Genomic DNA, 57,671 nt, shown 5'->3' with positions numbered 1-57,671 from the left:
CTACGCCTGGCGCGCGGGCTGGTTGTACGTGCGGCTCGGCGTCGTCCTCTACGCGACGCGGAAGTCGTCCGCCGACGAGCTGCCGGTCAGCTACGTGCCCCGGTGGCGGGACCGCAGCTACGGCTGGAGCCCGGTGACCGGCGTCCTGATGCTGATCTACCTCTCGACGGTCGGCCTGGCGATATCCATGGTCGCCGTCTTCGACATGCTGCGCAACGAAACGTGGACCCTCGTGATCGCCGTGATCTTCGCGCTGATCGGGCTCCTGTCGAACACGGTGATGATCCTGTCCTCCTTCTTCCGGATGGTCGGCATGCACAAGGCGGTCGAGGAGCGGCTGCGGGCCACGCTGGTGGCGAGCGACTCCGTGCTGACCAGCCAGGAATACGTGATCGCGGCGTCCGAGCTCACGGTGTGGCGCAGGATCCCGGTGGCCAGCTTCAGCGGCAGTATCATCAAGATCCTGCCCGGCCTGTACGCGCTCTTCCAGTTCGCCAGGGCGTTCCTCAAGTGATTCGCGGTGCGTGAACTCGGCGGAAAGGAACTGCGGTGCGGCGAACCGAACGGGCCGGCCCTCCCAACCTCCGGTGGCCGCACCTCGCCACGAAACCACGCAACCCCGTCCGGGCCGCCCTGGCGAAGCGGATCTTCCTGCACGCCCTCGCCGACCTGCCGCTTTCGGTCGTGCTGCCGGACGGGACGTCGGTGGGGCGAGGCGCCGGCCGGTTCGCCGAAGGTGGCGATCCGACGCTGGTGATCAACGACGAGGACGTGTTCTTCACCCGCGTCGGCCGGGACGGCGCGCTGGGCTTCGGCGAGGCTCATCTGCTCGGCGCGTGGGACTGCGGCACGGCTTCGGCCGCTGACGCCGTCGCGTCGGACGAGCTGGTGGCCTGGCTGAAGGTTTTCGGGGAGTACCTGCGGCCGCGGGAGTCGAGGGTGCTCTACCTGCTCCGGCGCCTGTGGTACTCGGCCCATCCGGTTTCGGACCGCGACGGCGTGGCCGCGGCCGTCGGCAACGTCCAGGCCCACTACGACGTCGATCCCCGGCTTTTCGGGGCCTTCCTCGACGAGTCCATGACGTACTCGTCGGCGTGGTTCGAGCCTGGGGACGACTTGGCGGCCGCGCAGGCTCGCAAGATCGACGCGATCCTGGACCTCGCCGACGTGGGCCCGGGCAAGCGCGTGCTGGACATCGGCTCCGGGTTCGGCGGGCTGGCGGTCCGGGCAGCGCGGCAGCGAGCGGCGGACGTCACCGGTGTCACGCTGTCGCAGAAGCAGTTCGAGCACGCGACCGCCCTCGTCGAGCGGCTCGGCCTCGCGTCGCATGTGAGGTTCTCGCTCGAGGACTTCCGGCGGTGTTCCGGCACCTACGACGCGATCGTCAGCGTCGAAATGCTCGAAGCCGTCGGCGCGGCGAACTGGCGGACGTACTTCGAGGTCGTGGACCGCCTGCTCGCCGTCGACGGCCGGTTCGCCCTGCAGGTGATCACGTTCCCGCACCGCAAGATGCTGGTGTCCCGCAACGACTTCAGCTGGGTCGACCGCTACGTCTTCCCCGGCGGCGCGCTGCCCAGCCTCCGCGAGATCGACCGGCTCCTGGACAGCCACACGTCGCTGGAGGTGACTGCCGCGCGACGCCTGACCGCCTCGTACGCCCGGACCCTGAGGGAATGGCGGCACCGGTTCGCCGGGCAGCTGGCCACGGTCACCAACCTCGGTTTCGACGCCACGTTCTGCCGGTTGTGGGTTTTGTACTTCGCCTACTTCGAGGCGAGTTTCCGGTCCCGCTACTGCGACGTCTGGCAACTGGGCGTCCGCAAGCGCGCGTAAGCGCTCAGCCCGCGGCCCGACCGCCGAAACAGGCCCGCCGCCCCACCCGAACGGAGGCAGCCCGACCCGGGGGTCTGCTCGTACCGTCGATCACGAGCAGGCACCAGGAGGTGCCGCACTGTGCGCGCGAGGGGGTCGGCGGGATGTTGGTGCGGGTGCAGCCGGGAACCGGGACGAACGCGCACGGCCTCTCCGGCGCCGAAGCGAAGGTCCACGACCTGCTGGCCGGCTGGGCCCACGGCACCTCGCACGCGATCGACGGCTTGGCGCTGCTGAACGTCAACATCCCCGACAAGGCCACGACCCGGCAGGTCGACGGGCTGCTGTTCCTCCCGACCGGGCTGGCCGTGCTCGAGGTGAAGGGCTTCACCGCTCCGCAGTCCGGGCGGCTGGTGATCCCGCCGAACGGCCCGTGGCTGGTGGGGAACGAGTCGGCGGCGATCCATGCGCTGGCCGGGCTCCCGAACCCCGGCGAGCAGGTCAAGGCCGGGGTATACGCGGCCAAGCGGGTGTTCGCCGGGATCCCGGGCGGCGGGGACGGGTTCATCCGGGGGCTGGTCGTGCTCGTCGCCACCGGCGCGATCGAGCTGCCCCCGGGCAAGGAGCTCGGCGGACGCGGCATCGACGTCGCCCTGGCCGACCCGACCAGCCTGCGCCGGGTCCTGCACCGCTACCGCGCCCAATCCCCGGTCTGGACCGCCGACGGCGTCCTGGCCGCCTGCGCGGCCCTCGCCTTGACCGAGCTCGCGCCCAGCCGCGCCGAGCTGCGCACCGAAGGGTTCGCCGAGCGCCTACCACCACGGCCCGAACCGCCGATCAAGCCACCGATCAAGCCGCCCTTCGAGCCCGCGTTGGGTGGGCCGGAGCCGGTCGGGCCGCGACCGATGGCTACGCGCGGGCGCGGCGCGCACGGTCCTGTGCGGTCCGTTTCCGCCACCGCGGCCACGCGGACGAGCGCGCCCGCATCGACACCGTCGGCACCAGCCGTGCCGCGGCGTGCACGCCAGGTGCCGGCCGGGCACAGCCTGCCGCCGCCGAAGGCGCCACCGCCGCGTCCGGTGTCGCGGCCGCGGGCGGCGCCGGAACCCCCGGCGAGCACGCGAGCGCGGCGCCAGGTGCCGTGGGGCCTGATCGTGGTGCTGGTCCTGATCAGCGCGGTCGGCATCACCGCCGCGATCATCGTCGGTCAGGTCTTCCACGGCAGCTGACGGCACCCGGGATTGTCGACAATCCCGGGGCGGGTGACTCGTGCGCAGGCGCAGCGGCTGTGTACCGCCCAGACCCTCGAACTGCGCAGCGAACGGGACTACAACAAGGCCAACGTCACCACCTGCCTCATCGCCAACGGGAATCTCGTCCGCGGCGAGACGGTGGTCGACTGCTGGTTCTACAAGGGTTGAGGGTCCGCCACGGTGAGCAGGTGGCACTTGGGGGATCTATTCAGAGGGCGACGCAGTGCGAAGTGACCTCAGCCGCGGTCATGGGACGGCTCTGCTCGATGACGTCCCCTTCCTCGTTGGCCGGGTCGGGGCCCGTGACGGTGACGTTGCCGACGATCCAGAAATGTGCTCCCTCGATCGGTTTGGTTTGTTTGTAGACGAATTTGCCGGTCACCTTCTGGAGGGCAGGACCGCGGTCGTACCAGCCGACTTCCTTCGCGTTCAGCGTGATCGTGCGGGACACGGTGACTGTTCGGCTCTTCAGCCAATTCTGGTTGTAGGTGAGGTTGAAGCCGAACGAGAACACACTGAACGACGAGCCCATGGAGACCTCGCCACCCACAGTGTCGGTAGTGCTGTCGGTCGTGGCTTCGCTGAGCATCTTGGTCGAGGTGTTCGACGTGCAGTTGAACGTCCTACCGGTCAAGGGCTTTCGCGCCGCCATGAACCTGATGGGTGCGCTCGTCGGGATGAACTGGCAGTTGTCCGGGTACACGCATAGCGCACATATGAGCTTTCGCATGTGTGTTCTCCGAATTTAACGCGTAGTGGACAAATGTCTCCTGAAGGTAGCGCCAAGGTTCGGCGTGAAGAGCTGATAGGCCAAGTACTAGTAGGGATTTGTCAGGTGTGTCGTTTCGGCTGGCGGAAGTGTTGGCGTGAGCTACCTTTCGGGTGCTTCTCCAGGAGATGGACGCGGTTCACCCGGTGATCGGGGAGTTCGCCGCGGACGCGATCCTGATCCGCCCGGGACGCTTACACCGCCTGGGTGGCGGCCACGCTGCGCGAGGCGGGACACGCTGGTTCGGAACACGCCAAAAGCCGAGTGAATGTTCGAAGGTTTCGACGACCTCGGCCGGATCGGGGCCGCGGCGATTTCGCGCGCCAGGGGCCAGGTCAGCTCGAGAGTTCGAGCGCCGATGATGCGGATCCGCGAGGTGTGACTGCGCGCGGCCGACCTCGGGGGACGACGCCCTGATCGGCGGAATCCCGGACGGTGTCCCCGGCCTGCTGCCGGCCGACGTCTGCGCCGCGTTGTCCAAAAAGGATGGATGTCGCAGTGGCGCCGGCGGCTCGGCACCGCCGACCCGCGCGCGGCTCCGCCGCCGGCCTCGTCGGCTGGTTGACCGGCCGGCTGCCGCGACCGGACTCGCCGCCGCTCGCGGGGGGCCTGACGGGAGGACGTGGTCGCACCCGTGGTGGCCACAATTCCGGGCAGGCCTCGGTGGCATGGACAATCCCGCGCGGACAGCAGAAGTCGCACCTGCTCCTCGCGGATCCACGCCGGTGACGACATCGCCGGCGTGCCAGTGCGGGTTGTCGTGAATGGTAATCAGGATTCTATTGCTCACTCGCGACCCCTCCGGCGGGCGAAGCGGGGATCCGAGCGGCATCCGGCACTTCGACTTGACGGCGCCCTGCCGGGAATACCGCCCTTCTCCTCCGGATCGCACAGCCTCCTGCGCGTGAGCGCCACTCGTTCCCGTGAAAGCCATGATGTCTTCCCGCTCGAATCCACCATTGGTGTGATCTCCGCACTGGAGGGGTGTCATTTCTTGACCCGTGTTGATGATTGTTGTTCCTCGAACGGGTTGGCGTGCTGATGCCTGCCCTTTCGGGCCTATCCGGCGGTGTAGAAAGGGATCTGAGCGGTTCTGGTCGGGGAGCGGAGTGGCGCTCCGCTGTGAAGGGTGGTTGTGATGGCGCACGGCACTGGCGGTCAAGGCGACGGTCATGTCCATAACGGGTTTTCGGCGGAACAGGCGGCGTTGTTCCTGACCGGCGGAACGGCGGGTAGCCATCTGCGGGAAGGGAGCCACGAGGCAGGTGGCGAGCGCCGGCCCGTGACCGTGAGCCCGAAGGTGCTCGAACTGCACGTGTGCATGGGCCTCAACGCCTGCCAGAACCATGACGCGCCCGGTACGGCGAAACTGCCCGGCACGGGCCAGTGTGCCACCGCGCTGCACGTCTGCCACGGCGACAACGGGTGCCGGGGGCAGGGCGGGTGCGGCTACGCCGGCACCGAGTTCGAGCAGACCAAGCCGGCCGAGCAGACGTGCAGTGCCAACGGCAGTTGCGCGAGCCCGATCAACGAGTGCCGGGTGGCGTCGGCCGGGCCGTTCAAGGGCACGAGCGTGTGGAAGCTGGCGCGTACGCGGTTCGAGGCCCGGTTGTGGGAGGCGGGCGTCCCGTTCGGTCCGGCGCCCGGTGACGGCTATCCGGACGACCTCGTGCCGGAGTACGAGTCGGATCGCCAGATGCTCTTCGCGAAACTGGCCGCCGAGCATGATCCGAGCCCGAGGCGCGGCGTGGCGCGGCGTTACGTGGGCCGCGCCTGATGGCTTCGGCCGACCGGCTCGGCCTGCCGGATCTGGGATTCGGCGTGGGTCTGCGCGCGGGTCATGCCGACGAGGTGCTCCGTGGGCCGTCCGGGGTCGACTGGTTCGAGGTCATCACCGAGAACGTCCTGGACAACGGCGGCTACGCCCGGTACCTGCTCGACCAGGTCGCCGAGCGGTTCCCCGTCGCCCTGCACGGCGTCTCGCTGTCGATCGGGAGCACCGATCCCCTCGACCTGGACTACCTGCGCCGGGTGCGCCGGCTCGCCGACGGTGTCGGCGCCGCGTGGGTCTCGGATCACCTGTGCTGGACGGGGGTGCTCGGGTTGAACACGCACGACCTGCTGCCCCTGCCGTTCACCGAGGAGTCCCTGCGCCACGTGACGCGCAGGGTCCGCGTCGCGCAGGACGTGCTGGAGCGGCCGCTGGTCCTCGAGAACCCCAGCACATACCTGGGTTTCACCGAATCGACGGTGCCCGAATGGGAGTTCCTGGCCCGGTTGGCGGAGGACGCCGGGTGCGGGCTGCTGCTGGATGTGAACAACGTCTACGTGTCGGCTGTCAACCACGAGTTCGACCCCTATGACTACATCCGGGCACTGCCGGTCGACCGGATCGTGCACCTGCACATGGCCGGCCACACCGACTGCGGCACCCACCTCATCGACACGCACGACCAGCCGGTGGCCGACCCGGTGTGGGAGCTGTACGCGTTCACGACCGGACGGCTGCCGGCGATGTCGGTCCTGCTCGAGTGGGACGACCGCATCCCGCCGTTCCCGGTGCTGACCGCCGAACTCGACAAGGCGCGGGAGCGGACCGCCCGTGCCGGCTGAGCGGTTGCGCCACCTCCAGACCTGGTTGCAGGGTGCGATCACGGACCCGGCGGGGGCCGGTGACGCGGCGGACGTCGTGGTGGCGACGACCCGGCTGCCCGCGGCGCGGCGGCTGGCGATCTACCAGCACGGGTACTTCGCCAGGTTGATCGACTGCCTGAGCGCGCACTACCCGGTCACCCGGCACCTGCTCGGCGCCGAGTTGTTCACCGAGTTCGCCCGGGACTACCTGAGGGCCCGCCCCTCGCGCAGCTACACGTTGGAGGCGCTCGGCGCCGGATTCGCCGACCACCTGTCCGCCACCCGCCCGGACGCGACGTCCGGGGAGCGCGAGTCCTGGGTCGACCTGCTGCTCGACGTCGTCCGGTTCGAGCGGGCCTTCATCGAGGCGCACGCCGCGGCCGGCCCGGAACTGCGCGAGCCACCACCGGCCGCGCCGGAGCCGGGAGCCCCGGGCTGGGCAGGCGCTGTCGTGTCCACTGTGGAGTGCCTGCGGCTGATGCGAGCCCGCTTTCCGGTGCACGCCTTCACGGTCGCGGTGCGCGCTCAGCAGGGCCCACCGCTGCCGCGGGCGCGCGAGGTCCGGTTGGTGTTGTCCCGCAAGGACTTCATGGTCACCGCGACCGAACTCGACGAACCGCGTTACCGGCTCCTGGCAGGACTGCGGGACGGAACGCCGCTCGGCCGGGCCGGCGACGACGCCGGGTTGACCCCCCGCCAGACCGAAGCGTGTCTGCGCACCTGGATGGCCGAACGACTGATCCTCGAAATCAACGGAAGGACGCCGTACCGATGACGACCACCTACACCGCGCTGCCCGCAGCGTACGCGCCCCCTGAGGCGAACCGCCCGATCGACACCGTCGAGTCGCTGTTCTCGCACCTCTACGACGCGGCCCGGCTGGAGATGTCGACCATTCCGCTGTACCTGTACGCCGCGTACTCGATCAAGACGGCCAACGTGTCGCAGTGGTCGTCGGGGCCCGGCGCGTTTCGGTTGATCAAGAGCATCGTCATCGAGGAGATGCTGCACCTGTCCCTGGTGCGCAACCTGATCGTTGCCATCGGGTACGGCGAGCACGTCAAGTTCCAGCACAAGGCGTTCATCCCCGAGTTTCCCACGCCCATGTTGTGCCGCGTTCCGGACCTCGAGCTCAGGCTCGCCCCGTTGACCACGGAACTGGTGCGGGACGTCTTCATGCCGCTGGAGCTCCCGGCGAAGGTGGACGCGCCACCGGAGTCCGACAAGTACCAGACGATCGGCCAGTTCTACAAGGCGATCTTCGACGGTTTCCAGCGGCTGTGCGGGGTCGAACCCGGGACGTACGGCCGGCCGGACCAGGCGAAGCAGAAGGCGCTGTTCCGGCACAATCGCATGGACTTGCAGTACACCAACGCCTATTGGAACGAAGGTGGTGGCGGCGCGCCGGTCATCGTGCACGACCTGCACTCGGCGCTCACCGCGATCAACTTGATCGTGGAGCAGGGCGAGGGCATGGATCCGGATCAGCAGGAGGTGCCGATCGACCCTCAGGACCCTGCGGGACAGCAGCAGGCGGGCCTGTTCGAGTTCCCGCACTACGTGAAGTTCAAGCGGATCGCCGACGGCTGGGAACCGATCGGCGAGGTCTACCCGATGCCGGACAACCCGCGCGTGTCCCAGTTCCCGGAAGGACCCGTCCGGGACCTCGGGCAGCTGGCGTGCGCCGCCTACACCTACGTGCTCGCCATGCTGGACGAGCTGTACAACACCTCGGGAAACGACGTCAAGCCGGGCGCGACCAGCCCGCGGTACGGGCTGGAGCGCAAGTTCATCGCGGCGATGCAGGGGCTGCTGTTCGGGGTGATCAAGGAGCTGGTCCGCATTCCGATCACCGAGGGCCCCTACTGCGACCTGCACGCCGCGCCGACGTTCGAGTACTACGAGTTCCCCGAGGACCGGTCGTTGACCCAGCACCTGCGGGAGCTGTGCGAGCGGGTGTTGCCCCACTACCCGGCGCTCGGTGGGGACAACAGCGTGCTCTGGCTGATCAGTGAGCGGATGCCCCAGGACCTCCAGTAAGCGGTGCGATCCGGCCGCGGCTCTCTCACCGTTGCCGCCGCGCAGCGCCGCACCGGGTTGATTCCGCGAGGGCGTGGTGCCCGGGCTGCCACCGGCGGCCCGGGCGCTACATGCCTGCTCGTCGGCTGTCGGCGATTTCGGGGAAGGCGATCTTGCGGGCCGCGGAGATCCACCGGGGAACTCTTCAGCAAATCAAGCCGGATGCCGTGAATTACTCACCGCGGGGGACCACCGCGAGCACCCCGCTCGAACGTCGGTGTTCGCATGAGCAAATAGCTCGGTGTCGTTTCGGCAGGTCCGGGCTTAGCTTCGGGCGATGGCGAACGAACTGACCATTCCGCTCCTGCCCTGTCCTTCCATCGACGAGATCGCGTCGTTCTACGAGATGCTCGGCTTCGAGGTCACCTATCGGCAGACGCGGCCGAACCCGCACGTCGCGGTGCGACGGGAAGACATCAATCTGCACTTCTTCGGGATGGACGGCTACGACCCGGCGCAGTCGTACAGCACGTGCCTGGTCATCGTGCCGGACACCAGCGAGCTGTTCGAGGCCTTCGCGGCGGGGATGCGGTCCGTGCACGGAAAGCTGCTCATCTCCGGCATCCCGCGGATGACCCGGCCGCGGCTGCGCAACGACCGGTACACGGGGTTCACCGTCGTCGATCCGGGTGGCAACTGGATCCGGATCAACAAGGCCGCCAAGGAACCCGAGGCGCGGACCAAGCTCGCCAAAGCCATGGAGAACGCCGCTAGGCAGGCGGATGCGCACGGCGACGAACCCCAGGGGCTGAAGATCCTGGAAGGCGCGTTGAAGCGGGCGACCGGCGACGAACCGGAGTTCCAGGCGGTGCGGGAGTACCGCGACGAGCTCGTCGAACGGATCAAGGGGTCTGAGTCGCGTCCAGGCGCTTGAGCGCGGCCGGGTCGTGGCCGGCCTCGGATCCAGGACGGCCACGACGCCCTTGTCCGACATCGACCGTCACCGAGACCGGCTCTCCCAGCTTTCGCCGCTGCCGTCGCGCGCCGGCAGGCTCCGCGGGGTTCCCGGCTAAGCAAGCAGCAGGCAAGGCGCAGGTTCGAGGACGGTGAACTGCCTACCGGGCAAGCAACTCCTGTCCTCGTGCGTCACGGAGGGTGTGCGCTGGACGCTTCCTTCGTCGAGGGACCCGGACGGGTGAGGCCATTTGGGGGTTCGGCTTCTCGTCTCGCCCGAGTTCCCGGACCGTCTTGGCGCACGAAAGAGCTTCACGCAGCGTCATGACTCCGTGTTGTTGTCGATGACCCAGACGTGAACATGACCCGACTGGGTGAGCCTGTTCGGCGGCGGCGAGCGGGCCGTCTGTCCGAAGTGGTGATCGCTGGGTGACCGGGCGGGCTTTTGCTGTGACCACAAGGAGATTCGAGAACTCGCCAGTAACTCCCGTGGACTGTCCACAGTGGTGAGCTGGTGGCGAGTTTGACGGCTACCTCGTAGCTTGAATCCCTCATCTGGGTGGTTTTCGTGGTCTTGCGCTCGGGTAGCCGGGATTAAGTGCTGCGAAAGCATCAGCTCACCCCGAATTCCGTAGTTCGTGCGCGGTGCACGTGGACTCGTCCGAACTGTCAGCGTCAGGAGGACCATCGATGAAGCCAGGAGCGCGGATCGCCCTCGGAGTCGGGGCCGGCTACCTACTGGGGCGTACGAAAAAGATGCGGCTCGCGTTGATGATCGCGGCCGCCGGTGCGACCGGACGATCGGCCACCTCGCCGACGAAACTCCTGCAGCACGGGCTCAAGCAGCTCGGCTCCACCCCGGAGCTGGGGAAGCTCACGGACATCGCGCGCGACGAACTGCTCGGTGCGGTCAAGGCGGCCGCGGTGACGGCAGCGAGCTCGCGGATCGAATCGCTCTCCGAGCGCCTGCAGGAAGGCGGCCGCAAGCGGAAAAAGGATTCGGACGACGAAGCCGTCGACGAGCCGGACCGTGACGAGGCCGAAGACGACGAGCCCGAAGACGAGGACGAGGACACGACGAGCAGCAGCCGGCGCCGTGCGCCGAAGGCCGAGGAGCCGGACGACGAAGACTCGTCCGACAGCGAGGACTCGTCCGACAGCGAGGACGACGAGCCCAAGAAGCCCGCAAGGCGTCGGGCAGCCAGCCGCGCGAAGAAGGGCGGGCAGGCCGAGGGGTCCGAACGGCCCGCGCGCCGCCGGACGGCGAGCAAGAAGGCTTCCAGCTCATCCGGCGACGAAGAGCCGGCCCGGCGATCCCGCTCCGGCACCGGCAAGTCGCCCGTGCGCCGGGCCGGGAGGTGAACGAAATGGCCACCAAGCAGCTGAAGGACGTCGTGGACAAGGTCAAGGACACGGCCTCGAGCTCGGCTGGCAAGGCCGGTGACGGCCAGTCGAACGAGCTTTCCGACGCACTGCGGCACCTGACGCAGGCCGCCGCGGGCCGGGCGGCCGGCTCGCTGACCAAGCGGATCAAGTCGACGTCCGGCCGTCTCAACGACTATGTGGAGGGAGGGGGTGGCGGCCTGGCCGAAGCGGTCACCGGCGCCAAACCCGGTGTGAAGGGCAAGGCGGCGATGGGAGCGGTGAAGGGGGGACTGTCCGGTGTCGTGGACAAGGTCAAGAACGCCTTCACCGGTGGTGGCGGCGGCGGAGGCAAGGGGCAGAAGCTCAAGCTCACCAACATCGTCGAGGAGATCGACATCGGTGCCCCGATCGACCTCGTCTACGACCAGTGGACCCGGTTCACCGAGTTTCCGCGGTTCATGAAGAAGGTCGACAGCGTCGAGCAGGTCAGCGACGAGAAGCTGGAGTGGAAGGCCCAGGTCTTCTGGTCGCACCGCAGCTGGGAGGCCACGATCCTCGAGCAGGTGCCCGATGAACGGATCGTGTGGCGCTCGAAGGGGGCGAAGGGCCACGTGGACGGCGCCGTCACCTTCCACGAACTCACCCCTGACCTGACCAGGGTGGTGCTGGTCCTCGCCTACTACCCGAAGGGCCTGTTCGAGCGCACCGGCAACCTCTGGCGCGCACAGGGGCGGCGGGCCCGGCTGGAGCTGAAGTTCTTCCGCCGGTACGTGATGACCGAGGCGCTCCTGCACCCGGACGACGTCGAAGGGTGGCGCGGCGAGATCAGAGACGGCCAGGTCGTGCCCGACGAAGAGGACGGCCAGTCCGACGAGGACGAATTCGACGAAGACGAAGGCGCGCCCGAGGAAGACGAAGCCGAGGAAGACGAAGCCGAGGAAGAAGAGCCCGAAGAAGACGAAGCCGAGGAAGAAGAGCCCGAAGAAGACGAAGCCGAGGAAGACGAAGCCGAGGAAGACGAGCCCGAGGAAGACGAGCCCGAGGAAGAAGAGCCCGAAGAAGACAAGCCGGAACCGCCCAAACGTCGCGAGCGGACCAGGGCGCGGGCCGGCGGAAAGCGAGGGACCACGCGATGACGACAGCCGTCCAGCCGTCCGGTGGGGGAGGCGGCCTCGATCGCCCGAGTTCGAGCAGCCTTGCCGACGTGATCGACACGATCCTGGACAAGGGCCTCGTGATCGACGCCTATGTCCGGGTGTCCCTGGTGGGCATCGAGCTGCTGACCATCGACGCCCGCGTCGTCGTCGCCAGCGTCGACACCTACCTCCGGTTCGCCGAAGCCGTGAACCGGCTCGACATCTCCGACACCGAGCAGAAGGGGCTGCCCGACCTGATCGAGGACATGAACCAGGGCGGCGCCAAGGCGAAGACCCAGGGCGCTCTCGAAGCGGCCGGCGACAAGCTCCGGGACCTCATCGGCGACGGCGAAGACCGAAAGCAGCCGGCCGGACGGCGGCGAAAGGGAGATGACTGAGATGGCGAACGAGACCGAGACCGCCGTCTACGTCTACGGCATCGTCCCCGCGGACGTCGAGACCGATCCCGACGCGCGTGGGGTCGGTGACCCGCCCGCCCCCGTCACGACCGTGCGTGGTGAACGAATCGCGGCGCTGGTGAGTGAAATTCCCCGGGACAAGCCACTCGGCAGGCCGGAAGACCTGACCGCGCACGCGGGCCTCCTGGACGCCGCCGCCGCCGAGGTCCCGGTGCTCCCGCTGCGCTTCGGCGCCGTGGTCTCCGACGAGGAAGCTGTCGTCGAGGAACTGCTCAAGGAGAACGAGGACGATTTCGCCGCCGCACTGGACGAGCTGGAAGGCAGAGCGCAGTACGTCGTCAAAGGCCGGTACGTCGAGAAGGCCATCCTGAGCGAGATCCTCGACGAGGACGAGGAGCTGGCGCGGCTGCGGGACGAGATCCGGGGCAAGCCGGAAGACGCCACGCGCGGCCAGCGGATGGAATTGGGTGAGCGGATCGGCCACGCCATCGCGGCCAAGCGCACTGCCGACACACAGCGGACGTTGGACGCCCTGAACGCGCTCGGGGTGCAGATCAGCCCACGGGAACCGACGCACGAACAAGAGGCCGTCCACCTCGCTTGCTTGGCCGAAACAGCCAAACAGGCCGACCTCGAGGCGGCGGTGGAAGAACTCGCCCGGGACTGGCAAGGCCGGGTCGAGGTGCGGTTGCTGGGTCCCCTTGCGGCATACGACTTCGTCGTAACCCAACGGCCCGGGGGGTAGGCGATGGGTTTGGTGGGCACGATCCTGGGGCTTCCTTTCGCTCCGGTGCGCGGCGTGCTGGCCGTGGCCGAGCTGATCCGCCAGCAGGTCGACGCTGAGCTGTACCACCCCGCGTCGGTCCGAAGCGAACTCGAGGCGGTGGCCGAAGCCCGAGCCCTCGGTGAAATATCGCCCGAGGAAGAGGCCGAGAGGCAGCAGCAGGTGCTGAACCGCCTGAACGTGTCGCCGGCCAACCCGTCTGATCCGCAGCCGAACGTAGAAAAGAGGTGATGACCGATGGCTCAGGGGAAGTCCCGCAGTGAAGCCGATCCCAGGCAGACGCCGGACCCCGATTCCGACGATGAAGCGGTTTCCGCGTCATCAGCGGCGACGTACGCGTTGCGATACGTCGCCGAGTTGATCACGAGCGAGCCGTCGATGGTCACCTCGGTCGAACCGGCGGACGACGACAGCTGGCTGGTGGAGGTGGAAGTCATCGAGGACCGCCGGATCCCGTCGTCGGGGGACATGCTCGCGCTCTACGAGATCGAGCTGGATCCCGACGGCGCCCTGCTCGCGTACCGCCGCACCAAGCGCTACTCGCGAGGCCGGGCCGGCACGGGGAACGGGGGGAGCTGACATGACTCCCGGACAACCAGTCGTCGCATCGGCCTCCCAGTCCGGCATCGGCTCGGCCGGCAACCACCAGCCGGCCAACCTCGGCGACATCCTCGAACGCGTTCTGGACAAGGGACTCGTGATCGCCGGGGACATCCAGATCAACCTGCTCGACATCGAGCTGCTGACGATCAAGCTCCGCCTCGTCGTCGCCTCTCTGGAAACGGCGAAGGAAGTCGGCATCGACTGGTGGGAAAACGACCCGTGGCTGACCGGCGAGGACAGCGGGGTCCGCGCGGAAAACCGGCAGCTGCGAGCCCGCATCGCCGAACTCGAAGCCGCGCCCGACACCGGGGAAGAGTCGACGCGGGACGAAGAAAGTGCGGGATGAAGAAGTGCCCGAACGGCAGGGCGTCTGGCTGTACGCCGTGACACGTGATCCGGCCCCTGAGGTCCTCGGCGAACTGACGGGCGTCTCGGCCGAGACCCCGCGGCTCGTCGAGGCGGCCGGGCTGGCCGCCGTCGTCGGTGACGTGCCGCTGAGCTCGTTCGGGGAGGCGGCGCTGCGCCGCAATTTCGAGGACCTCGACTGGTTGGCGCCCGTGGCGCGGGCGCACGACTCGGTGATCGTCGCCTTGATCGACCGAGGGCCAGCCATCCCGATACGGCTGGCGACCGTGTACCACGGCGACGACCGGGTGCGCCACCTCCTCGAGCACCGGGCGGTCGAGTTCACCCGCGCGCTCGACCAGGTCACGGGGAGGACCGAATGGGGCGTCAAGATCTTCCTCGCGCCCGCACCGGACCCGGTGCCCGCCGCCGGGGGGCCGTCCCCACGCGGGGCGGGGGCGGCCTACCTGGCCCGGCGGCGAGCGACGTTGAACTCCCGCGAACATCAGGAGCGGCGCGCCGTCGAGCAAGCGAACCGTGCGCACGCCGCGCTCGCCTCGCTGGCCGTCGACACTCGGACCCACCCGCCGCAGAGCAGGGCGCTCGCCGGCGAGGACGCCCGGATGATCCTCAACGGCGCATACCTGGTCGACAACGAGCACACTCTTCGATTCGCCGAGGCCACCGCGGCCTGCGATCAGGACAACGACGCGATCCTGGTGCGATTGACCGGTCCGTGGCCGCCGTACTCGTTCTCCGTCTTGGAGGAAGCATGACCCGATCCTTGCCCGTACCGGCCGCGGCCGAACGGCCGATCGCGCTCATCGACCTGCTCGACCGCGTTCTCGCCGGCGGTGTCGTGGTGAGTGGCGAGCTCACTCTGTCCATCGCGGACGTCGACCTCGTGCACATCTCCCTGCGCACACTGCTGACCTCGATCACAGCACTCCAGCCTCGCGATGACTGAGCCGGAGAAACGACGGATCAACGCCGATCCCGAGACAGCCGAACGCAGCCTGGTCAGCCTGGTGCTGACGGTGGTGGAACTGCTGCGGCAACTCATGGAGCGGCAGGCGCTGCGGAGAGTCGACCACGGCGACCTCACCGAGGCCCAGATCGAGGCGATCGGGCAGACGTTGCTGAATCTGGAAAACCGGATGGCCGAGCTGTGTGAACATTTCGGAATAGACCAGAGCGAGCTCAATCTCGACCTCGGGCCACTGGGGTCACTGTTTCCCGAAGATTGACCGCGAATACGGCTACGCGGCCGTGCTGGCCAAGCTGGACTTCCGCGGGCCGCGTATCGACGGCTACCGGCCACCGTGCCTCTGAGCGTGTACCGGCGGAAGGCGATCACGCCACGGGCGCGCCTGTTCGAGCTGTGAGGCGAGCCGGAACAGCGTGGCTTCGTCGCCGAACCGCCCGAGGAAGTGCACCCCGATCGGCAGGCCCTCGTCGTTCCACCACAGGGGAACGGACATCGCGGGATTGCCGGTGATGTTGGCGACCACGGCGGGATAGGCGACCGTGGGCGCGCCGTTTTCCAGCGCCCGCAGGGGTTCCTCGGCGGTCGAGGTGATCTCGCCGAGTACGGCGGGCGGGCGGGACATGGTCGGGGTGAGCCAGAGGTCGTACGTCCCCAGGAATCCGGCGACGGTGCGGCTGAACGCCTGGAGGTCTTCGATCGCCAGGAGGTACTGGGCGGCGCTCACCTGCCGGCCGGCGGCCCAGTAGGCGGCGGTCAGCGGCTCCAGTTCGCCGTCCGCGGGCTCGCGGCCGAGCTTGCGGATCCAGTAGCCGACGATCCAGGCGGTCGCCGCGTTGAACATCGTGCCGATCGCGCCGCCGACCACGGGAGTGAGGCCGGGCAGGTCCGCTTCGACGAGCTCGTGGCCGAGCGACTCGCACAGGGCAGTCGCGTCGTCGAGAGCCGCGAGGCAGTCGGGATGCCCCAGCGAGCCGTCCGGCAGGCGCCTGGTGAAGGCGATCCGGAGCCGCCCGGGGTCCGCGCCCACCTCCTCCCGGAACGGCCGCACCTGAGGCGGGGCCGGGTAGGGGTCGCCGGGCGCGGGTCCGTTGGTCGCGTCGAGCAGCGCCGCGCTGTCGCGCACCGAGCGCGTGATGGCGTGTTCGACGGCCGCGCCGCCGATGGCGTCGCCGTACTCGGGTCCGAGCGGGTTCCGCGCCCTGGTCGGCTTCAGCGCGAAGACACCGCAGGCGGACGCCGGAAAGCGCAGCGAGCCGCCGAGGTCGTTGCCGTGCGCCATCGGCACCATGCCGGACGCGACGGCGGCGGCGGAACCGCCGGACGAGCCGCTGGTCGAGCGCCCGGTGTCCCACGGGTTGCGGGTGGCGCCGTGGAGCGCGGGCTCGCAGGTGGGGACCATGCCGAACTCGGGGGTGTTGGTCTTGCCGATCAGCACCAGCCCGGCGCGCCGCAGCCGCACCACGAGCTCGGAGTCGAACCGGGAAACATTGTCGCGTAGAAACACCGACCCCTCGGTGAAGGGCACCCCGGCCACCTCGACGACCAGATCCTTCAGCAGGAACGGCACCCCCGCGAACGGCCCGTCGCCGGGTTCGCGCGCGGCCGCCACGGCCGCCACGGCCGCGTCAAACATCGGAGTGACGACCGCGTTGAGCTCCGGGTTGAGAGCCTCGATGCGTTCGATCGCCGCGGCGACGAGTTCCTCAGGACTGATTTCGCGGCGCCGCACCAGGTCCGCCTGGGCGGTGGCGTCGAGCGTGGCGAGTTCGGTGGCCGGGGTGGTGGTCATCGCGGGACCGTCGCACCGTGGACCTCGCCCAGCGGTTCGATCCGGGGCATCGGCAAGCCCGCCGCCGCGAGCGCGGTGCGGAATCCTTCGCCGGAGCTGAACTCGACGAACTCCTCGCGCGTCGGGCAGCCGTCGTACACGGTGATGCCGGTTTCGCGGCTGACGCAGGCGTGCAGGTCGAGCTTGGGCGGCAGCGTCGCCATCATCCGGTCGTACCCGGCCAGGAGCCGATCGGGATCGCCGTCGAAGTAGTAGGCGCTCAGGAACATCGTGATCACCGCGCCTTCGACGCTTCGAGGTTCGCGCCCACGACGGCCATGGTGGCGTCGAGCGCCTCGGTGGGGCTGAACTCGATCAGCTCGGTGCCGTCGAAGATCAGCGGCAGGTGGCCGGGGCCGCCGTAGTACGCGTCGCCCTGCTGGTAGACCTCGTCGTGGTCGGCGTAGCGGAAGATGACCTTGCCGCGCACGACGACGCCCCAATGCGGGCACTGGCAGCGGTCGCCGGGCAGGCCGTGGAACAGCGGGGCCGGATCCATGTCGGCCTTGTGCGTTTCGAAGGCGACGGTGTAGCCGCCCAGCTCGACGTAGCGGCCTTCGATGACGTCTTCGTCCAGCGACAAGGGTGCTTCGGCTTTGGCGGTGCGGGGCATGGCTGCCTCCTGGGTTCGGGTGCTTACCCCGATGAGGCGTGAGATTCGGTCGCACGATGTGCGGCGCCCAGTTCCCAGCGGCGTGGGGTCTCCGGTTCGTAGACGCAGACGGTGCCGGTCCGGATTGACGCGCGCAGGTGCCGTCCGAGCTCCGGGTGCACCCTCCCGATGCGGTCGATGGTCGCGCGGATCCGGGCGGTGACCGCGGTCCTGGCGCGTTCGGCGGGGGAGCCCGCGCGCCGGGGCCGCCCGCCCAGCCCGTAGGCCGCGGACAACTGGTCGACCAGGGCGTCCCGTTCGACGGCCAGCTTCGCCGACCGTTCGCTGTCGCCCGCCGCGTCGGCGTCGTCGGCTTCGGCGGTCAGCTCCCTCAACCGCTTCCGGTACGCCGCTCGTGCTGTCGCGTCGAGGACTTCGCCGAGATCACCCTCGGCGTGGACGTCCTCGCTCCTGGTGACCCCGGGCGAGCGGGCGGTCACCAGGTCGAGCGCGGGCACCGGAACACCGGGCCGGGCGAGGAGGCACGCGAGATCGCGCAGGCCCTTGCTTCCGGAGAGGCGGGCGTCGTGGCCACCGAACCGAAGCAGCCAGAGCACGCCGTCCTCGGCGAAGACGTCCGGACCGGCGGCCGGCGCGGACGCGCCCAGTTCCCGTTCGATGCGCCCGGCGAGCCAGGTGGCGCCTACCGACCGGGCCGCCGCCAACGCGGTTTCGGCGTGGGACTTCGCGACGTCGGCGTCGCCGGAAGCCTTGGCCAGCAAGGAGAGGTACCACGACACGGGCCCGCGCAGAGCCGCTCCGATGCCCTCCACGACGAAGCGGCCGGCGAAGGGGGACATCCAGGCGTACACGGGCCGGCAGAGCGGGTGATCGCCGATGATCGCGACGGTTTCGGCGATCTGCGAGAGCATCGGCAGCCATTCCGAGTCCCGAGGCGCTTCGCCCAGCCGCGGTGCCAGCGCCGACAACCGGTCCCGGGCTTCCGCCGCCCGACCCAGCTGGGCGGCCGCCAAGGCCAGCGTCACCCTCGGCCACACGCCGGCCAGGTCCTCGAGACCGGAATCGGCGATCAAGCGCTCGATCGCGGCGCGGTCCCCGGTGTCGGTGAGCAGGAACCAGCGCTGGGTGGTGGCGAGCATGAGGGCGTTGCCACTGCCCGCGCGGTGCCCCAGGTCCTCGACGGTGTCCAGTGCGGCCGCGCAGTCGTCGAACCTGCCCTCCGCCAGGGCGCGCATGCCGCGCCAGAGCGGCACGTACCAGTCGTGCAGCGGGTTCCCGGCCGGGCGTGCCGCGGTTTCGAACGCGAGCACTTCGGTGTCGGCCGCGGCGACCGCGCCGGTTTCGAGCAGGGCGACCAGTTTCAGCCGCCGCCCGAGCAGCTCCGGGCCGGCGTCGGGCAGGCGGCGCGCGAGGCCGATGATCTCCTCCGCCCAGCCGAGCCGTTCCGCGCAGTGTTCCGGCCCGGACCGGACGTCGCACTGCGCGGCCAGGGCCTGGACGAGCGCCGCGGGATCCTCGCTCTGTCGCGCGAGCCGCAGCGCTTCGGTTGCCCGCGCGGCCCGGCGCTCCAGGGGGTCGATCACCGTGGTGGCCACGGAAAGCCGGGCGAGCGTGGCGGCCAGCAAAGCCGGCTCGGCGGGGGAGAGCGCCCCGGCCGCCGCGGTGAGCAGGTCGATCTGCTCGCGGTCGAAGAGGTCGACCTCCAGTCCCGCGGGTCCGGAGCCGAGCCCGAGCGCGGCGTGGGCCAGCAGGTCCGCCCGCCCGGCGGTCCGAGCGAGCTCGGCGGCACGGAGGAAGTTCGCGCGGGCCCCGGCGCGGTCGCCCGCGCCGAGCCGGGCCGTGCCCTGGGCGAGCAGGAGATCGGCGCGCTCACTGTCGGTGGACGCCGTCGAGCGCGCCGCGTGCGCACTGCGTTCATACCACCGCAGAGCGTCGTCGTAGGCGAGCAGTTCGGCGGCTCGGTCCCCGGCGCGCCGGGCGGCTGCCGCGGCGGGCCCGGCGTGCTCCGGACCGGCGAGCAGCAGGTGGTGCGCGACCTCGGCCGGTCCGACGTCGCGGCCGCGTTCGGCCAGGCGCGCCAGCACTTCGGCCGCCTGGCGGTGCGAGGACGCCCGGGCCGACGGCGATTGGGCGAAATAGACCGCGTCCCGCAGCAGGTCGTGCCGGAACATCAGCAGGCCGGGCCCGAGATCGCCGAGCAGCCCGGCGTCGGAGGCGGCGGCCAGCAGGGCGCGCAACCGGCCGAGGGCGACGCCGGTCAGCTCGGCCAGCAGGTCGAGACGGACGCGGACGCCCAGCGTCGCGGCGGCGGCGAGCGCCTCGGCGCAGGCCGGTGGCAGGGCCGCGATCCTGGCCTCGACCGCCGCGCGCACCGACGGCGGAACGCCCTCGCCGGGCCCGCGGTTCGCCTGGTCGCGGATGAGCTCGGTGACCAGGAAGGCGTCACCGCCGGTCCGGCCGAGTACCGACTGGACCTCGTCGTCGGAGGGCCGGGTACCGGTCGCGGACGTCAGCAGGGCGCCCACGTCGTCCGGGGTCAGCGGCCCGACGCGCAGGCACAGCGCGCGCCCGAACAGGCTTGCCCGGGCCTCCACGCGCTCAGCCCAGGTGAAATCGTCGTCGCGAGCGGTGCCCAGGAGCAGGATCCGCGACGTCCGCGCGGTCGCGGCCAGCTCCAGCAGCAGGCGGAGGGTGGACGGATCCGCGGCGTGCACGTCGTCGAGCACGATGAGCAGGGGATCGGTGGCCGCGCACGAGCGCAGCAGCGCCGCGACTTCGCCGGTCAGCCGCAGCCGGGCGCCTTCGGGATCGGGGATCCGCGGCGGATCGGCGACCTGCCCGGCGATCAGCCCCTGGACGGCCGGCGAGGTACCGGCCAGCCGCCCGGCGGCACCCCCGGCGGTCACGAGATCCCGCACGATCAGCGACCACGGCCCGAACGCGACGCCGTCCCCGGGGCACCACGCCCAGACCGCACGCGTTGCCCCCGCCACCGCTTCGGCGGCCAGCCGGGTCTTGCCGGTCCCCGCGGGCCCGGTGAGCAGCACCAGCCCGCCGTGGCCGGAGCGTGCCCGCTCCAGCGCGGCGCCGATCTCGCCGAGGAGCGCGCCACGGCCGGTGAAGGGGAGTGCTTCCACCAGGGGAATGCCGGCACGCGGCGGCGGCTGGGAGGTGACCATGTTCTCACGGCCCTCGGATCAGGAACGGCCGGCGAATTCGTACGAGCAGTACTGACATTTCCGCGCGGCGAGCCGTACTTCGTTGGCGCAGTCCGGGCACGTCTTCAGCGGCGGCCGCGATTGTCGCGGATACGATGACGGTGTTGCGCATCCTGGCCAGGCCGTCACCGCCGCTCGAGAAGTACGTTCCGCCACCGATGGTCAACGTAGCGACACCGATGACGCCCAGGATGTTCAGACCGTCGACCACACTCTGGTTGACGATGCCCACGATCGCGGAAACGCCGCCGATCGCCGCCGCGAGTCCGTTGAGGGCCGCCGGCCAGGGTGATTTTTCGTCAGCGGTCATCGTGCTCACCGCGCCTTTCGACGGCAGTAGTGCCTTTGAGTCGCAAGCCGGCGCGGGCGCGTTACGTGGTCGCTCGACCGGGCGGTTTCCCTATCGCGCCCTGCACGTCCACCTGAGCCCGTCCGCAGCGCCGGCGGCCGCCTCGCCTGGGCTATCTACACCGGCCAGGCGTGTAGGCAGCGAAATCAATGCCCACGATCGCGGAAAACGCCGCCGATGGCCGCCGGCCAGGGTGATTAATACATTAGCTGAATCACTGCACCGAAGCCTTCCCGGACTCCGCATCCCGCGGAGGCGTTTCATCGGGATTTCATCAACTGCCCCTAGCGTCGTCCAGGGAACCCACAGACTCCGGAAGGAATACACGTGCGCAAGAGACCGAATGGTCGTGTCCTCAGCACCGCTACAGCGGCCGCCGTAGCGGTCACCGCCATGGGCTTGGCCTCACCGGCTGCCGCAGCACCTACCGGCACGATGGCGCCCCGGCCCGGCGACACCTGTACGGCGGCCGACCTCGGCGTACGCCACCCGTACATCAAGACCACCGAAGTGTCCCCGACGATCACCCACTTCAAGGGCTGGTACGTCACCCAGGGCACCACCGGCTACCAGAGCGTCACCACCAGCACCCAGACCACCATCTCGGTCACCGTCGGCGGCAACGGCACCGTTCAGGGCAGCTTCGCCGCCGAGACCCTCGGCACCGTCGGCGCGACGCTGGGCCTGAACGTTCAGGTCAACTACACCTCCACCAGCAGCGAGTCGACCACGGTCACGTGGAACTTCACCCAACCCGGCTACTACGGCGTCTACAAGGGCACCAAGAAGGTCACCGGCACCTACGGAAGCCTCAACTGCAACCGCGCCCAGAAGGGCGACGGCAGCTGGGCCTTGAAGTGGATCGAGGGGCCCGGCAGCGGCAGCTTCACCACCTACACCACCCTTGAGGAAGGCGCGGTGCGCTGCGAGGACACCGTGCCCGCCAACAGCATCATGGCCAAGGCGAAGGGGCTCCTTGACTGCGGCTCGCCCGCCGCGCGGGCCGAGCATCCGGCGGGTGCGGTGGCGCCGACGGCGAAGCAGACGCAGGACCGTCTCGTGCGGCACCCGGCCCCCACCGCCGACGGCACGCCCGCCGGGCAGCCCAAGGCCGCCGGGGGCAGCGCGCGGGCCGCTCTCAACTGCGAGCCCGGCGCCTACAAGCTCGACGTCCCCGGCATGCCCCTGAACTGGAGTGCGCCGCTCCTGGCCAACGACGGCATCCGCCTGCGCGAATCTTCGTTCTTCAGCGCCCACCTGGACAACTGGCGGCTGTGCGACGTGACGGAGAACAACGGGGTCCTCGAGGCGTCCCTGTGGAACTGGGGCAACGGCGGATGCGCGACCATCCCGGCGGACATCGCCAACCAGGAGCGGGCCCACCTCACGACGGCCACCTGCGGGCAGGACGACCTCCAGCGGTTCTACATCTACCGTGACGTGCCCGGCAGCCCGAAGATCGGTGTGCAGAACAAATACACCGGCTCGATGATGGGCCACGACCGGTACGCGGATGGGGAGCTGATCCGCCAGTACTCCAGCGGCAGGCAGGACGGCACGGGCACGTACACCATGACCGGAGTCTGACGGCCTCCCCGTGAGCGCGGCCCCGCATGTGAACCCATGCCTCCCGGTTTCGTGCGGGGCCGTTTGTCTCCGGCACAGTGGCCGGAGCCCGCGGTCAGCCGGTGCGGAGGCAGGTGATCCAGTAGTCGCCGTCCGGGTCCCGCGTGACGCCGTGGGTTTCGCTGGGGAACCCCGGGAAGTGCCGGTCGAAGTCCTCGAGGGCACGCAGGTAGCGCAGGGTCGGCTCGTCGTGCCCGCCGGCGTTCTCGCCCGGCATGAGGACCGGGATGCCGGGCGGGGTGGTGACGACCTGCGTGGCGACCGTGCGGTGGGCGAGCTCGGCGAGGCGGACCGGTTCGGTGCCGCCGCGCAGCAGGCGCTGGTAGGTCTGCGCCGGAGTCAGCTCGGGGCGCGGCGGGTGGGTGAACGCCGCGTCGAGCAGCGGGATGAGGTCGCTCTTGCGCAGGTGGGCGTGCATCTGGTCGCACAGGTCACGCAGGGTGAGGTCACCGTAGCGGGCGGGATGGGTCCCGGCCAGGGCAGGCAGGACTTCGGTGAGGCGCGCGCCGGTGTCGTAGAGCGCTTTGAAGTCGAGGAGCCCGTCGACGAGCGTGCCCCACTTGCCCTTGGTGATGCCCAGGGAGAAGAGGATCAAGCAGGTGTAGGCGTCGGTCTTCTCGACGACGATGCGCCGGGTCTCGAGGTAGGCGGTGAGGATCCGCGCCGGGATGCCCTGCTCGGCGGCGGTGCCGCGGGCGTCGGTGCCCGGGCAGGTGACGCTGACCTTGATCGGGTCGAGCAGGCAGTAGCCCGTCTCCAGCCCGGGGAAGCCGTGCCAGGCCGCACCCGGCTCGAGGCTCCAGCAGGCGGGTTCGGACCGCAGCAGGTCCAGCGGGGCGTCCGCGAACGCGTAGCGCTGCCCGGTCGCCGGGTCGCCGACCTCGTCCGGTTGCCACGTGCCGAAGAACCAGGCGGGCCGGTCTCCCGCCTCGGCGATGCGGCGGCCGATGCGGGCCACCGCCTGCCGGAACCGGATGGCCTCGGTGACGGCCTCGTCGACCAGCCACCGGCCGCCCGGCCCGTCCATCATGCCGGCGGCGACGTCGAGCCCGGCGATCATCGGGTACAGCGGCGACGTCGTGGCGTGCATCATGAACGTCTCGTTGAACTGCCGGTGGTCGACCGGCGACCGGGGCGAGTTCTTGACGTGCAGCATCGCGCTCTGGGACATCGCGGCGAGCAGCTTGTGGGTGGACTGGGTGCTGAACACGGTGGGCCGGACGGCGTCAGGCACCGCGCCGGAGTCCACGGCCATGCCGTACCGGCGGGCGTAGAGGGGGTGGAACCGGGCGTAGGCGAACCACGCCTCGTCCAGGTGCAGCCGGGGCACGCTGGCCCCCAGCAGCTCGGCGACGCGGACCGCGTCGTAGCACAGGCCGTCGTAGGTCGAGTTGGTGATCACCGCGTACACCGGGTCCGGCGCGGCGGCCCCGGCCGCGAGCGGGCTGCCCGGCACGAGCTCGGCGACCGATTCGCGGCTCAGCGCGGCGGGCGGGATCGGGCCCATCAGCCCGTAGCCGTTCCGCGTCGGCACGAGGTAGACCGGGCGGCCGCCGGTCAGTGTCAGTCCGTGGTAGATCGCCTTGTGGCAGTTGCGGTCGACGAGGACCAGTTCGTCGTTGGCGATGCTGGCGTGCAGGGCGAGGCGATCGCCGGTGGAATCGCCGTGCAGCACGAAGTACGTCAGGTCGGCGCCGAAGATCCGGGCGGCGTTGCGCTCGGCGTCGCCGATCGGCCCGGTGTGCTCGAACAGCGAGCCCAGTTCCGCCACGGAAATCGAAAGGTCGGTGCGGAACAGCCGTTCACCGTAGTAGTCGAACAACGCGCGCCCGACCGGTGACTTCAGGAACGCCACGCCGCCGGCGTGGGCGGGGGTGTGCCACGAGTATTCGTGGGTGTCTTCGAACCGGCACAGTTCCCGGAAGAACGGCGGCAGGATTTCGTTCCGGTAGCGGCGGGCGGCCACGCCGACGCGGCCGGCGATGAACCCCGGCGTGTCCTCCAGCAGCCACACGTACCCGCAGATCACTTCGGACACCCACAGCGGCAGGTCGTCCACCGAGGCCGAGGCGGTCACCAGGAACACCGGAAGCCGGGTGAACCGGCTCATCACCGCTTTCAGCACGGCCTCGGCGGGCGCGTCCTGCTCGCCGTCGCCGTCCCAGCTCACCAGCGCGGCGGTGAGATCGGCCCGGCTCTGCACGAAGGCCAGCGCGTCGTCGTCGGTGCCGGCGCGCACGACGTCGTGCCCGTCCTCGGCAAGGTGCTCGCAGATCTGCGCCAGCTGCGCGTCGAGCACCGATCCCGGCGGGATGTCGTCCAATGCCAGCAGAACCGTCGAACCAGCCACGGGGATTTCCTTTCCGGAAGCGAATTCTCAGGTATAGCCGCTGGCGGGGCGCGCCGTCGATCGACCGAAAGTTTGACGATTCTTACTCTTTCGGGGAATTTCCGGCGAAATCGCTCCTGCGGGTAGCGGCACACTCACACTTTCGGGTCGGCGCGACGGATGGTGATCACAATCGTCACCACATCGGGGCGCGCTTGCCCGGTCGGTGTGAAGCGCCCCCAAGGTGGCCGCACCGGGGCGCATGAACCCGGCCGTCACAGCACTAATCAGCGGACGCGGCTGCCCTTGCGGCGACAACGAGCACAGTGTCGCGGTATGCGTCCTTTCTCGAAGTCGCGTTTGGTCGGCGAGAGGTTCGCACGGGCCGCTAACCGGGCAGGTGAATGACACCAAGTTGCACCATCAGGCCGAGGTCATCGCGACCTGACCAGTGTTCGGCCAGCTGACCGTCGTGCACGCGGTGGACCGCGACAGCGGATTGTTGTATTTCTCGCCCTGTGGCGACGAGCCCGCCCGGGAGGTTCCCCGTGTGCTTGCCGTAGGCGGTCAGCCTGGTCACCACCTTGTCGCCCTCCGCGACCTGGTCCTCGACCTCGTGGCGGCCCGGAGTTGCTTCCCAGAAGATCTGCAACGCCTGTTTCAACCCAGCGCGTCCCTGTTCGAGCCCAGGGAACGGAGGTGGATTGTGGTCGACGTACTCTTCGGCGACAAGGTGATCCATGGCGTCGAGGTTCCCGGCGTCAATCTCTGCGTAGAACCGGCGCACCAAGGCCTTGTTGGTTTCCTGCAGTGACATGTGACCGCCTCGCCTCGTCATCGGTTTCGCCTCGGCCAGGTGCTGAGGACTACCGCCCTTGATGCGGTTCAAGAACAATCGCTGATCGACCCAATAGTCCATGGGAGGCCGCCCACTCGCAACTCGCTCGCGGACTTCATCGCCGACCACGATTGAGCGGCGGGTGTCAGGCTGAAATGGGTCCGCGTCGGTGCCGGAGTGCGGAGCCGCCGCTGCGCCCTGGCACCCGGCCCGACGGCCGTCGGCGGCCTTGCCCGGGTCGAGTGCGGTGGAGGACTCTCCGGGGGCGGCGAGCGCATCGCGCTCATGCTCCCCGAGGGGCGCCGTCGAGCTGGGCTTCCACGTCTACCTGGGCTTCGAGGCCATCCCCCAGGTGCAGACGCTGCAGGACATCGAGCGGTTGATCTGCGAATCGCGCGAGAAGTACGCCGCGCGCGCGTCCTGAGTGCGGAGGACGGGCTGACCGTGGTCTCGCCGAGCACGTGACCCGACGTCGGTCACCGGCGGACTCGGCGGGCTGGGTAGCCTCGCCGCGCATGAACCAGGTTTGGCTACCGCCCGCCGAGTACTACGCGACGCTGCCCAAGCAGATCGCCAGCGCCGGGGTGATCTTCCGCGACACCGAAGGCCGCGTCCTGCTCGTCGAGCCCACCTACGGCGCCGAGACCTGGGAGCTCCCTGGCGGCGGACTCGACGGCGGCGAGTCCCCGTGGGCGGGCGCGCGCCGGGAGATCAAGGAAGAACTCGGATTCGACCTGCTGCCCGGCCGGCTACTGGTCGTGGACTGGGTTCCGCCGCAGCCCGACGGCCGCCCCGCCCTGACGAACAACCTGTTCGACGGCGGCGTCCTCGACGACGACCAGATCGCCGCGCTACGCCTCGCCGACGGCGAGCTGAAGCGCTCGAAGTTCGCCACCCGAGACGAGGCCGCGGGGATGCTCCGGCCGCACATGGCGCGCCGTGTCGCCGTGTGCCTCGACGTCGTGGACACCGGCCGGACCGCCTACCTCGAGAACGGGTTCGATCCGCGGCCGAGTTCTTCCTTCGCGGCTGGTAGTGCACGCGCCGGGGGCGGTAGCACGCGAGTGTCTTCAGGTCCGCTTCCGTGAAATCCCCGGTCCGGGGCGCCGACGGCACGTTTTGGGTGGGCGCGAAACGTTTTCGAGTCGGTTGACGGTGCTCGCGCGCCGCTGGCACGTTCGCGTCGACGAGAGTGGCTTCACCCGGCTGGGGATGGCGACGGTGACCAATCGAGCACTTTTCGTCACTGGAGCTGAACTTTACTGGGGAAGGCGGACGCCCGCATGACGAACCACGAGGGTCGGAGACACCGGTTCCTTCCGCGCGCCGGGGGTCGTTGGTGACCGTCGACGAAGTCTCGTACGGGTCCACCCCGGCACGGGGCCGGCCCGCCGGCCGGGCCCCCGTGCTGACCCTGCCCCCGTTCGCGGAGCTCAGGTACCGGCTGCTCGGTCCGGTCGCGGCCGTCGGCGTCGACGGTCCGGTGCGGCTGGGCGGCCCGAAACAGCGGACGGTGCTGGCCGCGTTGCTGCTCAACGCCAACCAGGTCGTGTCCGAGGACCAGCTGATCGACCTGCTGTGGGAGGACCGGCCGCCGGCGAGCGCGCGCGGGCAGCTGCAGGTCCGCGTCTGGGAGCTGCGGAAGCTGCTCGGCCGCGAGGTGATCGTGCGCCGCGAACCCGGGTACCTCATCGAGGTCCGGCCGGGTGAGCTGGACACCGAGCTCTTCGACGACTTCACCAAGGACGCCCGCCGGCTGATCGACGGCGGGGAGCTGCGCCGCGGTGTCGAGCGCCTGCGCGCGGTCCTCGAGCTGTGGCAGGGCCCGCCGCTGGGCGGCGTCACCGACGCGCTCGTGCGGCGCAGCGGCCAGATCCTGGCGGAGCAGCGGATGACCGTGCTCGAGACGCTGTTCGACGCCGAACTCGCCACCGGCCGGCACGCGCACGTGGTGCGGGAGCTGCGCCACTTCGTCGACGAGTACCCCTTCGGCGAACGGTTGCAGGAGCAGCTGATGCTCGCGCTGCAGCGCTCCGGGCGCACCCCCGAGGCGCTCGAGGTCTACACGGCGACCCGCGAGCGGCTCGACGCCGAACTGGGCGTCGAGCCCGGGGAGCGGCTGCGGGCCATGCACCTGCTGGTGCTCACGGGCGCCGGGGACGAGCCGCCCGCGCCGCCGCCCGCCGCGCCGGCCGGCGAGGTCGTCGCGCCGTCGCGGCCCGCCGAGCTGCCGCGTGACGTGCGCGGCTTCGCCGGGCGGACCGAGCAGCTGGCGCAGCTGGACCACCAGCTCGCCGCGCGGGCCGGGGCGTATGCCTCGGACGTCTGGATCGTGCACGGCATCCCCGGCGTCGGAAAGACCGCGCTCGCGCTGCACTGGGCCCACCGCGTCCGCGACCGGTTCCCCGACGGGCAGCTGTACGTGAACCTGCGCGGGTTCGACGCCGACCGCGAGCCGATGGAGCCGGCGGTGGCGCTGGCCCAGCTGCTGCGCGCCCTCGGCGCCGACCCGCGGCGGATCCCCGAAGAGGTCGACGCGCAGGCCGGGCTCTACCGGTCGCTGCTGGCCGAGCGCCAGGTGCTGCTGGTGCTCGACAACGTCCGCGACGCCGAGCAGATCCTGCCGCTGCTGCCGCCGACCGGGACCGTGCTGGTCACCAGCCGGCACCGGCTCGGCAGGCTGATCGCCGAGTTCGGCGCGTTCTCGCTCGGCCTCGGCGCGCTCACCGACGCGGACTCCCGGGCGCTGCTCGGCGGGGTGCTCGGCGAGGGCCGGGTGGCCGCCGAACCGGCCGCGGCCGGCGAGCTGGCGCGGCTGTGCGGGCACCTCCCGCTGGCGCTGCGGATCGCCGCGGCGAACATCGCCACCGGCCCGGGCACCACGGTCGCGGCGATGGCCGCCGACCTCGCCAAGGGCGACCGGCTGAAGCAGCTCGTCCTCGACGGGGCCGACGAAAGCGCCGTGACGAGGGCGTTCGCCGTCTCCTACCAGGCCCTCGCCCCCGAGTTGCGGCGGCTGTTCCGGCTGCTCGGCCTGGCGTCCTGCCCCGACTTCACCGCCCGTGGCGCCGCGGCGTTGACCGGTGACCCGGTCGAGACGGTGACGCGGCAGCTGCGGCTGCTGGCCGCGGCGCACCTGGTCGAGCAGCACGTGGCCGGCCGCTACCGGCTGCACGACCTGCTGCGGGCGTACGCGCTGCGGCAGGCCGGCGCGACCGAGCCCGCGCCGGCGCGGGCCTGTGCCTGGCGGCGGTTCGTCGAGCTGTACCTCTCGGGCGCCGACGCCGCGGAGCGGATCTTCGGCCGACGGCACGACCCGCGGCTGCCGCGCGAACCCGCCGTCGTGCCGGCGAACCCGATCTCCTTCGCCGACTCGGCCGAGGCCGCGGCCTGGCTCGACGCCGAGCACGAGAATCTCTCCGCCGTCGTCACCCAGGCCGTGACCGACGGGCCGTACCCGGTCGCCTGGTACCTCGCGGACGCCGTGCGCGCCTCGTTCTACCACCGGGGACGGCGGGTGGAGTGGGTCGAGCTCGCGACGAAGGTCCTGGCCGCGGCGCGCCGGCTCGGCGTGCCGGCCGTGGAAGCCGTCACCGCGCAGAGCATCGGGCTGGCGTTCGTCCACCGGGAACGGCACGAACAGGCCGTCGAATGGATGACCGAGGCGCTGCGCGTGTTCGAGCGGGTGGACTGGCCGGAGGGCAAGGCCGCCGCGCTCAACGCGTCCGCCATCGCGCTGCGCGTGGCCGGCCGGTTCGACGAGGCGGCCGAGCAGTTCGAACGCGCGCTGGACCTGCAGCGCGAGTGCGGTTACCGGCTCGGGCAGGTGAGCGTGCTCAACAACCTCGCGTCGGTCCACCGGCAGCGGTGCCTGCTCGACGCGGCCCGCGCGTGCCTCGACGAGGCACTGGAGCTGGCGGTCGAGGAGGGCTACCAGCTCGGCGAAGCGGTGGTGCTGGTCGGGATCGGTGTCGTCCAGCGGCTGCAGGGCGACCTCCCCGGCGCGCGGCGGACGCTGACCCGCGCGTTCGACCTGCACCAGGCGCACTCCCACCCGTACGGCCAGGGTTCGGCGCTGTGCGGGCTGAGCCTCGTCTCGACCGACCTCGGCGAGTTCGAGCAGGGCCGCGCGCAGGCGGCCCAGGGGCTGGAGATCGCCCGGCAGGAACAGAACCGCGAAACCGAGGTCGGCGCGCTCAACGCGCTGGCCCGCGCCGAAGCCGCGCTCGGCGAGACGGACTCGGCGGTGCGCCACCAGCGGGAGGCCGTGGTGGTGGCCCGCCACTGGGGTTCGCCGTGGCACGTGGCCGAAGCGCTGTCCGGGATGGCGGCGGTGCACGGGGCCCGCGGAGACCACGCGGAGGTCCTGCTCGTGGGGGCGGAAGCCCTCGAGCTGGCGCGCACCGGCGGCCTGCGGCTGATCCAGGTGCGCTGCCTGCTGGCGCTGGCCCGCGCCCAGGCCGGGCTGGGACGCCGGGACGAAGCCCGTCGCCTGTGCGAAGAGGGTTTGAAGCTCTCCACCGGACTCCCGGCGCTCGAAGACCGGGCCCGGCAGGTCCTGTCCCGCCTCTGATCCGACCGTCCCGAGGCGGCCTTCCGAAGGCCGCCTCGGGACGGCGCTCCCAGCCGCGGGGAAGTGGTTTGGAAGTGCCCGCCCCTACCTTTCGCTCGTCCCTTCCGGCGAGAGAAACTTCGGAGCTTCGATGAGATGGGGTAGAGCCATCGCCGCGGCCGGTGCCGTGGTGGCGGTCGCGATGGCGGGGGTTGCCGGTCCGGCGGCCGCCGTCGAGGAGAAGTACGTCGGCGACCTGGCGCTCACCGAGACCGGCGTGGTCCGCGGGGCCGCGGCCACCGATCTCGTGACGTTCAAGGGAGTGCCGTACGCCGCGCCGCCGGTCGGGTCGCTGCGCTGGAAGACGCCCCAGGCCGCGAAAGCGTGGGACGGCGTCCTCGACGCCACGCAGTTCCGCAGCCAGTGCGCGCAGCTGGGCGGCCTCGGCGGGATCGTCGAGTCCTATCAGGAGGACTGCCTCTACCTGAACGTCTTCGCGCCGAAGACGTCCGGCGTCAAGCCGGTCGTCGTGTGGTTCTACGGCGGCGGCTTCCAGAACGGCACCAGCTCGACCTACGACGCCGCGCGCCTGGCCACCCAGGGCGACGTCGTGGTCGTCACGGTCAACTACCGCGTCGGCGTGCTCGGTTTCCTCGCCCTGCCCTCACTCGACGGCGAAACGCCCGGCGTGCAGTCCGGCAACTTCGGCATCCAGGACCAGCGCGCCTCGCTGAAGTGGGTGCAGCGCAACATCGCCGGGTTCGGCGGCAACCCGGGCAACGTCACCATCGCCGGCCAGTCCGCCGGGGCCGGCGCGGCGTGCATCCACCTGACCTCGCCCGCTTCGGCCGGGTTGTTCCAGCGCGCCATCGGCCAGACCTACGGCTGTGGTTCCCCGCTGCTGACCAAGGACGCCGCCGAGACCATGGGCACCACTGTGGCCACACAGTTCGGCTGCGCCGACGCCGCCACCGCCGCGACCTGCCTGCGCGGCCAGACCGACGTCAAGGCGCTGATGCAGGCCTGGCCGCCGCTTCCGCAGGGCCCGGTCGTGGGCGGCAGCGAACAGCCACTGCAGCCGATCGACGCCTTCCGGCAGGGCAAGTTCAACCGCGTGCCGATGCTGTGGGGCAACAACCGCGACGAGATGCGGATGATCGTCAGCATCCAGTACGACGCCTCGGGCAACCCGGTCACCGCCGAGTCGTACCCGCAGATCATCCGGAACACCTTCGGAGTGGACGCCGACCGCGTCCTGGCGCGCTACCCCGCGTCCGCCTACCCGACGCCGGGGCTCGCCCTTTCGGCGGTGCTGAGCGACGCCGGTGACGACCAGCTCGCCACCTGCCAGCACGTCACGGCCTACCGGGCCGCGATCGCCGGACAGGCCAAGCTGTTCGTCTACCAGTTCTCCGACCGCACCGCGCCGCCGGTGGTGGACATCCCCGGCTTCGACGAGGGTGCCGAGCACGGCGCGGAGCTGAACTACCTCTTCCCGAAGTTCACCGGCGCGACGCTCAACACGCAGCAGCAGGCGCTGGCCGACCAGATGGTCCGGTACTGGTCGACGTTCGCCCGCACCGGTGACCCGAACGCTTCGGGCCTGCCGGCGTGGCCGCGGTTCACGACGGGAACGGCCCGCGACGCGCTGTCGCTGGACCTCGTGTCGGCCGGCGGCAACCAGAAGATCGACCTGGCGACCCGTAGCCAGTGCGACTTCTGGGCGACCGTGCCACCGCCTCCGGGCGCCTGAAACCCGTTGGTGCCGAAGGGGACCGCCCGCGAGGGTGGTCCCCTTCTTCGTGTCCGGACCGTGCCACGGATCGCGTCGCTTCCATCGCGGCCGGTGACTTTCAGCGCCGGGGAAGCCGGTGGAAGCGAAGCAGAAGCCGCCCGTTCTAGTTTTTCCCCGTACCGCAACGAAAATCGTGAGGAGGGTTCATGCCGGACGGGATCGCGATCGTCGGCCTGTCCTGCCGGCTGCCCTCGGCCGACAGCCCCGCCGGGTTCTGGGCCCTGTTGCGGGACGGCCGCAGTGCGATCGGGCAGGCGCCCGACGGCCGCGCCACCGTCCCCGGCGCGCCGCCCGCCGCCTACCTCGACCGGGTCGCGGACTTCGACCCCGCGTTCTTCGGGATCTCGCCGCGGGAGGCCGCCGCGATCGATCCGCAGCAGCGGCTGATGCTCGAACTCGCCTGGGAGGCCGTGGAAAACGCCGGGATCGTGCCCGGTCCGCGGACCGGCGTCTTCGTCGGCGCCGCGGCCGACGACTACGCCACCCTGCTCGACCGCGCCGGCGCGGAGGCCGTCACCCGGCACTCGATGGCCGGCGTCCGCCGCGGCCTGATCGCCAACCGCGTCTCCTACGCGCTCGGCCTGCGCGGGCCCAGCTTCACCGTCGACTCAGGACAGTCGTCGTCGCTCGTCGCCGTGCACCAGGCCGTGGAAAGCCTGCGCCGCGGCGAATGCGCGGTCGCCGTCGCCGGCGGCGTGCACCTCAACCTCGTGCCGGAGGGCGTGGTTCTCGCCGAGCGCTTCGGCGGGCTGTCCCCGGACGGCACCGCACACGTCTTCGACGCCCGCGCCAACGGGTTCGTCCGCGGCGAGGGCGGCGCGGCCGTCGTCCTCAAGCCTCTCGACCGGGCGCTCGCCGACGGCGACCTGGTGCACGCGGTCATCCTCGGCGGCGCGGTCGGCAACGACGGCGGCGGCACCGGCCTCACCGCGCCGGACGCCGACGCCCAGGCCGAGGTCCTCCGGCTGGCGTACGAGCGCGCCGGCGTCGACCCGCGGGCCGTCCAGTACGTCGAACTGCACGGCACCGGGACCCAGGCCGGTGACCCCGTCGAAGCCACCGCCCTGGGCCGGGCGCTCGGCCGACCCGACGCACCCCTCGCCGTCGGGTCCGCCAAGGCGAACGTCGGCCACACGGAGGCGGCGGCGGGGATCACCGGCCTGGTCAAGGTGGTCCTGGCGCTGCGGCACCGGGAACTCCCGCCCAGCCTCGGGTTCGAGACGCCCCACCCGGCGATCCCCCTGCCGGAACTGGGCCTGCGGGTGCAGGCGGACCTTTCGGGCTGGCCCCGGCCGGGTGAGCCGCTCGTCGCCGGGGTGTCGTCGTTCGGCATGGGGGGCACCAACTGCCACATCGTCCTCCACGAGCCGCCCACGCCGGACCGGACGGCCCCGGACGTGCCGCCGGCCCTGCCGCTGCTCCTGTCCGCCCGCACCCCGGACGCCCTGCGGGAGCAGGCGGCCCGGATCCACACCGCACTGTCCGAAGCAGACGCCGTGGACACCGGGCTGTCGCTGGCCACCACGCGGAAGCACCACGAGCACCGGGCCGTCGTCGTCGGCCGCGATCGCGCGTCGCTCCTGAATGGACTGGCCACGCTGGCCGACGGGCGCGGTGCCCACGAGATCGTCCGCGGCCGGGCGGTGACGCGAGGCGCGCTCGCGTTCCTGTTCAGCGGCCAGGGCAGCCAGCGCGCCGGGATGGGCCGCGAGCTGGCCGAGGCCTTTCCGGCGTTCGCGCAAGCCTTCGCCACCGCCTGTGCGGCCTTCGACGGCCTCCTCGACCGGCCCCTGACCGAAGTCGTCCTCGACGACGCCGTCGACCGGACGATCTACACCCAGGCCGCGTTGTTCGCCTTCGAAGTCGCGCTGTTCCGGCTGTTCGAGGCCGCCGGTGTGCACCCGGACTTCGTCGCCGGGCACTCGGTCGGCGAGCTGGCCGCCGCGCACGTCGCCGGGGTGTTCACGCTCGCCGACGCGGCGAAGCTGGTCGCCGCCCGCGGTGCGCTCATGCAGGCCCTGCCCGCCGGGGGCGCGATGGTCGCGGTGGAGGCCACGGAAGACGACGTCCGCCCGCTGCTGGGCGAGCACGTCTCGCTCGCCGCGGTGAACGGGCCCGCGGCGGTCGTGCTGTCCGGCGACGAGGACGCCGTCCTCGCCGCGGCCGCGGAACTGGCCGGGCGCGGGCACCGGACCAAGCGGCTCACCGTCAGCCACGCCTTCCACTCCGCCCGGATCGAGCCGATGCTGGCGGAGTTCGGCCGGGTCGCGGCGGAACTGTCCTATGCGGACCCCACGATCCCGCTCGTGTCCACTGTGACCGGACGGATCGCGACGGCCGAGCTGGGCACCCCCGGCTACTGGGTCCGGCACGCCCGCGAAGCGGTCCGCTTCGCCGACGGCGTCCGGACGCTCGAAGCCGCCGGCGTGACGGACTTCGTCGAGATCGGCCCCGCCGGGGCGCTCACCGAGCAGGTCCGCGCGACCGTCACCGGCGCCGAGGTCGTCCCGGCCCAGCGCGGCGCCCGGTCGGAGGCGGCCGCGCTGCTGCGGGCCCTGGCCACCCTGCACGTCATCGGCCGGGACGTCGACTGGACGGCGATCTTCGCTCCCTGGCGCGGCAACCGCGTCGAGCTTCCCACGTATCCCTTCCAGCGCGACAGCTACTGGCTGTCGACCCGGCTGCCGGAGCGGCGGGACGTCCCGACCGCCGTTCCGGCTGTCGAGCGGGTCCCCGCACGCGGCGCCGGGGACCCGCTCGTTCCACTCGACCTCGTGCGGGCCGAAGTCGCGGCCGTCCTCGAATACGCGTCGGCCGCCGACGTCGACCCCGCGCGGACGTTCCGCGACCTCGGCGTCGACTCGCTGACCGGCCTCGAACTGCGCGACCGGCTCGCCGAGGCCACCGGCCAGGCCCTGCCGGCGACGCTGCTGTTCGAGCACCCCACCCCCGAGGCCGTGGCCGCGCACCTGGCGGGTTCGACCGAGTCCCCGGAAACCTTCGACGCGGCCGGCGCCTCGGACGAGCCCATCGCCATCGTCGCCATGGCCTGCCGGTTCCCCGGTGACGTCCGCAGCCCCGAGGACCTCTGGCGGCTGGTCGCCGAGGGCCGGGACGCGGTTTCGGCGCCGCCCGCGGACCGCGGCTGGGACAGCGACGCCGTCCGCGAAGGCGGGTTCCTCACCGGCGCGGCCGAGTTCGACCCCGCGTTCTTCGGCATCAGCCCGCGCGAGGCGCTGGCCATGGACCCGCAGCAGCGGCTCGTGCTGCAGGCGGCGTGGGAGGTCTACGAGCGCGCGGGCATCCGGCCGGAGACGGTCCGCGGCCAGCGCGACGGCGTCTTCCTCGGCGCGACCTCGCACGAGTACGGCCCGCGGCTGCACGAAGCCGCCGACGGGCACCTGCTCACCGGCACGTCCCCGAGCCTGATCTCGGGGCGGATCGCGCACGTCTTCGGGCTCGAAGGCCCGGCGGTCACCGTCGACACCGCGTGCTCGTCGTCGCTGGTGGCGCTGCACCTGGCGGTGCGGGCGCTCCGCGCGGGGGAGTGCGGGCTCGCGCTCGCCGGCGGGGTCACCGTGATGTCCGGGCCGGGGATGTTCGTCGAGTTCGCCAAGCAGGGCGGTCTGTCGGAGGACGGCCGCTGCCGCGCGTTCTCGGCCGGCGCGTCGGGCACCGGCTGGGCCGAAGGCGTCGGCGTCGTCCTGCTGGAACGGCTTTCCGACGCCCGTCGGCACGGCCACCCGGTGCTGGCGCTGGTCCGCGGCTCGGCGATCAACTCCGACGGCGCGTCCAACGGCCTGACCGCGCCCAGCGGCCCGGCCCAGCGCCGGGTGATCCGGCTCGCCCTCGCCGACGCGGGACTGTCCCCTTCGGACGTCGACGTCGTCGAGGCGCACGGCACCGGCACGGTGCTGGGCGACCCGATCGAGGCGAAGGCGCTTCTGGAGACCTACGGCCAGGACCGTCCCGGCCCGCTCTGGCTGGGGTCGCTGAAGTCGAACATCGGTCACGCGCAGGCCGCCGCCGGCATCGGCGGCGTGCTGAAGCTGGTCCTGGCGCTGCGGCACGGGCTGCTGCCGAAGACGTTGCACGCCGAGGAGCCGTCCCCGCACGTGGACTGGTCCGCGGGCGCGGTCCGGCTGCTGACCGAGCCGGTCCCGTGGCCGGCCGGGGGACGGGTGCGCCGCGCGGCGGTCTCGTCGTTCGGGATCAGCGGCACGAACGCGCACGTCATCCTGGAAGCGCCCGAGCGCACCGAGGTGGCCTCCGGTGCGCGAGAGCGCTCGGGTCCCGCCGTGCCGTGGGTACTCAGCGCCAAGACTCCCGCCGCTCTCCGCCGCCAGGCGAAGCAGCTGCGGGACCACCTCCTCACCCACGACCTCCCGCTCGAGAACGTGGCCGCCACCCTCGCCGCGCGGACCCGGTTCGAGTACCGGGCCGGGATCGCCGCCACCGACCGGGAGACCTCCCTCGCCGCCCTCGGAGCCCTCGCCGAGCACGGGACCGGCATCAGCCGTCCCGCGCCGGGCAAGCTCGCCTTCCTCTGCACCGGCCAGGGCTCCCAGCGCGCCCGCATGGCCCAGCCTCTCCACCAGGCCGACCCGGTCTTCGCGGCCGCGTTCGACGAGGCCGCCGCCGCCCTCGACACGCACCTCGACCGTCCACTGAAGACGGTCGTCTTCGCGGACGACCCAGCCGAGCTGAACCGCACCGCCTACACCCAGCCCGCGCTGTTCGCCCTCGAGGTGGCGCTGTTCCGGCTGTTCGAGCACTGGGGCGTCCACCCCGCGTTCGTCGCGGGCCACTCGATCGGCGAACTCGCCGCCGCGCACCTCGCGGGGATCCTCGACCTGGCCGACGCGGCCCGGCTCGTCGCCGCCCGCGGCGCGTTGATGGACGCGCTGCCCGCCGGCGGCGCGATGGCCGCGATCGAGGCGACCGAGGACGAGGTCCGGCCCTTCGACGTCGCCCTCGCGGCCGTCAACGGCCCGGCGTCCGTGGTCGTCGCCGGCGCCGAAGACGCCGTCGCGGCAACCGAAGCGCACTTCGCCGAGCAGGGGCGACGGACCCGGCGGCTCACCGTCAGCCACGCCTTCCACTCCCCGGCCATGGACGGCATGCTCGACGCCTTCCGCGAGGTCGCGGAGTCGGTCACCTACCACCCGGCCCGCATCCCGCTGGTCGTCGACGGCGATCCCGGGACCGCGGAGTTCTGGGTCCGGCACGTCCGCGACACCGTCCGCTTCGCCGGCACCGTCGCCCGGCTGGCCGAGGCCGGCGTCACGACGTTCGTCGAACTCGGACCCGACGGCGTCCTGACCGCCATGGCCCGCGACTGCCTGCCCGGGGGCGAGTTCCTCCCGACGCTGCGGTCCGACCGCGACGACGTCCAGGCCGTGTACACCGTGCTGGCCGCGCTCGGCGCCGCACCGGCGACGACGTCCACTGTGGACCTCCCGACCTACCCCTTCGAGCGGCAGCGGTTCTGGCTGTCGCCGCGCTCGCTGCCCGCGGACGCCGTGGCCGCGGGCCTCACCCCGACCGGGCACCCGCTGCTCGGCGGCGGCGCCGAGGTCGCCGGCACCGACGGCGTCCTGTTCACCGGCGTCCTGTCGGTGCGCACTCAGCCGTGGCTGGCCGACCACGTCGTGCTCGGCGCCACCCTCCTGCCCGGCAGCGCGTTCGTGGAGCTCGCGCTGCTCGCCGCCGGGCAGGCCGGATGCGACCGGCTCGACGAACTCGTCCAGGAGACGCCGCTCGTCCTGCCCGACGGCGGCCGCGTCCAGCTGCAGGTCTCCCTCGGCGCGCCCGACGAGTCCGGCCGCCGCGCGGTGGCCGTCTCGTCGCGGCCCGACCAGCCGTCGGTGACCGCGGGCTGGATCCGCAACGCCGCCGGGTTCGTCTCCGCCGGGGGCGCCGCGCCCGCTCCGGAGACCGAGTGGCCGCCGCGGGGAGCCGAGCCGGTCGACCTCGACGGCCGGTACGCCCGCATCGCGGACGCCGGCTTCGGCTACGGCCCCGAATTCCGGTGCCTGCGCGCGGTCTGGCGCCGCGGCGACGAGCTGTTCGCCGAGGTCGCCCTGCCCGAGCGCCGCGTCACCGAAGCCGCGGGCTACGGCCTGCACCCGGCGCTGCTCGACGGCGCCCTGCACGTGGTCGCGTTCGGCGACCCGGCCGGAGTCGACGCGGGCCGGATCCCGTTCTCCTGGCACGACGTCCGCCTGCACGCCACCGGCGCGTCCGCGATCCGCGTCCGGTACACCCCGGTCGCGAACGGCGTCGAGATGTCCATAATGGACACGACGGGTGCGCCGGTCGCCTCGGTCGGCGCGCTGGCCCTGCGGCCGGTCGCCGCGGACCGGCTGACCGCCACGGTCGCCCGCGTCGACCTGTTCCGGATCGCCTGGACGCCGGTGCCCGCGCCGGCGACGACGTCCACCTGCGTTCTCACCACCGGCCTCGGCACGCTCACCGAGGTCCCCGACTTCGTGGCGGTGCGGCCCGAAACCGGCACAAGCGCGGTGCCGGAGCAGGTTCGCGCCGCCACGGATCACGCGCTCGGCCTCGTCAAGGCGTGGCTCGCCGACGCCCGGTTCGACGGCGCCCGGCTCGTCTTCGTGACCCGGGACCTGGGGCACGCCGCCGTGCGCGGTCTGGTCCGCTCGGCCCAGACCGAGCACCCCGGCCGGTTCGTGCTCCTGGACGCCGACACCGACCTGACGCCCGAGGAGATCGCCGCGGCGGCCGCCACCGGCGAACCGGAACTCGCGCACCACGGCGGCGTGGTCCTCGTGCCGCGGCTCGCGCGCGCCACCGTTCCCGACGCCGCTCCGGCGGCCGATCCCGAAGGCACGGTTCTCGTCACCGGCGCGACCGGGGGTCTCGGCCGCGCGCTGGCCCGCCGGCTCGCCGGGCAGGGCGTCCGGCACCTGCTGCTCGTCAGCCGCCGCGGCCCGGCGGCCGAGGGCGCCGGAGACCTGGTCAGCGAGCTGGAATCCCTCGGCGCGAGGGTGACCTTGGCCGCGTGCGACGTCGCCGACCGCGACGCGCTGGCCGCGCTCCTGGCCGAGCACCCGCCGACCGCCGTCGTGCACGCCGCCGGTGTCCTCGCCGACGGCCCGGTCGAGACCCTCACCGCGCAGCGGATGAGCGACGTCCTCCGCGCGAAGGTCGACGCCGCCTGGAACCTGCACGAGCTGACCGGCGAGCTCACCGAGTTCGTGATGTTCTCCTCGGTTTCGGGCCTGCTCGGCACCGCGGGCCAGGCGAACTACGCGGCCGCCAACACCTTCCTCGACGCGCTGGCCGCGCACCGCCGGGCCCGCGGACTGCCTGCCACCGCGTTGGCCTGGGGCCTGTGGGAGACGGCGGACGGCATGGGTGGCGGCCTCGCCGCCGCCGACCGGACGCGGATGTCCCGCACCGGCGTCGGCACCCTGTCCACTTCGGACGCTCTCGACCTCTTCGACACCGCCCGCGGCGCCGGCGAGGCCTTGCTGGTACCCCTGCGCCTCGACGAGGCCGGGCTCCGGGCCGCGGGCGCCGTGCCGTCGCTGCTGCGGGGCGTCGTCCGCCTGCGGGCCGGCGGGGGCACGACCACCCCGGCGGTGACGCCTGGCGGGCTGGCCGACGTGGTCCGCGCCGAGGTCGCGGCCGTGCTCGGGCTGCTGAACCCGGCCGCCGTGGAGCCGGGCCGGGCGTTCAAGGAGATCGGCTTCGACTCCCTCACCTCGGTCGAGCTGCGCAACCGGCTCGCCACCGCGACCGGTCTGCGGCTGCCGGCCACGCTGCTGTTCGACCACCCGACCCCGGCCGCGGTGATCGACCGGCTGCACCGGGAGCTCGCCGGGACCACCCAGGCCCGGGAAACGACCACGCGGGCCGCCGTCTCGGGCGACCCGATCGTGATCGTCGGCATGGCCTGCCGCTTCCCCGGCGGCGTGACGAGCCCCGCCGACCTGTGGCGCCTCGTCGAAGAAGGTCGCGACGCCATCAGCGAGTTCCCCGGCGACCGCGGCTGGGACGTCGAGGCGCTCTACGACGCCGACCCCGACCGCCCCGGCCGCACGTACACCACGCGCGGCGGGTTCCTCCACGACGCCGGCCAGTTCGACGCGGAGTTCTTCGGCATCAGTCCGCGCGAGGCGACGGCCATGGACCCGCAGCAGCGCCTGCTGCTCGAAACCTCTTGGGAGGCCTTCGAGAACGCCGGGATCGATCCCCTCGGTCTGCGCGGCAGCCGCACCGGCGTCTTCGCCGGCGCGATGTACCACGACTACACCGCACGCCTGAGCCCGCTGCCCGAGGAGGCCGAAGGCTACTCGTTCACCGGTGGCTCCGGCAGCGTCGTCTCCGGCCGGGTCGCCTACACCTTCGGCTTCGAAGGGCCCGCCGTCACGGTCGACACCGCGTGTTCGTCTTCGCTGGTCGCCCTGCACCTCGCCGCGCAGGCGCTGCGGCAGGGCGAATGCGGCCTCGCGCTCGCCGGCGGCGTCGCGGTGATGGCCACGCCGGGCTCGTTCGTCGAGTTCAGCCGCCAGCGTGCGCTCGCCCCGGACGGCCGGTGCAAGCCCTTCGCGGCCGCCGCCGACGGCACCGCCTGGGCCGAGGGCGCCGGCATGCTCCTGCTGGAACGCCTGTCCGACGCCCGCCGCAACGGCCACCCGGTGCTCGCGGTGCTCCGCGGCTCGGCGATCAACTCCGACGGCGCGTCCAACGGCCTCACCGCGCCGAACGGCCCGTCGCAGCAGCGCGTGATCCGGCAGGCCCTCGACAGCGCCGGTCTGGCCGCTTCGGACGTCGACGTCGTCGAGGCGCACGGCACCGGCACCCCGCTCGGCGACCCGATCGAGGCGCAGGCCGTCCTGGAAACCTACGGCCAGGACCGGGAAATCCCGCTGTGGCTGGGTTCGCTGAAGTCCAACATCGGGCACACCCAGGCCGCCGCCGGGGTCGGCGCGGTCGTCAAGATGGTCGAGGCCATGCGCCACGGCGTGCTGCCCAGGACGCTGCACGTCGACGAGCCGTCCCCGCACGTCGACTGGACGGCGGGCGCGGTGTCGCTGCTCACCGACACCCAGGCCTGGCCCGAGGTCACCCGCCCGCGACGCGCGGCGATCTCGTCGTTCGGCATCAGCGGAACGAACGCCCACGTGATCCTCGAAGGCGTTCCGGAGCCGGCGCCCGCTCCGGCGGCGGCTCCGGCAGAGCCGGTGCCGTGGGTGCTTTCCGCCCGGAGCGAGCCCGCTCTGCGCGAACAGGCGCGGAACCTCCTGTCCCTGGTGGACGAGGACCCCACCGGTGTCGCCCGGGCCCTCATCGCCCGTTCGGCGTTCGACCACCGGGCCGTCGTCACCGGTGACCTGCGGGCCGGGCTGACCGCGCTGGTCGAGCACGGCAGCGGCGCCGGCGGGGTCGCGCGACCCGGCCGGAAGGTCGTGTTCGTCTTCCCCGGCCAAGGCTCGCAGTGGGCCGGGATGGGCCGTGAGCTCCTCGCCGAGCCGGTCTTCGCCGGGCGGATGGCCGAATGCGCCGCCGCGCTGAGCTCCTTTGTGGACTGGAACCTCCTGGACGTCCTCGACGACGCCGAGGCACTGACCCGTGTCGACGTCGTCCAGCCCGCCCTCTGGGCGATGATGGTCTCGCTCGCCGCCGTCTGGCGCGCGCACGGCGTCGAGCCCGCCGCCGTCGTCGGCCACTCCCAAGGGGAGATCGCCGCCGCGGTCGTCGCGGGTGGACTGTCCATCGAGGACGGCGCCCGGGTGGTCGCGTTGCGCAGCAAGGCGTTGCTCGCGCTCTCCGGCCGCGGGGGCATGGTGTCCGTGGCCGCCCCGGTGGAGCGGGTCCGGGAGCTGATCGCGCCCTGGGACGGCCTCGCCGTCGCCGTGGTGAACGGCGAGACTTCGACCGTCGTGTCCGGCGACGCCGACGCACTCGACGAGCTGCTGGCCCTGGACGTCCAGGCCAAGCGGATCGCCGTCGACTACGCCTCGCACTCGGCGCACGTCGAGCTCCTCGAAGACGAGCTGGCCCGGGTGCTGGCCCCGGTGCGTCCGAAGGCCGGCGAGATCCCGTTCTTCTCGACCGTGACGGCCGGACCGCTCGACACGGCGGACCTCGACGCCGGGTACTGGTACCGCAACCTGCGTCAACCGGTCGAGTTCGCGCGGACCACCGAAGCCCTTGCCGAAGCGGGCCACGACCTCTTCGTCGAATGCAGCCCGCACCCGGTCCTCGTCGGCGCCCTCGCCGAGCGCACCACCGCCGTCGGCACGCTCAAGCGGAACGACGGCGGACCGGTCCGGGTGCTGACCGCGCTCGGCGAGGCGCACGTCCACGGCGTGCCGGTCGACTGGGCACTGCCCGAAGGCGGCCCCCGCCTCACCCTGCCCACCTACCCGTTCCAGCGCGAGCGGTTCTGGCTCGACGCCCCCGAGTCGCTGCCCGGCGTCGAACGGCTCGGGCTCGACTCGGCCGGCCACCCGCTGCTCGCCGCCTCGACGCGGCTCGCCGACCCGGACGTCCGGTTGTTCACCGGCCGGCTCTCGCTGCGGACGATGCCGTGGCTCGCCGACCACGCCGTGCTCGACACCCCGCTGCTGCCCGGCACCGCCTTCCTGGACCTCGCCCTGCACGCGGCCCGCGAAACCGGCTCCGCGGTGGAAGACCTGACCGTCGAGGCGCCGCTCGTGTTGCCGCGCCACGGCGCCGTGCTCGTCCAGGTCACCGTCACCGAAAGCGCGCTGCGGATCTTCGCCCGAACCGAGGACGGGCCGTGGACGCGGCATGCCTCCGGCACGCTCGCCCCGGCCGTCACCGACAGCCGCCCGGCGCTGGCCTGGCCGCCGGCGGGGACCGAGATCGACGTCGAGAAGTTCTACGTCGCCGCGGCCGAGGACGGCTTCGACTACGGTCCCGCCTTCCAGGGCCTGGCGCGCGCCTGGAAAGCCGGGGACGACGTCTACGCCGAGGTCCGCCCCGGCGAGCCGGGCGCGTTCGTGGTGCACCCGGCCCTGCTCGACGCGGCGGCCCAGGCGGTCCGGCTCGGCGGCTTCTTCGCCGACGACGCCCCGCGCCTGCCGTTCGCGTGGTCCGGGGTCACCGTCCACGCGTCCGGCGCGAAAGCACTGCGCGCCCGGATCTCCCCGGCGGGGCCCGACACGGTGTCCCTGACGGTGGACGACGAGGACGGCCGTCCGGTGCTCACCGCGGAAGCCCTGACCCTGCGCCCGTTCTCGCCCGCGCAGCTCGCCGCCGGTTCGGACTCGCTGTACCGGTTGACGTGGCAGCCGATCGAGGTCGCCGCGCCGCCGGAGAACCTGGTCGTGCTCGGTGACGAGGTGCTGGGCGCCGGACTCGGCGTGCCCGTCGTGCACTCGCCCGCCGGGAGCGACGTCGTGGCGCCCGTGGGCACCGGTGACGTCCGCGAAGTCCTCACCCGGCAGCTGGCTCTTGTGCGCGAGTGGCTGGAACGGCCCGGGGACGACCGCCTCGTCGTGCTGACGCGCTCGGCGACCGGGGAAGGCGTCACGGACTTCGCGGGTGCCGCGGTGTGGGGCCTGCTGCGGTCGGCGCAGGCGGAGCACCCGGGCCGGATCGTCCTGGCCGACGTCGACGACGACCCGCGGTCCCTGCGTGCGTTGCCCGCCGCGCTCGGCACCGGCGAAGGACAACTCGCCGTGCGCGAAGGCACCGCGTACATCCCGGTGCTGGCGCGCGCCGAGGTCCGCGCCGCCACCGAACCGCTGCTCGACTCCGGCGGAACCGTGCTCGTCACCGGCGCGCTCGGCACCCTCGGCCGGCTGGTGGCGCGCCACCTCGTGCTCGCCCACGGCGCCCGGCACCTGCTCCTGCTGAGCCGTCGCGGATCCGCGGCCGAAGGTGCGGCCGAGCTGGTCGCCGAACTCGCGGAACTGGGTGCGGTCGCCGAGATCGTCGCCGCCGACGCCGCCGACCGCGACCGGCTCGCCGAGGTCCTCGCCGGGATCCCGGCCGAGCGCCCGCTGACGTCGGTCGTGCACGCCGCCGGCGTCCTGGCCGACGCCACCTTCGCCGCGTTGACGCCCGAGCAGCTGGACACCGTGCTGCGGCCGAAGGCCGACGCCGCCCGGCACCTGCACGAGCTCACCTCGGACCTGCGCAGCTTCGTCCTGTTCTCGTCGGTCGCGGGCACTCTCGGCACCGCGGGGCAGGCGAACTACGCGGCCGCGAACGCGTACCTCGACGCGCTGGCCGCGCACCGCCGGTCCCGCGGGCTGCCCGCGTTGTCGCTGGGCTGGGGCCTGTGGGCCGAGGCGAGCACGATGACCGGCGGGCTGGGCCGCACCGACCTCGGCCGGCTGAGCCGCACGGGTGTGCTGCCGTTGTCCAACCGCCAGGGCCTCGACCTGTTCGACGCGGCCTGGGCGGCCGGGGACGCGGTGCTGTTCCCGGTCCGGCTGGAGACGTCGGCGGCGAGGCTCGGCGATGTGCCGCCGCTGCTGCGCGGGCTCGTCCGGACCCCGGCCGCCCCGGCCCGAGCGAAGCCGCGGCTGGCCGACGTCCCCGCGGCCGACCTGCCGAAGGTGCTGCTCGACCTGGTGCGGGCCGAAGTCGCCGCGGTGCTCGGGCACCGGGGCACGGCCGCGATCGACCCGGCCCAGCCGTTCGCCGAGATCGGCTTCGACTCGCTGACCGCGGTCGAGCTGCGCAACCGGCTCACCGCCGCGACCGGTGTCCGGCTGCCCGCCACGCTCGTGTTCGACCACCCGACGCCGTCGGCCGTCGCCGCGCACCTCGAACGCGGCCTGGTCACCGAACCGGCGCGCCCGGCGGTGCTCGACCACGTGGACCGGCTGGAGAGCGCCCTCACCGAAACCGACGAGACCGTGCGGGCCACGGTCCTCGCCCGGCTCGACGCCCTCGGCGCGCGGCTGCGGCGGCCGGGGTCCGCGCCGGACGACCCGACGCAGCGCCTGAGCACCGCTTCGGCCGACGAACTACTCGACTTCATCTCCAAGGAGCTGGGCAACCATGGCTGAGCACGACGACCGTGTGCTGGAGAACCTGCGCTGGGTCACCCTCGAACTGCACCAGGCCCGCGAGCGGCTGCGCGCGGCCGAGGAGCCGATCGCGATCGTCGGCGCCGGCTGCCGGTTCCCCGGCGGCGTCACGACGCCCGAGGACCTGTGGCGGCTGCTCGACGGCGGGGCCGACGCGATCACCGAGTTCCCGGCCGGCCGCGGCTGGGACGTCGACGACCTGCACCGGCCCGACGAGCCGGGGCACTCCAGCACCCGCCACGGCGGGTTCCTCGACGAGCCGGGCGCGTTCGACGCGGGGTTCTTCGGCATCTCCCCGGCCGCGGCCGAGGTCACCGACCCGCAGCACCGGCTGCTCCTGGAGATCTCCTGGGAAGCCATCGAGCGGGCCGGCATCGACCCGCGGTCGCTGCGCGGCAGCCGGACCGGCGTGTTCGCCGGGACGATGTACTCCGACTACGGCACGGGCGCGGCCGACGCCGACCTCGCCGGCCGGGTGCTGATGGGCACGTCCGGGTCGCTGGCTTCGGGCCGGGTCGCCTACACCTTCGGCTTCGAAGGCCCGGCGCTGACGCTGGACACCGCCTGCTCGTCGTCACTGGTCGCCGTGCACCTGGCGGTGCAGGCGCTGCGCCGCGGCGAGTGCACGCTCGCCCTCGCGGGCGGGTCGACCGTGCTCGCCACCCCGTCGGTGTTCGTCGAGTTTTCGCGGCAGCGCGGGCTTTCCGCCGACGGGCGCTGCAAGGCCTTCGGTGCCGGAGCCGACGGCACCGGCTTCGCCGAGGGTGCCGGCGTCCTGCTGCTGGAACGGCTGTCCGACGCGCGCGAGAACGGGCACCCGGTGCTGGCCGTGGTGCGCGGCTCGGCGGTGAACTCCGACGGCGCGTCCAACGGCCTGACCGCGCCGAACGGCCCGGCGCAGCAACGGGTCATCGCGCAGGCCCTGGCCGACGCGCGGCTGACGCCGTCCGATGTGGACGCCGTCGAGGCGCACGGCACCGGCACCGCGCTCGGCGACCCGATCGAAGCCCAGGCCCTCCTCGCCGCCTACGGGCAGGATCGGGACCGGCCGCTGTGGCTCGGCTCGGTCAAGTCGAACCTCGGGCACACCCAGGCCGCCGCCGGGGTCGCCGGGGTGCTGAAGATGATCCTGGCGCTGCGCCACGGCGTGCTGCCGAAGACGTTGCACGCCGACGAGCCGTCGTCCCATGTGGACTGGACGTCGGGTGCGGTTTCGCTGCTGACCGAGCCACGGCCGTGGCTTCCCGGGGAACGGCCTCGCCGGGCGGGCGTGTCGTCGTTCGGCGTCAGCGGGACGAACGCGCACGTGATCCTCGAAGAGGCGCCGGAAGCCGCGGTGGCACCGCCTGGGCCGGACGTCCCCTCGGCGCCGTGGGTGCTCTCCGCGCGCAGTGCCACCGCGCTGCGGGGCCAGGCCGAGCGGGTGTCCTCAGTGGACGGCAGCGCCGCCGACATCGCGCACTCGCTGCTGACCTCGCGCGGCCTGTTCGAGCACCGCGCCGTCGTGCTGGGTGAGGACGCCGAGACCCGGCGTCGCGGCTTAGCCGCGCTGGCCGCCGGCGAGGAGGCGTCCACTGTGGTCACCGGGTTCGCCGACGCCGGACCGGACGCCGTGTTCGTCTTCCCCGGCCAGGGCTCGCAGTGGGCCGGGATGGGCCGCGAGCTGCTGGAAACGTCTCCGGTGTTCGCCGCCCGCCTCACCGAGTGCGCGGCGGCGCTGGTGCCGTTCACCGACTTCGACCTGATCCGCGTCCTGCGCCGGGGGGACGAACTCGACCGCGTCGACGTCGTCCAGCCCGCGCTGTGGGCCGTCATGGTGTCCCTGGCCGCGCTGTGGCAGTCCCACGGCGTCCGGCCCGCGGCCGTGCTCGGCCACAGCCAGGGCGAGATCGCCGCCGCCTGCGTCGCCGGCGCGCTGTCCCTTTCGGACGGTGCCAGGGTGGTGGCGCTGCGGAGCCGGGCGCTGGCTTCGCTGTCCGGCCGCGGCGGCATGGTGTCACTCCGGCTGCCGGTGGACGAAGCCGAAACCCTGCTGGGGCCGGGTCTTTCGATCGCCGCCGTCAACGGCGCCGCGTCCGTCGTCGTGTCGGGGGAGCCTGCGGCGCTGACCGAACTGGTGGAGCGCCGCGGCGAGCACGCCAAGTGGATCCCGGTCGACTACGCGTCGCACTCGGCGCAGGTCGACTCCCTGCGGGAGCGGTTGCTGGCCGACCTCGCGCCGATCCGGCCGCGTCCCGCCGAGATCCCCTTCGTGTCCACGGTGACCGCTTCGGCGTTCGACACGACCGGGCTCGACGCCCGGTACTGGTTCACCAACCTGCGCGAGCCGGTGCTGTTCGACCCGGCGATTCGGCTGCTGCTGGCCGAGGGCCGGACCGCGTTCGTCGAGCTCAGCCCGCACCCGGTGCTGACGCTGGGCATGCAGCAGACGGCGCCGGCCGCGGTCGTCGCCGGCGCCCTGCGGCGCGGTGACGGCGGCCTCGGCCGGGTCCGGCTGGCGCTGGCCGAACTCGCCGTCCGCGGTGTCGACGTCGACTGGGCGCTGCCCGCCGGGCGGCGGATCGACCTGCCCACTTACGCCTTCGACCACCGGAACTACTGGCTCACCGCGGCGGGACCGTCGGCGGGCGCGCGGCCGGAGTCCACCGAGGACTGGACCGACCGCCTGGCCGGGCTCACCGGTGCCGAGCAGCAGCGGACGCTGGTGAAGCTGGTCCGCTCCGCCGCCGCGGCCGTGCTGGGGCACGCGTCCCCGGAGGACGTCGAGCCGACCGGGTCGTTCCGCGAACTGGGCTTCGACTCCGCGGCGGGTGTCCAGCTCCGCAACCGCCTCGCCGCGTCGACCGGGCTGGACCTGCCGGTGACGGTGGTGTTCGACCACCCGACGGCCGCCGCGCTGGCCGGGTACCTGCTGACGTCGCTGTCGGGCACCCCGGCGGCCGGGCTGGACCGCCACCTCGACGCGCTCGAGTCGGGTCTGCGCGACCTCGACGGCGTCGCGCGCGCCCACGTGCTGACCCGGCTCCGGACCCTGGTCGCCGCCGGGCCAGGCACGGCGGATCTGGACACCGCCACCGCCGACGAGATGTTCGCGCTGCTCGACACGGAACTGGGGGCCGCCTCGTGACGAACGAACAGAAGCTCCTCGACTACCTCAAACGCGCCACCGGCGACCTGCGCGAGGCCCGCGGCCGCGTCCGCGAGCTGGAGGACCGCGCGCACGAGCCGATCGCCGTCGTCGGCATGGCGTGCCGGTACCCCGGTGGCGTGCGGAGCCCGGAAGACCTGTGGCAGCTGGTCGACGAGGGCCGGGACGCGGTCGGCGAGTTCCCCGCCGACCGTGGCTGGGACCTGGACAAGCTCTACGACCCCGAGTCCGCGCCCGGCACCAGCTACGTCCGGCACGGTGGCTTTCTCAACGACGTCGCCGGGTTCGACGCCGCCCTGTTCGACCTCAGCCCGCGGGAAGCCACGGCCATGGACCCGCAGCAGCGCCAACTGCTCGAGGTGGCCTGGGAGGCGTTCGAACGGGCCGGCATCGCGCCGGATTCCGTGCGCGGCAGCCGGACCGGCGTCTTCGCCGGCACCAACGGCCAGGACTACGGGCCCCGGCTGCACGAGGCGCCCGCCGACGTCGAAGGCCACCTGCTCACCGGACTGGCCGCGAGTGTCCTTTCCGGACGGATCGCCTACGCCTTCGGCCTGGAGGGCCCGGCGATCACCGTCGACACGGCGTGCTCGGCGTCGCTGGTCGCCGTGCACCTGGCGATCCGTTCGCTGCGGGCGGGGGAGAGCGCCCTCGCGCTGGCCGCCGGGGTGTCGGTGATGAGCACGCCCGGCGGGTTCGTCGAGTTCAGCCGTCAGCGCGGGCTCGCCCCCGACGGCCGCTGCAAGTCCTTCGGCGCCGGCGCGGACGGCACCGGCTGGGCCGAAGGTGTCGGCGTCCTGGTGCTGGAACGGCTCTCCGACGCCCAGGCCAACGGCCACGACGTGCTGGCCGTGCTGGCCGGCTCGGCGGTCAACTCCGACGGCGCGTCCAACGGCCTCACCGCGCCCAGCGGCCCCGCGCAGCAGCGGGTCATCCGCGCCGCGCTGGCCGACGCCCGGCTCGTCCCGTCCGATGTGGACGCCGTCGAGGCGCACGGCACCGGCACGGTGCTGGGCGACCCGATCGAGGCGCAGGCGCTGCTGGCGACCTACGGGCAGGACCGGGAAACGCCGCTGTGGCTGGGATCGCTGAAGTCCAACCTCGGGCACGCCCAGGCCGCGGCCGGGGTCGGCGGGATCATCAAGACCGTCCTCGCCCTCCGCGCCGGGACGCTGCCGCGCACGCTGCACGCCGACGAGCGCTCGCCGCACGTCGACTGGTCGGCGGGGGCGGTTTCGCTCCTGACCGAGCCGCGGCCGTGGGCCGCCGGGGACCATCCGCGCCGGGCCGGGGTCTCGTCGTTCGGCGTCAGCGGCACCAACGCGCACGTGATCGTCGAGGAAGCGCCGCTCGTCCCCGACGCCGTGACGCCGGTGACTCCGCCGGTGCTGCCGTGGCTGCTGTCGGCCAAGTCGCCCGAAGCTCTCCGCGCACAGGCGGCCAAGCTGGCCGGCGCCGACCCGAACCTGGACGTCGCGTATTCGCTGGCCACCACCCGGGCGCACCTGGAGCACCGGGCCGTGGTCGTGGGTGAGCTCGAAGCCGGGCTGACCGCGCTGGCCGAGGGCCTCCCGGCGGCGAACGTCGTCCAGGGCAAGGCCCGCCCCCAGCCCAAACTCGCCTTCCTCTGCACCGGCCAGGGCGCCCAGCGGGCGGGGATGGGCCGCGAGCTGCACGCCGCGTTCCCGGTGTTCGCGGCCGCGTTCGATGCGGTCTGCACGGAGATCGACGCCCGCTGGGACGGCGCGCCGCCGCTCAAGGACGTCGTGTTCGCCGAGGTCGACACCCTGCTCGACCGGACCGACTACGCCCAGGCCGGGCTGTTCGCGGTGGAGGTCGCGCTGGCCCGGCTCGCCGAGTCGTGGGGCATCCGGCCGGACGTCGTCGCGGGGCACTCACTCGGTGAGATCACCGCCGCCCACCTCGCCGGGGTGCTCACCCTCGCCGACGCGGCGACGCTGGTCGCGGCGCGCGGCCGGCTGATGGCCGCGGTGCCCGCGGGCGGGGCCATGGCCGCCGTCGAGGCGAGCGAAGCCGAGGTCGCCGGAACGCCCGGCATCGACATCGCCGCCGTCAACGGGCCGTCCGCGGTGGTCGTGTCCGGCCCGGAGGACGCCGTCGACGCCGTGGTGGCGCACTGGTCCGGGCGGGGCCGCCGCACCCGGCGGCTCACGACGAGCCACGCGTTCCACTCCGCCGCCATGGACCCGGTGCTCGCGCCGCTGGCGGAAACCGTGCGGGGGCTGGACTTCCAGGCGCCGGTCGTGCCACTGGTGTCCACCCGCACCGGACAGGCCGCCGATCTCTCCACAGTGGACCACTGGACGGCGCAGGTCCGGGAGCCGGTCCGCTTCGCCGACGCCGTCGCGACGCTGGCCGGGCAGGACGTCACGGCCTATCTGGAACTCGGCCCGGACGGCGTCCTGACCGCGATCGCGCGCGGGCTCACCGACGCCGTCACCGCGGTCGCGCTGCGCCCGGACCGCGACGAAACGGCGACCCTGCTCATCGCCGTCGCGACCCTGCACACCCACGGCGTCCCGGTCGACTGGGCCGCGTTCTTCGCCGGAACCGGCGCGCGGCGGACGGACCTGCCGACCTACGCCTTCCAGCACGAGCACTACTGGCTCACCCCCTCGGGCAGCACCCCCGCGGCCCGCGTCCGCCCGCCCGTGCCCGGCCCGCGTGACTGGACCGGCCCGGCCGAGCTGACCGAGCTGGTCCGCGCCCAGGCCGCCGCCGTGCTGGGCCACCCCGAAGCGCTCGACGCCGACCGCGCGTTCGCCGACCTGGGCTTCGACTCGCTGACGGCGGTCGAGCTGAGCACCCGGCTGGGCACGGCGACCGGGCGGACCCTGCCCGCCACCCTCGTCTTCGACCACCCGACCCCGGCCGCGCTCGCCGCGTGGCTGGCGAACGAAACGGTCGAGGAGACGCCCGCGGCGCACGCGGGCTCGGCCGACCCGATCGTCGTCGTCGGCATGGGCTGCCGCTACCCGGGCGGCGTCGCGTCCCCGGCGCAGCTCTGGGACCTGGTGCTTTCGGGCACCGACGCGATCACGCCGTTCCCGGCCGACCGCGGCTGGGACGTCGACGCGATCCTCGACCCGGAGCCCGGCCGTCCCGGCAAGACCTACGTCGCGCACGGCGGGTTCCTGGACGACGCCGCCGGGTTCGACGCCGCCTTCTTCGGCATCAGCCCCCGCGAAGCCCTGGCGACGGATCCGCAGCAGCGGCTGCTCCTGGAAGTCGCCTGGGAGACGTTCGAACACGCGGGCATCGATCCGCACGCGGTTCGCGGCGACGCCGTCGGCGTGTTCGCCGGCACCGCGTCGCAGGACTACGGTCCGCCGCTGCACGAGGCCCCCGAACACGTGGGCGGCAACCTCGGCACCGGCACCGCGGCCAGCGTGCTCTCCGGCCGGCTGGCCTACACCTTCGGCTTCGAGGGGCCGGCGCTGACCGTCGACACCGCGTGCTCGTCGTCGCTGGTCGCGCTGCACCTGGCCGCGCAGGCGCTGCGCGCGGGTGAGTGCACCCTCGCCCTCACCGGCGGCGTCACGGTCATGTCGAGCCCCGGGGCGTTCGTCGAGTTCAGCCGCCAGCGTGGCCTCGCGCCGGACGGCCGGATCAAGTCCTTCTCCGACACCGCGGACGGCACGGCATGGGCCGAAGGCGCGGGAATGCTGTTGCTGGAACGGCTTTCGGACGCCCGTCGCCACGGCCACCCGGTGCTCGCGGTGATCCGCGGCTCGGCGGTCAACTCCGACGGCGCGTCCAACGGCCTCACCGCGCCGAACGGCCCGTCCCAGCAGCGCGTGATCCGGCAGGCCCTCGCCAACGCCGGACTGTCCGCTTCGGACGTCGACGTCGTCGAGGCGCACGGCACCGGCACCGTGCTGGGTGACCCGATCGAGGCGCAGGCCGTCCTCGCCACCTACGGCCAGGACCGGGCGACGCCGCTGTGGCTGGGCTCGCTGAAGTCGAACATCGGGCACGCGCAGGCCGCGTCCGGGGTCGGCGGGATCATCAAGGTGATCGAGGCGATGCGGCACGGCATGCTGCCCCGGACGCTGCACCTCGACGAGCCCTCCGCCAAAGTGGACTGGACGGCCGGTTCGGTCGAGCTGCTGACCGAGACCACTCCGTGGCCCGGAACCGGCGTCCGCCGGGCCGCCGTCTCCTCCTTCGGGGTCAGCGGCACGAACGCCCACGTGATCCTCGAACAACCCGCGGCGATCCCCGCACCGGACGCGCTCGCCGGACCGGTTCCGTGGCTGCTGTCGGCGCGGACCGAGACGGCGTTGCGAGCTCAGGCCGAGCGGCTGCGCACCGTCGACGCCGAGCCCGGCGAAGTCGCGCGGGTCCTCGCCGCCGGGCGGGCGGGGTTCGAGCACCGGGCCGTGGTGGTCGCGACGACCGCCGAAGAGCGCGCCGCCGGGCTCGCCGCGATTCGCGACGGCCGCGGCGCGATCACCGGCGTCGCCGCGCGAGGCAAGACCGCGTTCCTGTTCACCGGACAGGGTTCCCAGCGCGCCGCGATGGGCCGAGAGCTGTACGAGGCCTACCCCGCGTTCGCGGCGGCGTTCGATGCCGCGTGCCCCGACCCGCGAGTGCGCGAGGTCGTCTTCGAAGGCCGTCCGGAACTCGACGGCACCGAATTCGCGCAGCAGGCCATCTTCGCGATCGAGGTCGCGCTCGTGCGGCTCCTCGAGACGTGGGGAGTCCGGCCAGACGCCGTGCTCGGGCACTCCGTCGGCGAGATCGCCGCCGCCCACGTCGCCGGGATCCTCACCCTCGAGGACGCGGCCGCGCTGGTGGCCGCGCGCGGACGGCTCATGCAGGCCCTGCCGCCGGGCGGGGTGATGATCGCGGTCCAGGCGTCCGAAGAGGACGTTCAGCCGCTGCCGGAGGGCGTCTCGCTGGCCGCGGTGAACGCCGCCGACGCCGTGGTGCTGTCGGGAGAGGACGCCGCGGTCACCGAGCTGGCCGCGAAGTTCGCCAAGACCAAGCGCCTGAACACGAGCCACGCGTTCCACTCGCCGCTGATGGCGCCGATGCTGCCGGACTTCCGCGTGATCCTCGAAACGCTGTCGTTCCACGGACCCACGCTGCCTTTCGTGCCCACCGGCGGGGCCGACGCGTCGACCGCGGACTACTGGGTCGAGCAGGTCGGCAACCCGGTCCGGTTCGCCGACGGTGTCGAGGCCCTGCGCGCCGACGGCGTCACGACGTTCGTCGAGATCGGCCCGGACGCCGTGCTGTCCGCGCTGGTCGACGGCGCCGTCCCGGTGATGCGCGCGGACCGGTCCGAGCCGGAGACGCTGCTCACCGCGCTGGCCCGGCTGCACGTGCGCGGGTGTGGTCCACAGTGGACGCGGCTCCTCGGTTCGGCGACCACGCCGGTCGACCTGCCGACGTACCCGTTCGAGCGCGAGCGGTACTGGCTCGACCCGGGCACGCCGCCCGCGGCCGACCCGGCGGGCGCGCGGTTCTGGACCGCCGTCCGCGACGGCGACGGCACCGGCCTGGCCGAGACCCTCGGCGTCGAGACGTCCACAGTGGACGCCGTTCTGCCCGCGCTGGCCCGCTGGCGCGGCGAGGCCGACGGCGGCACGACGGACTGGCGCTACCGCGTCGTCTGGCAGCCGATCGACACCCCCGCACCGGCCCTGGACGGCTGGTGGCTCGCGGTCGTCCCCGAAGGCAGTGCCGTGCGCCTTCCCGAAGGCGTCACGGTGCTGGAGGTGCCCGCCGGGATCGGCCGCGCGGACCTCGCCGCCCGGCTCCCGGAAACCGACGGCGTGCTGTCCTACCTCACCGACGTCGAGCAGGTGCTCGTCCTTGTCCAGGCCCTCGGTGACGCGGGCCACGAAGCCCCGCTGTGGTGCGTCACCCGCCATGCGGTGCAGGTCGAGCCGGGCGAGCCGGTGGATCCCGCGGCGGCCGAGATCTGGGGTCTCGGCCGCGTCGCCGGCCTGGAGCACCCGCGCCGCTGGGGCGGGTGCGTCGACCTCGGTGGCGACGCCGAGCTGGTCCTCGGCGGCGCCGAGGACCAGATCGCGGTGCGGCCGTCCGGGGTGTTCGGCCGCCGTCTCGTGCGGGCGACCGGCCGGAAGGCCCGCGACTGGCGCCCGCGCGGCACGGTGCTCATCACCGGGGGCACCGGCGCGCTGGGTGGGCACGTCGCCCGCCGCCTGGCCGCCGACGGCGCCGAGCACCTGGTGCTCACCAGCCGTCGTGGCCAGGCCGCACCGGAGCTCGTCGAGGAACTCGCCGCGCTCGGCGCGCGGGTCACGGCCCGCGCGTGCGACGTCGCCGACCGGGACGCCCTGGCAGCGCTGCTGGCCGAGTTCCCGCCGTCCGCCGTCGTGCACGCCGCCGGCGCGGGCGACCCGGAGTACCTGGTGGACACCGAGCTCGCGGAGTTCGCGCGGGTCCGGTCGGCGAAGGTGCTGGGCGCGGTCAACCTCGACGCCCTGCTCGGCGACACCCCGCTCGACGCGTTCGTGCTGTTCTCCTCGATCGCGGCCACCTGGGGCAGCGGCGGCCAAGGCGCCTACTCCGCGGCCAACGCGGCCCTCGACGCCGTCGCCGAGTCGCGCCGGGCCCGGGGCCTGACCGCGACGTCCGTCGCGTGGGGCCCGTGGGCCGGCCCGGGCATGGCCGAGGGCGAGGCCGGGGTCCAGATGACGCGGCGCGGGGTGCCCGGGCTGCCGCCGGAGCGGGCCGTCGCCGAGCTGATGGCGGCGGTGGAGCGGGACGAGCCGACGGTCGTCGTCGCGGACGTCGAGTGGACGCGGTTCGTGCCGGCGTTCACCGCGCAGCGCCCGAGCCCGCTGCTCGGCGAACTGCCCGAGGTCCGCGAGGTCCTGGCGGCCGAGGTGGCGCCCGGTGGCGCGGTCGCCGAGATCCTCGGCACCGCCGAGGGCGCCGAGCTCGACCAGTTGCTGCTCGACATCGTGCGCGGCGAGATCGCCGTGGTGCTGGGACATTCCGTGTCCGGCGCGATCGACGTCCGCCAGCCGCTGCGCGACCTCGGCCTCGACTCGCTGGCCTCGGTCGAGCTGCGCGACGGCCTGTCCCGGGCGACGGGGCTCAGCCTGCCCAGCACGCTGGTCTTCGACCACCCGACGGCCGCCGCGCTGGCCGCGCACCTGCGCACCCGCGTCGAGCCCGCGACCGACCGGCTCGCCGACGAGCTGGACCGGCTCGAAGCCGGGCTGGCGGCGTCCGGCGCGGAGGACCGCGGCCGCGCCCTGGCCCGGCTCGAAGTCCTGCTCGCCCACTGGCGCGAGGACCGCGAGTCGATCGCGGATCGGCTCGACTCCGCCGACGACGACGAGATGTTCCGGCTGCTCGACACCGAGTTCGGCATCTCCTGATGCGCCCACCGACCCCCTGTTTCCCGAGGACCCCCCATGTCGAGTGAAGACAAGCTCCGCTACTTCCTCAAGCGCGTGACAGCCGACCTGCACGATGTGCGGGCCCGGCTGCGCGACGCCGAGGAGAAGGCGGGCGAGCCGATCGCGATCGTCGGCATGGCCTGCCGGTACCCCGGTGGGGCGAACACGCCCGAACGGCTGTGGGACCTGGTGGCCGGCGAGACCGACGCCATCTCCGGTTTCCCGGCCGACCGCGGCTGGGACACCGCCCGGCTCTACCGGCCCGGCGACGCGCGTCCCGGCCACAGCTACGTCCGCGAAGGCGGGTTCCTGCCGGAAGCCGCGGACTTCGACCCGGAGTTCTTCGGGATCTCGCCGCGCGAAGCCGTCGCCATGGACCCACAGCAGCGGCTGCTCCTCGAGGTCGCGCACGAGGCGTTCGAACGCGCCGGCCTGCCGGTCGACGGCCTGCGCGGCAGCCGCACCGGCGTGTTCGTCGGCGGCATGGCCCAGATCTCCGGCCCCTCCGAAGAGCAGATCGAGGCCCTGTCGGGTTACCTCCTGACCGGCAGCGCGGCCAGCGTGTTCTCCGGCCGGATCGCCTACACCTTCGGCCTGGAGGGCCCGGCGCTGACCGTCGACACGGCGTGCTCGTCGTCGCTCGTCGCGATGCACCTCGCCGCGCAGGCGCTGCGCGCGGGCGAATGCACGCTCGCGCTCGCCGGCGGCGTCACCGTGATGACCACGCCGGAGGGGTTCGTCGAGTTCAGCCAGCAGGGCGGGCTCGCCGCCGACGCGCGCTGCAAGGCCTTCGCCGAGGCCGCCGACGGCACCGCCTGGGGCGAAGGCGCCGGCATGCTCCTGCTGGAACGGCTGTCCGACGCCCGCCGGCTCGGGCACCCGGTGCTGGCGGTGCTGCGCGGTTCGGCGGTCAACTCCGACGGCGCCTCCAACGGCCTCACCGCCCCCAACGGGCCCTCTCAGCAGCGCGTGATCCGCGCGGCGCTGGCCAGTGCGCGGCTGGCGCCGTCCGATGTGGACGTCGTCGAGGCGCACGGCACCGGCACGACCCTTGGCGACCCGATCGAGGCCGAGGCCCTGCTCGCGACGTACGGCCAGGACCGCGACCGGCCCCTGTGGCTCGGCTCGCTCAAGTCGAACATCGGGCACACGCAGGCCGCCGCCGGGGTCGGCGGCGTGATCAAGGTCGTCGAGGCGATGCGCCACGGCGTGCTGCCGAAGACCTTGCACGTGGACACGCCGTCCTCCCACGTGGACTGGACGTCCGGGCAGGTCCGGCTGCTCACCGAACCCGTGCCGTGGCCCGAGACCGGCACGCCGCGGCGGGCCGGAGTGTCGTCGTTCGGGGTCAGCGGGACCAACGCCCACGTGATCATCGAGGCGGCCGACGCCGCGCCGGCCGAGCCCGCCGCGGCGCTGCCGGTGGTGCCGTGGGTCCTGTCGGCGCGGACCGGCACGGCCCTTCGCGACCTCGCGAAGGCGCTGCGGGCCCATCTCGGCGACGACCCGGTCGACGTCGGTCGGGCGCTGGCCACCACCCGGTCGGTGCGCGAACACCGGGCCGTGGTGCTCGACGCGGCCGGGCTCGACGCGGTCGCCCAGGGCGTGAGCGAACCGGCCAGTCCCGGTGACGTCGTCTTCGTGTTCCCCGGCCAGGGTTCCCAGTGGACCGGCATGGGGCTTTCGCTGCTCGAATCGTCGCCGGTGTTCGCGGCGCGGATGGCCGAGTGCGCCGCCGCCCTCGGTTCCTTTGTGGACTGGTCGCTCCTGGACGTCCTCGACGGCGACCTGCGACGGGTCGACGTGGTCCAGCCGGTGCTGTGGGCCGTGATGGTTTCGCTGGCC

Annotated in this window: 36 protein-coding genes (2 of these 36 cut by a window edge); 28 read left to right on the top strand and 8 right to left on the bottom strand. The window is 72.5% G+C overall.

The genetic code is table 11. The features are described 5' to 3' along the window. The 4 genes from AB0M82_RS14520 to AB0M82_RS14505 form a co-directional block, all read left to right on the top strand. A protein-coding gene (locus AB0M82_RS14520) for a hypothetical protein (RefSeq protein ID WP_364721540.1) crosses the window boundary here: on the top strand, positions 1–514 show its 3' portion. It extends 734 nt beyond the left edge of the window; 514 of the gene's 1,248 nt are visible here — the last part of the coding sequence; its start codon lies off the left edge, out of view; its stop codon occupies positions 512–514. A 35-nt stretch (positions 515–549) separates the two neighbouring features. After that, on the top strand, positions 550–1,833 hold the full coding sequence (locus AB0M82_RS14515; protein ID WP_364721538.1) for a cyclopropane-fatty-acyl-phospholipid synthase family protein: 1,284 nt from the start codon (positions 550–552) through the stop codon (positions 1,831–1,833). A gap of 143 nt (positions 1,834–1,976) precedes the next feature. Beyond that, positions 1,977–3,041, top strand: a complete 1,065-nt coding sequence (locus AB0M82_RS14510; RefSeq protein WP_364721536.1) for a nuclease-related domain-containing protein — start codon at positions 1,977–1,979, stop codon at positions 3,039–3,041. 33 nt (positions 3,042–3,074) lie between these two features. Then, complete coding sequence (locus tag AB0M82_RS14505) at positions 3,075–3,233, top strand: hypothetical protein (protein WP_364721534.1); 159 nt, start codon at positions 3,075–3,077, stop codon at positions 3,231–3,233. Between the two features lie 40 nt (positions 3,234–3,273). Here AB0M82_RS14505 and AB0M82_RS14500 read toward each other — a convergent pair whose 3' ends face one another. Then, positions 3,274–3,768 (bottom strand): hypothetical protein, encoded by a 495-nt coding sequence (locus tag AB0M82_RS14500; protein ID WP_364721532.1) that lies wholly within the window; start codon positions 3,766–3,768, stop codon positions 3,274–3,276. Between the two features lie 1,348 nt (positions 3,769–5,116). On the opposite strand from AB0M82_RS14500, the gene AB0M82_RS14495 reads away from it, so the two are divergent. The 15 genes from AB0M82_RS14495 to AB0M82_RS14425 all read left to right on the top strand — a co-directional run bounded on the left by AB0M82_RS14495 (position 5,117) and on the right by AB0M82_RS14425 (position 15,340). After that, positions 5,117–5,611 carry a hypothetical protein gene (locus AB0M82_RS14495; protein WP_364721530.1) on the top strand — a complete coding sequence of 165 codons (495 nt, stop codon included), beginning with the start codon at positions 5,117–5,119 and terminating at the stop codon, positions 5,609–5,611. Continuing rightward, complete coding sequence (locus AB0M82_RS14490; RefSeq protein WP_364721528.1) at positions 5,611–6,447, top strand: DUF692 domain-containing protein; 837 nt, start codon at positions 5,611–5,613, stop codon at positions 6,445–6,447. The genes AB0M82_RS14495 and AB0M82_RS14490 overlap by 1 nt, the downstream gene beginning before the upstream one ends. Next, entirely contained in the window at positions 6,437–7,243 is an 807-nt protein-coding gene (locus AB0M82_RS14485; RefSeq protein WP_364721526.1) for a DNA-binding domain-containing protein, read from the top strand. The genes AB0M82_RS14490 and AB0M82_RS14485 overlap by 11 nt, the downstream gene beginning before the upstream one ends. Further along, positions 7,240–8,508, top strand: a complete 1,269-nt coding sequence (locus AB0M82_RS14480; protein ID WP_364721524.1) for a ferritin-like protein — start codon at positions 7,240–7,242, stop codon at positions 8,506–8,508. Before AB0M82_RS14485 ends, AB0M82_RS14480 begins: the two co-directional genes overlap by 4 nt. A 316-nt stretch (positions 8,509–8,824) precedes the next feature. Continuing rightward, complete coding sequence (locus AB0M82_RS14475) at positions 8,825–9,421, top strand: hypothetical protein (protein ID WP_364721522.1); 597 nt, start codon at positions 8,825–8,827, stop codon at positions 9,419–9,421. Between the two features lie 710 nt (positions 9,422–10,131). Beyond that, positions 10,132–10,803: a hypothetical protein gene (locus tag AB0M82_RS14470; RefSeq protein ID WP_364721520.1), complete on the top strand. Its 672-nt coding sequence runs from the start codon at positions 10,132–10,134 to the stop codon at positions 10,801–10,803. A gap of 5 nt (positions 10,804–10,808) precedes the next feature. Further along, entirely contained in the window at positions 10,809–11,942 is a 1,134-nt protein-coding gene (locus tag AB0M82_RS14465) for an SRPBCC family protein (RefSeq protein WP_364721518.1), read from the top strand. Beyond that, complete coding sequence (gvpJ, locus tag AB0M82_RS14460) at positions 11,939–12,340, top strand: gas vesicle protein GvpJ (protein WP_364721516.1); 402 nt, start codon at positions 11,939–11,941, stop codon at positions 12,338–12,340. Before AB0M82_RS14465 ends, gvpJ begins: the two co-directional genes overlap by 4 nt. A gap of 1 nt (position 12,341) precedes the next feature. Next, complete coding sequence (locus tag AB0M82_RS14455; protein ID WP_364721514.1) at positions 12,342–13,106, top strand: GvpL/GvpF family gas vesicle protein; 765 nt, start codon at positions 12,342–12,344, stop codon at positions 13,104–13,106. Between the two features lie 3 nt (positions 13,107–13,109). Continuing rightward, entirely contained in the window at positions 13,110–13,376 is a 267-nt protein-coding gene (locus AB0M82_RS14450) for a gas vesicle protein GvpG (protein ID WP_364721512.1), read from the top strand. 6 nt (positions 13,377–13,382) lie between these two features. Then, complete coding sequence (locus AB0M82_RS14445; RefSeq protein WP_364721510.1) at positions 13,383–13,724, top strand: gas vesicle protein; 342 nt, start codon at positions 13,383–13,385, stop codon at positions 13,722–13,724. 1 nt (position 13,725) lies between these two features. Next, entirely contained in the window at positions 13,726–14,094 is a 369-nt protein-coding gene (locus AB0M82_RS14440) for a gas vesicle protein (RefSeq protein ID WP_364721508.1), read from the top strand. Further along, positions 14,084–14,869: a GvpL/GvpF family gas vesicle protein gene (locus AB0M82_RS14435; protein WP_364721506.1), complete on the top strand. Its 786-nt coding sequence runs from the start codon at positions 14,084–14,086 to the stop codon at positions 14,867–14,869. The genes AB0M82_RS14440 and AB0M82_RS14435 overlap by 11 nt, the downstream gene beginning before the upstream one ends. Continuing rightward, a complete protein-coding gene (locus AB0M82_RS14430; protein WP_364721504.1) occupies positions 14,866–15,060 on the top strand; it encodes a gas vesicle protein in 195 nt (64 codons plus the stop codon). Before AB0M82_RS14435 ends, AB0M82_RS14430 begins: the two co-directional genes overlap by 4 nt. Next, the gene (locus AB0M82_RS14425; protein ID WP_364721503.1) at positions 15,053–15,340 is read left to right on the top strand and encodes a gas vesicle protein K; all 288 of its coding nucleotides are present in this window, start codon (positions 15,053–15,055) and stop codon (positions 15,338–15,340) included. Before AB0M82_RS14430 ends, AB0M82_RS14425 begins: the two co-directional genes overlap by 8 nt. A gap of 63 nt (positions 15,341–15,403) precedes the next feature. On the opposite strand, the gene AB0M82_RS14420 is transcribed toward AB0M82_RS14425, so the two are convergent. The 5 genes from AB0M82_RS14420 to AB0M82_RS14400 are packed head-to-tail and all read right to left on the bottom strand — an operon-like array spanning position 15,404 to position 20,869. Then, entirely contained in the window at positions 15,404–16,870 is a 1,467-nt protein-coding gene (locus AB0M82_RS14420; protein ID WP_364721501.1) for an amidase, read from the bottom strand. Continuing rightward, complete coding sequence (locus tag AB0M82_RS14415) at positions 16,867–17,139, bottom strand: hypothetical protein (RefSeq protein WP_364721499.1); 273 nt, start codon at positions 17,137–17,139, stop codon at positions 16,867–16,869. Before AB0M82_RS14415 ends, AB0M82_RS14420 begins: the two co-directional genes overlap by 4 nt. A 5-nt stretch (positions 17,140–17,144) precedes the next feature. Further along, positions 17,145–17,522 (bottom strand): hypothetical protein, encoded by a 378-nt coding sequence (locus AB0M82_RS14410; protein ID WP_364721497.1) that lies wholly within the window; start codon positions 17,520–17,522, stop codon positions 17,145–17,147. A gap of 23 nt (positions 17,523–17,545) precedes the next feature. Continuing rightward, the gene (locus AB0M82_RS14405) at positions 17,546–20,659 is read right to left on the bottom strand and encodes an AAA family ATPase (protein WP_364721495.1); all 3,114 of its coding nucleotides are present in this window, start codon (positions 20,657–20,659) and stop codon (positions 17,546–17,548) included. A 60-nt stretch (positions 20,660–20,719) separates the two neighbouring features. Then, positions 20,720–20,869: a zinc ribbon domain-containing protein gene (locus AB0M82_RS14400; RefSeq protein ID WP_364721679.1), complete on the bottom strand. Its 150-nt coding sequence runs from the start codon at positions 20,867–20,869 to the stop codon at positions 20,720–20,722. A gap of 655 nt (positions 20,870–21,524) precedes the next feature. Here AB0M82_RS14400 and AB0M82_RS14395 point away from each other — a divergent pair. Further along, a complete protein-coding gene (locus tag AB0M82_RS14395) occupies positions 21,525–22,676 on the top strand; it encodes a hypothetical protein (protein WP_364721493.1) in 1,152 nt (383 codons plus the stop codon). A 94-nt stretch (positions 22,677–22,770) separates the two neighbouring features. Here the strand turns inward: AB0M82_RS14395 and AB0M82_RS14390 are convergent, their stop codons facing one another. Beyond that, entirely contained in the window at positions 22,771–25,065 is a 2,295-nt protein-coding gene (locus AB0M82_RS14390; protein ID WP_364721491.1) for an Orn/Lys/Arg decarboxylase N-terminal domain-containing protein, read from the bottom strand. A gap of 367 nt (positions 25,066–25,432) precedes the next feature. Further along, positions 25,433–25,963 carry an ester cyclase gene (locus AB0M82_RS14385; protein WP_364721488.1) on the bottom strand — a complete coding sequence of 177 codons (531 nt, stop codon included), beginning with the start codon at positions 25,961–25,963 and terminating at the stop codon, positions 25,433–25,435. Positions 25,964–26,129: 166 nt separating this feature from the next. On the opposite strand from AB0M82_RS14385, the gene AB0M82_RS14380 reads away from it, so the two are divergent. From AB0M82_RS14380 to AB0M82_RS14345, 8 genes are all read left to right on the top strand, one after another. Further along, on the top strand, positions 26,130–26,306 hold the full coding sequence (locus tag AB0M82_RS14380) for a hypothetical protein (protein WP_364721486.1): 177 nt from the start codon (positions 26,130–26,132) through the stop codon (positions 26,304–26,306). Positions 26,307–26,397: 91 nt separating this feature from the next. Then, on the top strand, positions 26,398–26,970 hold the full coding sequence (locus tag AB0M82_RS14375; protein ID WP_364721484.1) for an NUDIX hydrolase: 573 nt from the start codon (positions 26,398–26,400) through the stop codon (positions 26,968–26,970). Positions 26,971–27,221: 251 nt separating this feature from the next. Further along, complete coding sequence (locus tag AB0M82_RS14370; protein ID WP_364721482.1) at positions 27,222–30,455, top strand: BTAD domain-containing putative transcriptional regulator; 3,234 nt, start codon at positions 27,222–27,224, stop codon at positions 30,453–30,455. Positions 30,456–30,585: 130 nt separating this feature from the next. Beyond that, the gene (locus tag AB0M82_RS14365; protein WP_364721480.1) at positions 30,586–32,187 is read left to right on the top strand and encodes a carboxylesterase family protein; all 1,602 of its coding nucleotides are present in this window, start codon (positions 30,586–30,588) and stop codon (positions 32,185–32,187) included. Between the two features lie 188 nt (positions 32,188–32,375). Further along, entirely contained in the window at positions 32,376–45,251 is a 12,876-nt protein-coding gene (locus AB0M82_RS14360) for a type I polyketide synthase (RefSeq protein WP_364721478.1), read from the top strand. Continuing rightward, positions 45,244–48,399, top strand: a complete 3,156-nt coding sequence (locus AB0M82_RS14355) for a type I polyketide synthase (RefSeq protein ID WP_364721476.1) — start codon at positions 45,244–45,246, stop codon at positions 48,397–48,399. The genes AB0M82_RS14360 and AB0M82_RS14355 overlap by 8 nt, the downstream gene beginning before the upstream one ends. Beyond that, entirely contained in the window at positions 48,396–55,805 is a 7,410-nt protein-coding gene (locus tag AB0M82_RS14350) for a type I polyketide synthase (protein WP_364721474.1), read from the top strand. The genes AB0M82_RS14355 and AB0M82_RS14350 overlap by 4 nt, the downstream gene beginning before the upstream one ends. Positions 55,806–55,841: 36 nt before the next feature. Continuing rightward, positions 55,842–57,671 carry the 5' portion of an SDR family NAD(P)-dependent oxidoreductase gene (locus tag AB0M82_RS14345; protein ID WP_364721472.1) on the top strand. The gene runs 8,487 nt beyond the window's last position, so the window shows 1,830 of its 10,317 coding nt (coding positions 1–1,830); its start codon is at positions 55,842–55,844; the stop codon falls past the right edge of the window.

The organism is Amycolatopsis sp. NPDC051128, from assembly GCF_040682715.1.
Taxonomy (GTDB): domain Bacteria; phylum Actinomycetota; class Actinomycetes; order Mycobacteriales; family Pseudonocardiaceae; genus Amycolatopsis.
The sequence above is the reverse complement of the archived record's forward strand: the minus strand, read 5'-3'. Positions and strand labels throughout refer to the sequence as shown.

Excerpts from the sequence above, each read along its gene's own strand:
- AB0M82_RS14510 (WP_364721536.1), top strand. The coding sequence starts at position 1,977 with ATGTTGGTGCGGGTGCAGCCGGGAACCGGGACGAACGCGCACGGCCTC.
- AB0M82_RS14490 (WP_364721528.1), top strand. The coding sequence starts at position 5,611 with ATGGCTTCGGCCGACCGGCTCGGCCTGCCGGATCTGGGATTCGGCGTG.
- AB0M82_RS14480 (WP_364721524.1), top strand. The coding sequence starts at position 7,240 with ATGACGACCACCTACACCGCGCTGCCCGCAGCGTACGCGCCCCCTGAG.
- AB0M82_RS14475 (WP_364721522.1), top strand. The coding sequence starts at position 8,825 with ATGGCGAACGAACTGACCATTCCGCTCCTGCCCTGTCCTTCCATCGAC.
- AB0M82_RS14470 (WP_364721520.1), top strand. The coding sequence starts at position 10,132 with ATGAAGCCAGGAGCGCGGATCGCCCTCGGAGTCGGGGCCGGCTACCTA.
- AB0M82_RS14465 (WP_364721518.1), top strand. The coding sequence starts at position 10,809 with ATGGCCACCAAGCAGCTGAAGGACGTCGTGGACAAGGTCAAGGACACG.
- gvpJ (WP_364721516.1), top strand. The coding sequence starts at position 11,939 with ATGACGACAGCCGTCCAGCCGTCCGGTGGGGGAGGCGGCCTCGATCGC.
- AB0M82_RS14455 (WP_364721514.1), top strand. The coding sequence starts at position 12,342 with ATGGCGAACGAGACCGAGACCGCCGTCTACGTCTACGGCATCGTCCCC.
- AB0M82_RS14450 (WP_364721512.1), top strand. The coding sequence starts at position 13,110 with ATGGGTTTGGTGGGCACGATCCTGGGGCTTCCTTTCGCTCCGGTGCGC.
- AB0M82_RS14445 (WP_364721510.1), top strand. The coding sequence starts at position 13,383 with ATGGCTCAGGGGAAGTCCCGCAGTGAAGCCGATCCCAGGCAGACGCCG.
- AB0M82_RS14440 (WP_364721508.1), top strand. The coding sequence starts at position 13,726 with ATGACTCCCGGACAACCAGTCGTCGCATCGGCCTCCCAGTCCGGCATC.
- AB0M82_RS14430 (WP_364721504.1), top strand. The coding sequence starts at position 14,866 with ATGACCCGATCCTTGCCCGTACCGGCCGCGGCCGAACGGCCGATCGCG.
- AB0M82_RS14425 (WP_364721503.1), top strand. The coding sequence starts at position 15,053 with ATGACTGAGCCGGAGAAACGACGGATCAACGCCGATCCCGAGACAGCC.
- AB0M82_RS14420 (WP_364721501.1), bottom strand. The coding sequence starts at position 16,870 with ATGACCACCACCCCGGCCACCGAACTCGCCACGCTCGACGCCACCGCC.
- AB0M82_RS14415 (WP_364721499.1), bottom strand. The coding sequence starts at position 17,139 with ATGTTCCTGAGCGCCTACTACTTCGACGGCGATCCCGATCGGCTCCTG.
- AB0M82_RS14410 (WP_364721497.1), bottom strand. The coding sequence starts at position 17,522 with ATGCCCCGCACCGCCAAAGCCGAAGCACCCTTGTCGCTGGACGAAGAC.
- AB0M82_RS14395 (WP_364721493.1), top strand. The coding sequence starts at position 21,525 with ATGGCGCCCCGGCCCGGCGACACCTGTACGGCGGCCGACCTCGGCGTA.
- AB0M82_RS14385 (WP_364721488.1), bottom strand. The coding sequence starts at position 25,963 with ATGGACTATTGGGTCGATCAGCGATTGTTCTTGAACCGCATCAAGGGC.
- AB0M82_RS14375 (WP_364721484.1), top strand. The coding sequence starts at position 26,398 with ATGAACCAGGTTTGGCTACCGCCCGCCGAGTACTACGCGACGCTGCCC.
- AB0M82_RS14365 (WP_364721480.1), top strand. The coding sequence starts at position 30,586 with ATGAGATGGGGTAGAGCCATCGCCGCGGCCGGTGCCGTGGTGGCGGTC.
- AB0M82_RS14360 (WP_364721478.1), top strand. The coding sequence starts at position 32,376 with ATGCCGGACGGGATCGCGATCGTCGGCCTGTCCTGCCGGCTGCCCTCG.
- AB0M82_RS14355 (WP_364721476.1), top strand. The coding sequence starts at position 45,244 with ATGGCTGAGCACGACGACCGTGTGCTGGAGAACCTGCGCTGGGTCACC.